Source organism: Rhodobacter capsulatus (assembly GCF_052363175.1).
Lineage (GTDB): Bacteria > Pseudomonadota > Alphaproteobacteria > Rhodobacterales > Rhodobacteraceae > Rhodobacter > Rhodobacter capsulatus_D.
The window spans coordinates 834903-889201 of the sequence record NZ_CP198946.1; the positions used below are offsets into that span (position 1 = coordinate 834903).

Consider the following 54299-nt stretch of genomic DNA (forward strand, 5'->3'; position numbering starts at 1 on the left):
GGTGATCTGCCTCACCGAAGCCGACCGCAGCCCCGACAAGCAGCGGGCCTCCTGAAGCAACCTCCTCTCCTTTCGGCTACGAGACATAGCCCGGAAGAATTGTTGAAAGTTTGTTATCATACTCGCCCGCTGCGGGAATTGATGCTATCGTTTCAAGCGGTAGGGAGAACCCGGAGACAGACTTGGCTGTTTGCAACCCCCGTTCCGAGCCGGCATCGGGCGTTCTGGCGCTGGCCTGCGCCGCAGCAATGCCTTGGCGGCTTCAGACAGGCCCGGCCGGGCCGCAGATCGTGCTGGGTCTCGGTGCCGAGGAAATCACGTTTGATCTGCCAACCTTTGCGACGCGGTTTCATCCGGACGACCGGAACGATCTGCGCCGGTTCATGACCGCGGGGGGCGATATTCCCCGGCTCGGGCTTGATCCGCCACATGGCCTGCCCGCGCATGGGGCGCTGTTTCGGATGCGCTGGGGCGGTGCGGACGAAGATTACATCCTGACCTGCTTTCAGGCGGCGGATGAGGGCGGCGAGCCTTTGCCGCGCAAAGTTCCGGGGCGGCTGTTCCGGCTCGACGCTGCGCTGCATGTGGCGCGCAGCACGCTGGAAAGCGCAGGCATGACACCGACCTCGTGCTGGAGCGTCGATCTGCGCAGCGGGGCGCTGAGTGTCGCGGATTCCTGGAAAGAGCGGCTCGGTTACGGGCCCGATGATCTTGAGCCCCTCACGCATGATGACTGGGCGCGGATGAGCCACCCGGGGGATGTCGCGGGCTTCGAGGCCCCCGAGATGCAGGCGCGGCTGAACCGCGGCGAACTCGTGCAATATCTGTCGCGCTCGCGGCATCGGGCGGGGCATTGGGTCAGCTTCCTGTCCTTCTGTCGCGTCGTGCGCTGGGATGCGGCGGGCGAGATGCGCTTCATGATGGGCTGCGATCTCGACATGACCGCGGTTTCGACGCTCGAGGGGGCGCTTGCGCGCGAGCGCGACCGGCTGACGACGATCCTTGATGCGCTGCCGAACGGCAAGATCGTGCTGGACGCGCATGACCGGGTGATCTTCTGCAACCCCGAGGCCTGCGCGCTGATCGGTGCCGGTCTGGCCGAGATCACCGGGCGGCCGCTTGCCGAGCTTCTGACGATCGAGGAGGGCCGAGCCGATCTGTTCTCGGCAATCGAGGATTGCGAGGCGAGCCATCCGGTGCGGATCAGCCTGCGCCGGGCCGGGCGGTTGCGGATGTTGCAGGTGGATCTGGTGCCCTTGCCGATCGACACCGAAAACGGACGGTTGCTGCTGTCGATCTCGGATATCACCGGGCTGCACGAGCTGCGCCAGCAGCTGGAACAATCGATCGAGAATGCCCGCTTCATCGCCACGCATGATCTGATGACCGGTCTGCCCGACCGCTATCTGATGATGCGGCTTCTGGGCGAAAAACTGACCGAACTCGACCGCGAGGGCCGCCCTATGGCGGTGCTCTGCATCGACTTTGACAACTTCCGCCTGATCAATGACACGCTGGGCCATGAGACGGCGGATCAGCTGATCAAATCGGCGGCAAAGCGTCTGGAACAGGGGCTGCCCGAGGGGGCGATCCTCGCCCGCACCGGCGAGGGCGACTTCGTCATCCTGCTGCCCGGCGCCGATGCGCTTGCGGCCGAGTCGCGCAGCTGGGAAATCGTGCGTGCCTTCGCGCGGCCGATGCGCCTGCAGCGGCGGCAATGCTTCCTGACCGTCTCGATCGGTGTCGCGTTGCATATCGGGCCGGGCAGCTGTGCCGAGGCGCTTTTGCGCAATGCCGACATGGCGATGCATCAATCGAAATCGCGCGGACGCAACACCGTGACGCTGTTTTCACCCGAAATCGGCGCGCAGTTCGAGCGCCGCACGGCAGTGGCACAGGCGCTGCACCGCGCCCTTGAGGAAGGCAGCTTCGAGCTGCATCTGCAGCCGAAATTCGCCGTCGAACACGAGGTCCGGCTGATTGGTGCCGAGGCGCTGTTGCGGCTGACCGATGCCGAGCTGGGGCCGATCTCGCCTGCCGAATTCATCCCGGTGGCCGAGGTCGACGGGCTGGTTTCGGCCATCGATCTGGAAGTGATGCGGCTTGCGGGCGAGATCCTGAACGGCTGGGCCGGACGGGGGATCTGCCTGCCGCTTGCGGTGAACATCAATGCGACGACGCTTGACGAGCCGGGGCATGCCGATCTGGCCGATCGGCTGATGCAAATCGGTCTGGAGCCCGAGCAGGTGACGATCGAGCTGACCGAGACCGGCCTTGCCGCGCCGGGAATGCGCCAGCGGCGCAATCTCGAACGGCTGCGCGATGCGGGTTACAAGATTGCCATCGACGATTTCGGCACCGGGCAATCGGCGCTTGGTGTGCTGCAAAGCCTGCCGGTGGCCGAGATCAAGATCGACCGCTCTTTCGTGCGCGGTCTCGACGGGCCTGAACCGGCGCGGGCGCGGGCGCTGGTGCGGGCGATTTTGGCGATGGCGGGGGCGCTTGATCTGCGGACGATCGCCGAGGGGGTCGAGACCGAGGCGCAATACCGGGTTCTGAAGGAAGAGGGCTGTCCGGCGATGCAGGGATTCCTGCTTGGGCGGCCCCTGTCGTTGCGCAGTTTCGAAGCGCGTTATCTGGCCGGGATGCAGCGCCCGCGCGCTGTCGCTGCCGTCGATGTTGGAGGATCAGGCGCATGACCGCACCGCCGCACAGGCTTCCCCATCCCGACACGCCCGAATCGCGGGCCCGCTGGTTGCATGACATCGGCGGTCTGTCGGTCGAGGAGATCGGCTGGCGGCTTGGCCTGCCGTCCGAGCGGGTGCGGGTGTTGCTGGATCAGGGCCCGACCGAGGCCGTGCCGCATCCCGACAGCGCCGAGAGCGCGCGGCTGATGCGGCGCCTGACCCGGCAGCTGCGCGAGCATTTCGGGCTTGAAGCGGTCAGCATCGCCCCCATGGCGCCCGGGGATGCCGACCCGATGCCGGTGATCGCCGCCGCCGCCGCCCGGCATCTGGTGCGGCTCTTGCAGGCACGCAATGCCCCCGCCGTCGTCGGCCTGTCGCATGGTCGCACGATCGCTGCGATGGTCTCGCAACTGCCCGAGATGCGGCTGAGCAGCCTGCGCTTCGTCTCGCTTCTGGGCGAGCTGACTTTTGCCCATAGCGCCTATCCCCATGTCGTGATGAGCCAGATCGCGCAACGGCTGGGGGCACAGGCCTTTCCCTGTCCCACCGCGCTTTATGCCGCCACGCCCGAGGAAGCGGCCGATTTTCGGCGCCTGCCGATGGTGCGTAATGTCCTTGAAATGGCGCATCAGGCAGAGGTCTGGGTGGTGGGCGTCGGGCGTGGTGCCTCCGAAAACCAGCTGCACCAATCCGGCATGATCGGCGCCGAAGACCTGTCCGAGATTGTTGCCATGGGCGCGAGCTGCGAAATCCTTGGCCGTTTCTTCGATGACGAGGGCTGCGAACTGGCCAGCGCACTGGCCGCCCGCACGCTTTCCCCTGCCGCCAGTGATTTCCGTGGCCGCCGGATCATCGGTCTTGCGGGCGGGGCGGACAAGGTCGCTGCGCTGCACACGGCGCTGCGGGCGCATCTGCTGCAGGAGCTGGTCACCGACAGCCGCACGGCCGTGGCTTTGCTGGATGAAGAGGAGCAGGCCGACTACGCGCCGCTGCTGCGGTGAAAATTTCGCGTTTCCCCGCTTGACGGGGGGGGCGGGGATGCGTAGAAGCCTCCCACGCCCGAGGCTACGGCCCGGGAGAAATGCGCGGTTGTAGCTCAGTTGGTTAGAGTACCGGCCTGTCACGCCGGGGGTCGCGGGTTCGAGCCCCGTCAACCGCGCCACTTTCAAAAAGCCCTCGCGCAAGCGGGGGCTTTTGGATTTTCGGGCCGGACACGGGGCGGCTGGCGCCCATCGGGGGGAGAGCTGCATGACCTATGATGTGATCGTGCTGGGGGCCGGGGCGGCCGGGCTGATGGCGGCGGCGACGGCGGGTCAGGCGGGGGCGCGGGTGCTTGTGCTCGACCATGCCGAGGCGGCGGGCAAGAAGATCCTGATTTCCGGCGGCGGGCGGTGCAACTTCACCAATACCGGGACGACGGCGGGCTGTTTCCTGTCGGAAAACCCGCATTTCGCGAAATCGGCGCTGGCGCGCTACACGCAATGGGATTTCCTCGCGCTGGTCGATCGCTATGGCATCGCCTGGCATGAAAAGACGCTGGGGCAGCTGTTTTGCGACGGCTCGGCGCGGCAGATTCTTTCGATGCTGCTGGAGGAATGCGAAAAGGGCGGCGTCGAGATCCGGCTGTCGACCCGGATCGGCGAGATTGCCCATGCCGACGGCCGCTTCCGCGTCGCGGGGTTTGAGGCCGCGCAGCTGGTGATCGCGACCGGCGGCCCGTCGATTCCGAAGATGGGGGCTTCGGGCATCGCCTATCAGATCGCCGAACGCTTTGGCCTTCCCGTGGTGACGCCGCGGCCCGCGCTGGTGCCGCTGACCTTGGGCGATGAGGCGCAGGCCTTTCGCGACATCTCGGGCCTGTCGCTGCCGGTCACGGCGCGGGTCGGCACGGTGTCTTTCACCGAGGCGGCGCTCTTCACCCACCGGGGCCTTTCCGGCCCGGCGATTCTGCAAGCCTCGTCCTATTGGCACGAGGGTGCGCCGCTGGTGCTGAACCTGCTGCCCAATGCGTTTGATCTGCTACGCACCGCGCGTCAGCGCATGCCGCGCGCGCGGCTGCGGGCGGCGCTGAGCGAGCATCTGCCGAACCGGCTGGCCGAGGTGATGGTGGCGCGGATCGGTCTGCAAAAGGAACTCGCCAATTGCTCGGACGCCGATCTCGAGCGCGCGGCCGAGCATCTGACGCATCTGACCCTGCATCCGACCGGGACCGAGGGCTTTGCCAAGGCCGAGGTGACGGCGGGCGGCGTTTCGACCGCGGCGCTGTCCTCGCGCACGATGGAGGCGAAGGACGTGCCCGGGCTTTACGTCATCGGCGAGGCGGTCGATGTGACGGGCTGGCTGGGCGGCTACAACTTCCAGTGGGCCTGGTCATCGGGCCGCGCCGCGGGGCTGGCTATCGCCGCGCGCCGGGCGGGCTGAGGGACGGGCAGGCTGAGGGACGGGGGCTGCCGCCCCCGCACCCCCGCGCGTATTTTTCCAAGAAAAAGCGGAACCGGCTCAGAGCCGGATCGGATCGGCTTTCGCCAGCCGGTCGAAGGCCATCAGCGTCTTGATCAGCTTCGGCATCTGATCGAGCGGGATCATGTTCGGTCCATCGGACGGGGCTGTGTCGGGCGCCTCATGCGTCTCGATGAAAACCCCGGCGATGCCAAGGCTGACCGCCGCGCGGGCCATCACTGGCGCCATTTCGCGCTGCCCGCCCGAGGCGCCGCCAAGCCCGCCCGGTTGCTGCACCGAATGGGTCGCATCCATGATCACCGGATAGCCGGTCTTCGCCATCACCGGCAGGCCGCGCATGTCGGCCACCAGCGCATTGTAACCAAAGGAGGTGCCGCGCTCGGTCAGCAGAATCTTCTCGTTGCCGGTCGAGGCGACCTTTTCGGCGACATTCGGCATGTCCCAGGGCGCAAGGAACTGGCCCTTCTTGATGTTGACCACCCGGCCGGTTTCGCCCGCCGCGATCAAGAGGTCGGTCTGTCGGCACAGGAACGCCGGGATCTGGATCACGTCGACCACCTGCGCCGCGATCCGCGCCTGTTCGGGGTCGTGGATGTCGGTCAGCACCGGGCAGCCGAGCTTGGCCCGCACCGTGTCTAGGATCGCGAGGCCGGCATCCAGACCGACGCCGCGCTTGCCCTTAAGGCTGGTGCGGTTGGCCTTGTCGAAGCTGCCCTTGAAGACGAATTGCGCCCCCGCCGCCGCGCAGGCCTCGGCCATCACCTCGGCGATCATCATCGCATGCGGCACGCTTTCCAGCTGGCAGGGCCCCGCGATCACCGTCAGGGGCAGGTCATTGCCGACCGTCAGGCGGCCGATGCTCACGTTTTTCATGCTTTTCTCCGGGGTCAGCTCGACACCTGTTCGCGCAGGATCGAGGCCGTCAGCGACAGCATCAGGTAGATACCCGAAAACACGAGGAAAGCCAGCAGCGTATCTTCAAAAGCGCGGGGGTAGGTGGGTTCGTCCGGCGCCACCGGGCGCACCCCCATCTCGAGGTAGCGCACCTGCTTGTTCGCCTCGATCCGCGCCACTTCCATCTGTTGCGCTGCCGCCGCCAGAAGCCCCTGCCGGGTTTCCAGTTCCGCCTCGGCGATGCGCAGCTGCCCGGTGACCGAAGCAAGCGATTCCGTGCTGCCGGTCTTTTCGGTGAGTTTGCGCCGCAGATCCGCGATCAGGCTTTCGAGCCGCGCGATGTCGCCCCGGACGCCCGCCACGCGGGCGGCCGACGGGCTCGGGTTGTCGAGCAACTGCTCGAGCTCCAGACGTTTCTTCTGCAACTCGGTCTCGAAGCCGTTCACCTGGGCCATCTTGCCCGCGCCCTCGGCCGCGGGGTCGAGAACGCCGACCTTTTCCTGCAGCCTCAAAACTTTGGCCTGCGCGGCAAAGACTTTCTGTTCGGCGTCGTCATAGCTTTCGCGGGCGCCGCGCATCTGGTCTTCGCGCAGCCGCCCGGTCAGCTTGTCCACCTGTCCCTCGGCATAGGAGATCAGCGCCTCGGAAAAGGCCTTCGAGACAGCCGGATCGGCGGCGATCACCTCCATGCGGATCAGCCCCTCGGACGGGTCGTAGCCGATCTTCACATTGCGCTTGTAAAGCTTGTAAGCGGCCTCGTTCGTGGCGCCGGGGTCGAGCCGCTGGATCGGGTCGATCCAGGGCTGCGAGAAATGCGCCTTGAAGCCCTTGTCCGCTTCGAGCCGCATCATCGCATCGCGCGATTGCAGGAAGCTTTGCACCGTCACCGAATCCTGGTTCGTGGCCAGCTGCGTGCCCGAAAACAGGCTGCCCAGACCCGAGCCGCCGCCGCCCAGGCTGTCAGCCTTCTGGATCACGAATTCGGTCTTCGTCGCATACATCGGCGTGGCGACGACGAAGTAATACCAGCCCGCGATCAGCGTCGGCAGGAAGACGAAGAAGGCCAGCCGCGCGGTGAGCAGGGCGATGCGCCGCCGTCTGCGCTTGGCGATGTCGCGCTGGATCTTGATGATTTCGCGCGCCCTTGCGCCCTCGTCGAGCGGCGACGGCCCGGGCGGCGGGGCGGGCACCTGCGCGGGATGGATCGTCTGTGGCAATTGCACCCGTGTGTCGGCGCCTGCGCCGTCGATCCGGGCCAGCGCCTGCGTGGTGGCCGAGCCGCCCCGCACCACACCGGGCGTCGGGATCGCCCCCGCCTGCGCCGCGGTTTGGGCATCGGCACGGTCGAGCGCCATCAGCGCGTTGCGGTCGAAGGGATCAATGCCGCGGCGGCGCAACAGCAGCACCGCTTCGAAATCCGAGGTCGCCTCGATGCCGTGCTTTTGGGCCGTGCGCCGCGCCAGTCGCAGCTGTCGCCCGGTCAGCCCCTCGCTGCGGATGGCGGCGATTTCCTCGTCGGTGGTCATTTCGGACGGGGCGAGCACCTGCGCGGCGCTGGCACGCGGCGCAGCCGTTGGGAAGGGGGCGTCGCCGAAACCGTCTTCTTCGCTTTGAAAAAGTTCGCTGCCATCGCCCGAAAGCGGTGCGGGCGGGGGCGGGGGGGGAACAGTTGTCGCCATGGGCGACGGAGCGGGGTCTGCTGCGGGCGGCGCTGCCGCCGGGTCTGTCTGCGTCTCGACACGTTCGGCACGACGGCGCAGCAGATCCTCGACCGGGGCCAGATCGGCCCCCTGTCCGGGCTGGCCCGCAAAGATCGGGGTCGCGCGGCGGATGCGATACCGGGTCGCCTTAGGAATGGTAGTCATACATCCGTTTCGCTTCTTCCAGAGTGTCGAACATGTAGAGTTGCCCGTCGCGCAGCACGGCCGCGGTGCGGCAGAATTTTTCCAGCGTCTTCGCCTGATGCGAGACGACGATCACCGTCGCCTCCTTCAGCCGGTCGCGCAGGATCGATCCCGCCTTTCGGTTGAACTCCACATCGGTGGTCGAGGGCATGCCCTCGTCGATGAGGTAAATGTCGAATTCGAGCGCCAAAAGCAGCGCAAAGGTCAGCCGCGCGCGCATGCCCTGGCTGTAAGTGCCCACCGGCATGTCGAAATATTCTTCAAGCCCGCAAAGCCAGCGGCAGAAGGCCTCGACGTAATCCGGATCAAGTCCGTAAAGGCGCGCGATGAACCGGCTGTTTTCGCGCCCGGAGTGTTTCGAGACGACGCCCCCCATGAATCCCAACGGGAAGGACACCCGGCAGGTCTTGCGGATCTCGCCCTCGTCGGGTTTTTCGAGCCCCGCCATCATGTTGATGATCGTCGTCTTGCCGGTGCCGTTTGGCGCCAGAATGCCCAGAGAATTGCCCAGTTCGACCCGGAACGACGCCTGGTCCAGAATGACCTTGCGCCGCTTGCCCGTCCAGAAAGACTTGCTGACATTGTCGAATTCGAGCATCGCTTCCCGGCCTGCCGTGCCGCCTCTTGCCCCGGTCGGTGCATCGTGTCGTATTGCGGTTAATATCACCTCAAGCGACGCCGATCTGCGTAAAGGCGCATTTGGGCGACAATATGTCCGAAAGGCAATTTCGTCTACAATCCCCGTGGATTGCCGGGAGATCACGAAACGATGAAAACGGGCATGCCGTGCGGCGAAGATCCGGGGCAACTGGCAAAGGAGATTGCGGGTTGCACCCTGTGCGCCGCCCGGTTCGCTGCAACGGCGACCGCGCATGCGCCGCGCCCGGTGGTCTGGTTTCGCACGGGCGCGCGGATCTTGATCGTCGGGCAGGCGCCGGGGGCGCGGGTGCATGCCTCGGGGCGGCCCTTCACCGATGCCTCGGGCGATCGGTTGCGCGACTGGATGGGGGTGGATGAGGCGACCTTCTACGACCGCGACCGCATAGCCATCGTGCCGATGGCCTTCTGTTTTCCGGGCTATGATGCGAAGGGCGCCGATCTGCCGCCGCCCGCGCTTTGTGCCGAGACCTGGCGGGCGCGGGTGCTGGCGGCGCTCGGTCCATTCGAGACCACGCTGCTCGTCGGCGGCGCGGCGATCCGCTGGCATCTGGGGCTGCGTGGGCTTACCGCGGCCGTCGCGGGCTGGAAAACCCATGCGCCGCGCGTCTTTCCCTTGCCCCATCCCTCGTGGCGCAATACGGGGTGGCTGAAACGCAATCCGTGGTTTGCCGAGGACGTGCTGCCCGCCCTCCGCGCCCGGGTGAAGGAGAGCCTGCGATGACATCCGAGATGACGCCTTTCGACCGTGCCCATGCCGCGATGGAGGCCGACCCCGAGAACGAGGCACTGCGGCTGGCGGTTTACGACCGTCTCGCCGATGCCGAGCTGTTCGTGCTGCTGGAACGCGACCCGGACGAAGATGGCGACATCGTCCCGCAGGTCTTCGAGACCGAGGAGGGCGATTTCGTGCTGGCCTTTGATACCGAGGAGCGGCTGGCCTCGTTCTCCGACGAGCCGGTGCCCTATGTGGCGCTGCCCGGCCGGGTGATCGCGCAGACGCTGGCGGGCGAGGCGATCGGGCTGGGGGTGAACCTTGGGGTGGCCGAAAGCGCGATGCTGTTGCCGTCCGAGGCGCTCGAATGGCTGACGCATACGCTGACCCATGCGCCGCATGCCACCGCGGCGCGGCCGCTGGAATTTGCCGGGCCGGGGCTCTCGCCCGCGGTTCTGGCGCTGCTGCTTCCGGCGTTCGAGGCGAAATTCGAACAGCTTGCGGGCCTTGCGACCGAGGCGGTGCTGGGGTCTGTGCTGTGGGAGGGGGGCCGTCGCGGTCATGTGCTGGCCTTTTTCGGCGCGCCCGAGATCGCCCGTCCCGGCATTGCGAAAGCGATGGGCGAGGCGCTGATGTTCTCGGGGCTGGAGGCCGGGGAACTGGATGTGACCTTCCTCGACGCGGCCGATCCGGCGGCGGCGGTGCTGCTGGAAAAAGGGTTGGTGCTGCATTTGCCCGAGCGGGTCGTGGAAGAAGTGCAGGAGCTGAAACTGACCGCCCCCGGCATGGACCCGGACAAGCCGCCGATCCTGCGCTGAGCGTCGCTGCCGGTTTTGGCCGCGGCCGTTGACGCGGCCATGCGAAACAGGTGCCCTGTCGACCCCGAGTGCTCAAAGCACTCGGCCAGCGCCCGCCCCGCCCATGGCGGGCGCTTCTCGCCCGCCGGGGCGGAGCGCTGGCCTCTGCTGCGCATCGGGCCGCCGGTCCTGTGACGCGGTGGTTTCTGACGGGCGGGGAAAGGCGGTGCCTTTCCTCATCCGCCCGAAACGGGGGCGCCCATCGTTTTGGTTGCACGAATCCGCATAATTGGTCATAACTTCTGACCGGAGCGGAGGAGAACGCCATGCAGATGCCCCTTCCCAGCGCCAAGGTGCTGGCCGAGAAGGCTTTCATCGTCAAACGCTTGCGGGCACTCCTGCCGCGCGATTCGGTGATCGACGACCCGGCCGAGACGCGGGCCTATGAATGCGATGCGCTTTCGGCCTATCGCTGCGCGCCCCTCGCGGTCGTGCTGCCCCGCACCACGGCCGAAGTCGCGGCCTGTCTGAAGCTCTGTCACGAGATGGGCGTGCCGGTGGTGCCGCGCGGCGCGGGGACCTCGCTGGCGGGCGGCTCGATGCCCTCGGCCGATGCCGTCGTGCTGGGGCTCGCGCGGATGAACCGGGTGCTGGAGGTCGATTACGACAACCGCTTCATCCGGGTCGAGGCCGGGCGCACGAACCTGTCGGTCACCGGCGCGATCGAGGGCGAGGGTTGGTTTTACGCCCCCGACCCGTCGAGCCAGCTCGCCTGCGCGATTGCGGGCAATATCGGGATGAATTCGGGCGGCGCGCATTGCCTCAAATACGGGGTCACCACCAACAACCTGCTGGGGGTGACGCTGGTCACCATGCAGGGCGAGGTGGTCGAGATCGGCGGGCCTTATTGCGACGCGGGGGGGCTCGATCTGCTCGGCGTCGTCTGCGGCTCGGAAGGGCAGCTTGGCGTCGTGACCGAGGCGACCCTGCGCATCCTGCGCCAGCCCGAAGGCGCGCGGCCGGTGCTGATCGGGTTTTCCTCGAATGAAGTCGCGGGCGCCTGCGTCGCCGACATCATCCGCGCGGGCATCCTGCCCGTGGCGATCGAATTCATGGACCGCCCCTGCATCGAGGCGACCGAGGCTTTCTGCCATGCCGGTTATCCCGATTGCGAGGCGCTTCTGATCGTCGAATGCGAGGGCAGCCCCGCCGAAATTGCCGAGCAGCTGGGCCTCATCCGGAAGATCGCAATGACCCATGACCCGATAGACTTCCGAGAGGCACAATCGCCGGATGAGGCGAAACGGATCTGGCTTGGCCGCAAATCCGCCTTTGGCGCGATGGGGCAGAAAGGCGATTACATGTGCCTTGACGGGACCATTCCGGTCTCGGCTCTGCCGATGGTGCTGCGCCGGATCGGCGAGATCTCGCAGGAGTTTGGCCTCGCGGTCGGCAATGTCTTTCATGCTGGCGACGGCAACATGCACCCCTTGATCATCTACAATGCCAACGTGCCGGGCCAACAGGAGCTGTGCGAGCGGATGGGGGCAGAGATCCTGAAGCTCTGCGTCGAGGTGGGCGGCTGTCTGACCGGCGAGCATGGCGTGGGCATCGAAAAGCGCGATCTGATGACCGTGCAATTCGCCCCCGCGGATCTGGAGGCGCAGATGCGGGTGAAGGATGTCTTCGACCCGAAGTGGTTGTTGAATGCCGCGAAGGTGTTTCCGCTGGATGTCAGCGCGTCGCGGCGTGGCTGAGGTCGGCAAGGGCGTATTTGGACCAAGAAAAAGGCAGGGCCGATGAAGGTTGAAAGCGAGAAGGCGCTGGTCGAGGCGGTGCGGGGGGCCACGGGGCCGCTGCGGATCGTCGGCGGCGGCACGCGGCCGGTGGGCGCTTTGGCCGGGGACCCGCTGCAGGTGGCGATTTCGGGGATTTCGCTTTACGAGCCGGGCGCGCTGACGCTGATTGCCGGGGCGGGCACGCCTTTGGCCGAGATCGAGGCTGCAGTGGCGGCCGAGGGGCAGCGGTTGCCCTTCGAGCCCGCGCGTTGGGGCGCGGTTCTGGGCGCTGCCGGGGAAAGCACGATCGGCGGCGTGGTCGCTGCGAATGTGTCCGGGCCGCGCCGCGTGCAGGCGGGGGCCTGTCGCGACAGTCTGATTGGGGTGCGCTTTGTCGATGGCACCGGTGCCGTGGTGAAGAACGGCGGCCGGGTGATGAAGAATGTCACCGGCTATGATCTGGTGAAGCTGATGGCCGGGTCTTGGGGCACTTTGGGCGTGCTGAGCGAGGTGGCTTTCAAGCTGCTGCCCGCCGCGCCCGCGCAGGCGACTCTGCTGATGGAGGTGCCGCTCTCCGAAGCGGCCAAGGTGCTGGCCGCGGCGCTGGGCTCGCAATTCGACGTTTCCGGCGCGGGCTGGCTACCCGGGGTGGGGGCGATTGTCCGCGTCGAGGGGCTGGAGCAATCCGTGGCCTATCGCGCCGGGCGGCTGTGCGAAGTTTTGTCGGCCTGGGCGCCGAAGGTGATGCGCGACGAGGGCGCCGGTCTGTGGCGTGATCTGGCCGAGGTTGCGCCGTCCCACGGTCAACCCGGTGATCTGTGGCGGTTTTCGGTCAAGCCCTCCGACGGGCCGCAAGTCGCGGCGCGGCTGGGCGGGCAGGCGGTGCTCGATTGGGGCGGCGGGCTGGTCTGGGCGCTGGTCGCCCCCGGCACCGATGCGCGCAAACTGGCCGCGCCCTATGCGGGCCATGCCACCTGCTTGCGCGGGCCCTTTGCGGCTTTCGAACCTGAAGCCGCTCCGGTTGCTGCGCTGAGCCGTGGCCTGCGCGCGCGCTTTGATCCGAAAGGCCTTTTCAACCCCGGAAAGATGGGCTGATGCAGACGAATTTCACGCCCGAGCAGCTGGCCGATCCTGCGATTGCCCGCGCCAACCAGATCCTGCGCAGCTGCGTGCATTGCGGCTTTTGCACCGCCACCTGCCCCAGCTATCAGGTGTTGGGCGACGAGCTCGACAGCCCGCGCGGGCGCATCTATCTGATCAAGGAGATGCTGGAGACCGGCCGCCCGGCCGATGCCCGCACCGCCAAGCACATCGACCGCTGTCTGGGCTGTCTGGCCTGCATGACCACCTGCCCCTCGGGCGTCGATTACATGCATCTGATCGATCACGCCCGCGCGCATGTGGACCGCACCTACAAGCGCCCGCGGATGGACCGGCTGCTGCGCGCCCTTCTGGCCTTTACCGTGCCGCATCCGACCCGGTTCCGGCTTGCGATGACGGCGGCGCGGCTCGCAAAACCTTTCGCCAAGGCTTTCCCCGATGCGCGGCTGCGCGCGATGCTGGCGATGGCGCCGGAGAGCCTGCCGAAGCCCTCGCCCAATGTGAAGCCGCAGGTCTTCCCGGCCGAGGGGCATCGGCGCTACCGCGTTGCCCTGCAGACCGGCTGCGCGCAGAAGGCGCTTGATACCGACATCAACGACGCGACGATCCGACTGTTGCGGCGGCTGGGCTGTGACGTGGTCATTCCACAAAATCTGGGGTGCTGCGGCGCGCTTGTCCACCATATGGGCCGCGAGGCCGAGGCGCATGGGCAGGCCGAAGCCAATATTCGCGCCTATCTGGCGGCGGGGCGGCTCGATGCCATCATCATCAACACCTCGGGCTGCGGCACGACGGTGAAGGATTACGGCAGCTATTTCGCGGGGACCCCGCTGCAGGCCGAGGCGGCGCAGGTGGCAGGCCTTGCGCGCGACATCACCGAGTTTCTGGCCGAGATCGGCTTGCCCGCGACCGCGCCGAAATCGCTGCGCGTCGCCTATCACGCCGCCTGTTCCCTGCAGCATGGCCAGCAGATCAAGACCGCGCCGAAAGACCTGTTGAAAGCCGCGGGCTTCACCGTGGTCGAACCCGCCGACAGCCATCTGTGCTGCGGCTCGGCGGGCACCTACAACCTGCTGCAACCCGAGATTTCGGGCGAGCTGAAACGGCGCAAGGTCGCAACGCTCGAGGCCACCGCGCCGCAGCTGATCGCCACCGGCAACATCGGCTGCATGATGCAGATCGGCTCGGGCACCGGGCTGCCCGTCGTGCATACGGTCGAACTGCTCGACTGGGCCACCGGCGGGCCGAAACCGCCACGGCTGGCGTCCTTGCCATAATCTTGCCCAAGGCGCAGGCTAGGCAGGGGGACCCGACCGGAGTGACCCATGCGCCTGCGCCTCGCCCTTGCCCTGATCGCGCTTTGCGCCTCCCCCGCGGCGGCGTTCGAAAGCGGGCTCAAACTGCTGGCCACCGGCAATGACAGCCGCGGCTGGGAGGCGGTCGGGCGGCTGGAACTGGGGCATGGCAGCTTTTGCACCGGCACGCTGATCGCCCCAGATCTGGTGCTGACGGCGGCGCATTGCCTGTATGATCCGAAGACGCAGAAGATGATCGAGGCGAGCGCGATCGAGTTTCAGGCCGGGCTGCGCAATGGTCGCGCCGTCGCCTATCGCAACGCCCGTCGCGCGGTGGCGCATCCGGCCTATCAATATCTTGGCCCGCGGCAGTTCGACCGCGTCGGCTACGATCTGGCGCTGGTGCAGCTCGATCAGCCGATCCGGCTGCCGCAGGTGCATCCCTTCGCGATCGACACCTCGCCCGCCGAGGGGGATACCGTCGGCGTCGTTTCCTATGCGCATGACCGGGCCGAGGCGCCCGCGCTGCAAAGCATGTGCAACGTGCTGACCCGCGACAGCGACGTGGTGCTGATGAACTGCGCCGCTGATTTCGGATCCTCGGGCGCGCCGGTCTTCGCGATGCGCGGGGTCGAGCCGCGGATCGTCTCGGTCGTCTCGGCCAAGGCCGAGCTGCGCGGCAAGAAAGTGTCGCTTGGCACTTTGGTCGAGCGGGTCGAAGCGGTGCGGGCCGAACTGGCCTTGCCCGACAGCACCGCCCCGGTGAACGAGACGCGCCGCATCGGCGGGGCAAAATTCGTTCGACCCTGAGGGCCTGCGCCCCCTTGAAAGCGCCAAAATCGCTTCCCACATTTTTTCCATCGGGGTGCCATGACGGGCCCCGGTTCCAAAGGCCCGGCCCCGTTCGGGGCGGGCAGATCGACATCGCTCAAGAGAGGATGACACCATGCGTGCCTTTGATTTTTCGCCCCTTTATCGCGCCACCATCGGTTTCGACCGCGTTGCAGACCTGATGGACCGGGCACTGGCTGCCGACGTCGCCCAGACGACCTATCCGCCCTACAACATCGAAAAGACCGATGAGAACGCCTATCGCATCACCATTGCGGTGGCGGGCTTTGCATCCGATGAACTGACGGTCGAGCTGCGCGAGGGCGCGCTGATCGTCACCGGGCGCAAGGCCGAGGAGGCCGACACCTCGCGCACCTATCTGCATCGCGGCATCGCCACCCGCGCCTTCGAGCGCCGCTTTGCGCTCGCCGATCATATGAAGGTCACCGGCGCCACCCATGCCGATGGCATGCTGAACCTTGATCTGGTGCGCGAAGTGCCCGAGGCGCTGAAGCCCCGCCGGATCGAGATTGCCGCACCGGGCAAGGTGACGGCGAAACAGGTCGACAGCATTCCGGCCGCCGAGGCGCTGAACGCCTGATCTCTTCCTTTCCTCCCAGGACTGGGGCGGCTTCGGCCGCTCCTTTTCTTTTGCGCCCCCCATTTCTTTTGCGCCCCCTTGCATCGCGGCCCCGCCCAAGGCAGCTTGGCCCGGTTCCGGGGAGGGATCATGCGACTGTCGATTGCGTTTCTCGTGGCGGGCTATGTGCTCAGCCAGTTCTATCGGGCCTGCCTTGCAGTGCTGACGCCGGTTCTGAAGACGGAACTGGGGGCGACGGCCGAGGATCTGGCCGTGTCGCTTGGCCTTTGGTATCTGGCCTTCGCGCTGATGCAGATCCCGGTGGGCGAGGCGCTCGACCGGATCGGGCCGCGCCGCACTGTGGGCTGGCTTCTGGCGCTGGGCGGGGGCCGGGGCGCGGCGAGTTTTGCGCTGGCCAGCGGGCCTTGGGGCATCCATCTGGCGATGGTGCTGATCGGCATCGGCTGCTCGCCGGTTCTGATGGGATCTTACTACATCTTTGCGCGCAGTTTTTCCCCCGCGATCTTCGGCACATTGGCGGCGGCGGTGATCGGGGTTGGCAGTCTGGGCAATCTGGCGGGCGCGGCGCCCTTGGCCGCGGCGATTGCGGCCTTTGGCTGGCGGGGCACGCTCTGGGGGCTGACCGGGATCACGCTGGTGGTCGCGCTCGCGATCCTGACTTTTACCCGCGACCCTGAGCGGATCGTGCAGAAGGGGCAAAAAGGCAATGTTTTCGACATTCTGCGCCTGCCCGGGTTCTGGCTGATCCTGCCCTTGATCTTTGCCAATTACACCGCCGCTGCGGCGATCCGCGGCCTCTGGGCCGGGCCGTGGCTGAGCGCGCTGCAGGACGCCGATGCGGCGTTGATCGGCAAGGTGACACTGGCGATGGGTGTGGCGATGGTGCTCGGCAACTTCGCCTATGGTCCGGCCGACCGCATTCTGGGCAGCCACAAGCGGGTGGCGATCGCGGGCAATCTGGTGCTGTGTCTGGCGCTTGGGGCACTGGCCTTCGCGCCAGATGCGGGGCTGTGGCAGGGGACGGCGCTTCTGGCGGCGGTGGGCTTCTTTGGCGCCTCCTTCCCGGTCTTGATGGCGCATGGGCGGACCTTCCTGCCGCCGCATCTGGTCGGTCGGGGGGTGACGCTTTTGAACCTCTTTTCGATCGCCGGGGCGGGGATCTGGCTCTTTCTGTCGCGTCCGGTCTTTGCAGTTGCTTCGGCCGCGGGCGACCCGGTGGCGGCCTACCGGATGCTTTTCCTGTTCTTCCTGATCCCGGTCGTGGCGGGGCTCGCCGTCTATATCTTCTCGCGCGCGCGGCCAGCGTGACCGCGAGGCCGGGCGTTTCGGCACCACTTTCCCGAAACTTTCCCGAATCCCTTTCCAAATCGCGGCGTTTCCGCTAGCGGGGGTCGTTCTTTCGAGAAGGAGGTCCGGATGGGCTACAAGGTCGTCGTCGTCGGTGCCACGGGCAACGTTGGCAAGGAAATGCTGAACATTCTCGCCGAGCGCGAGTTCCCGGTCGATGAGATCGCGGCGCTGGCGTCGCGCAAATCGCTTGGCACGGAAGTCAGCTTCGGCGACCGAACTTTGAAGACCCTCGATCTGGACACTTTCGACTTCACCGGCTGGGACATCGCGCTGTTTGCGATCGGATCGGACGCGACGAAGGTCTATGCGCCGAAAGCCGCCTCGCAGGGCTGCGTCGTGATCGACAACTCGTCGCTCTATCGCTACGACCCGGAAATTCCGCTCGTTGTGCCGGAAGTGAACGCCCACGATGTCGTGCGCTACACCAACAAGATGATCATCGCGAACCCGAACTGCTCGACCGCGCAGATGGTGGTGGCGCTGAAGCCGCTGCATGACCGCGCCAAGATCAAGCGCGTCGTGGTCTCGACCTATCAATCCGTGTCGGGCACCGGCAAGGAAGCGATGGACGAGCTGTGGAACCAGACCAAGGGCATGTATGTCCCCGGTCAGGAAGTGGCGCCCAAGGTCTATCCCAAGCAGATCGCCTTCAACGTGATCCCGCATATCGACGTCTTCCTTGATTCCGGCGAGACCAAGGAAGAATGGAAGATGGTGGCCGAGACGAAGAAGATCCTCGATCCCTCGATCAAGGTCACCGCGACCTGCGTGCGCGTGCCGGTCTTCGTCGGCCATTCGGAAGCCGTGAACATCGAGTTCGAGGAGTTCCTCGATTGGGAAGAAGCGACCGAGATCCTGCGCGAGGCGCCGGGCGTCATGGTCGTGGATAAACGCGAAGCCGGTGGCTACATCACCCCGGTCGAATGCGTCGGCGAATATGCCACCTACATCTCGCGCATCCGTCAGGACAGCACGATCGAGAACGGCCTGAACCTGTGGTGCGTCTCGGACAACCTGCGCAAGGGCGCGGCGCTCAATGCGGTGCAGATCGCCGAAGTGCTGGGCCAACGCTGCCTGAAGAAAGCCTGATCACGGTTGACCCGCTGAAACGTGAGGGCGTCCCCCGGGGCGCCCTCTTGCTTTTGCGGGCAAGCCAAGGGACCCTGAGGGGAGTTTTCCCGGGAGGAACCCATGCTCCGTCTGCCCCTTTTCGCCAGCCTTTGTCTTGCCTGTGCCCCCGCGGCGCTTTTCGCCGCGCCCACTGAGATTCCGGCAACCCTTTCCGCGGTCACGCTTTTCCCCGAAGGCGCGCAGGTCACCCGCACCATCGCCGTGCCCGCGGGGGCAACCGAAGTGCTGGTGCCGAACCTGCCCGACGGCACCGATGCGGCCAGCCTGCGCGTCGCGGGCGAGGGGGTGGAGATCGGCGCCGTGACGCTGATGGCGGATCGTGAACCGGCGAAAACCTGGGAGGTCTCGCCCGAAGTGATGAAGGCGCGGGCCGATCTCGAGGCCGCGACGAAAGCCCTGGCCGAGGCCAAGGACAAGGTGGCGACGTTGAAGGCGAAGGTGACGGCTGCCGAGGCGCAGGCCGAGTTTCTGCGCAGTCTCGACACCTCGAACACCCCGCCAGAAAAGATCGCGGCGCTGGCGCAATCGGTGGCCGAGGGGGTTCTGGCCGCCGAACAGGCGCGGATCGCAGCCCGGGCCGAGGTGCGTGCGGCCGACGCGGCCCTGAAGCCGCAAAAGGAAGCCGTCGAGCGGGCGAAACAGGCGCTTGAGGCGCTGGAACACCCCGCGAAGGCCAGTGATGCGCTTATGATGACGGTGTCTGGCGCGGGGACGGTCACGGTGACGACCTTTGTCGAGGCCGCGGGCTGGGCGCCAAGCTATGACGCCCGGCTCGACAGTGCCGCGGGCAAGCTGGCGCTGGATCGCTTCGTTTCGGTGCATCAGGCCTCGGGCGAGGATTGGCGGGGCGTGAAGCTGGTGCTGTCGACTGCGCGCCCGTCCGAGCGCACGGACCCGTCCGAGATGTGGTCGGATCTGCGCCGCATCGGCCCGCCCGAGCCGCCGATGGTGGGGATGGCGGCGCCGAAAATGGCGATGGACAGCTATGCCGCCCCGGTGGCAGAGGCCGCGCCCGCCCCGGTGGCGAGCCGGATGACGATGGAGATGCAGGGCGAGACGGTGACCTACCACTATCCGACCGCGGTTGATATCCGCGACGGGGTGGAAAACCTGCGCCTGAAGCTCGACCGGGTCGAAGAGCCGGTCACCGTCCGCGCCGAGGCCGTGCCGATGTTTGACGAAACCGCCTATCGGGTGGTCGAGGGCAAGAATGCCGGGTCAGAGCCGATCCTGCCCGGTCCGGCGGTGCTCTGGCTCGATGGCGCGGTGGTGGGGGCGGTTGATCTGCCGCTGATCGCGGCGGGTGACAAGCTGCATCTGGGCTATGGTGCGATCGACGGGCTGCGGCTGAAGCGGGTGATCCCGCAGGCGAACGAGGGCGACCGGGGCCTGATCACCAAGTCGAACGAGCGCACCGAAACCGCGGAAATCACGGTCGAGAACCTGACCGACAAGGCGTGGCCTCTGCGGGTGATCGACCGCGTGCCCTATGCCGAGCAGGAGGATCTGCAGATCACCCATACCGCCACGCCCGCCGAGACGACGGCCGATTACGACGACAAGCGCGGCGTTCTGGCCTGGGATCTCGATCTGGCCGCCGGGGCGAAGCAGGTGATCAAGCTCGATACGACGATGCGCTGGCCTGCGGATCAGGTGCTGCAGTAAGCGGCAGCCGGATGGAGATCCTCAAGGCGCTGCTGGTCGGCCTCGGGGTCTATGCCGTGTTGCAATGGAGCGACCGGGCGCCTTCGACCCTGGAGCTGGCGCTGCTGGTGGCGCTTTGGGCCGGGGCGGTGGGGCTGGTGTTCTGGCGCATCCGCAAGCGCCGGAAGTGACCGAGGGCAGGGGATCGCGCGCAGGAGCCGTCAGGGCGGCGGGCTGCTCCGTTTCGGACCGCCCGGTGACCTTGAAAAGCGCGGAAATGTCTCTTCCCGCCGCGGGGCGGCAGCGAAAGGCAAAAAACCTGACCGGGGGCATTCTGCCGCCGGTCAGGGGTGGCCCCGCATGCAGGGGGCCGGATCACGCCGCCATTCTGGCGGTGCGGCGGGGTCGCCTTCAGGCGGCCCGCCCCGAGTGTCGCCCTCTGCCGGTCGCACTGCTCTCGCGCGGGACAAGGCCCGCCCGTCGGGACAGCGCGCCGGGGAAGGGGGCGCGGTATTGCAGCATCAGGTCGGCCAGCGAATGGCCGATCTCTTCGATCCAGAGCACGAAACGATCCGAGGGCCATTCGTGCAGGCCAAGCCGTTCGTCTTCGAGGCGAAGCACGAAACCGGCCTTGCGCAGGCGGGCTTGCAGATCAAGCCAGCCTTGGGATTTGTCAAAGGCGGCGGTGATCACCGCCATCTCGCTTTTTTGCACAACGCTCGGCGCCTCGCGCAGCGCATCGGACAGCGAGCGTCGGATAAGGTCCGCAGGGGTTTCCTCCTGCAAACGGGCCACGGCCTCGATCCTGGCGATGAGGTCCGTTGGAAGGCGAAGGGTGACGAGTCGGTGCTGGGTCATGCACCGAGATTCGCGCATTGTCGTTAAGACAAGGTGAATCGAATTAAGGTTGATTCAGATTGGCTCGAAGATCCGCGTGTCCGGATTGAACTGCCACAGCATCCCCTCGCCGATGTCGTTCCAAAGCCCGTGCAGGCTCATGTTGCCCGCCTCGACCGCGGCGCGCACGAAGGGGAAGGTGAGCAGGTTTTCAAGGCTGATCACCACCGATTCCCGTTCCAGCGCGGTCACCCGTTCGGGCTCGGGGGTGTCCTTGACCCGCTCGAAGCCCGGCCGCAGCAGATCAAGCCAGGTGCCGACGAACGAGGTCTTGTCCTCCAGCTCGGGCGCATGGCCGCTGCACATCGCATGGCAACCCGCAACGCCGCCGCATTGCGAATGACCCAGCACGATCACATGCGCCACCTTCAGATTGCGCACCGCATATTCGATCGCGGCCGAGGTGCCGTGGTGATCGCCGTCCGGGTTATAGGGCGGCACAAGGTTGGCAATGTTGCGGTGGATGAAGAATTCGCCCTCGTCCGCGCCGAAGATCGAGGTGACATGCACGCGCGAGTCGCAGCAGGAAATCACCATCGCCCGCGGATGCTGACCGGCATCGGCCAGACGCCGATACCAGGGGCGGTTCTCGGTATAGGTGGTGGCGCGCCAGCCGTGGTAGCGGTTGGTCAGATAGGAGGGCAAGGGCCGCACGTGCTCTTTCATTGTCATCCCCGTCGCAAGCTCCCGATCAGATAGGCGTCAAGTTGCTCGAATGCGAGGGCTTTTTCGCCGCGCCTCAACCTTTTCTTGAAACTTGCCGGTCATGGTGAGGCAGGCCGTGGGGGCTGGGAAAGACGAAGACGGAGGCTGGGGTGAGCGCGATCGAGAAATTGCGGATGGACGAGCCGGTGCGGCTCGATCCGGACAGGTTGGTGGTTCTGTATGCCGAGTTGGGGCAATTCGCGGCAGAACGGCTGATTGCTGCCGCGATGGAAGATCTGGCCGTGCATCTGGTTGCGGTGCAATTGGCCGCGAAGGATCAAAGGGTTGACCTGCTTGACCGCGCCTCGGTCGAGATTGCGCGGCTGTCGCGGCAGGTGGGGATGATGCTCTTGTCGCGCGTGGCGCTGGATCTGCGGGATTGCGTGCAGAATGATGACCGGATCGGTCAGGCAGCGGTGCTGGCGCGGCTGGTGCGGCTGGCCGAACGCTCGCTGACGGCGGTCTGGGATTATCAGGATATGCAGGTGTGATCGGGCAGGTCTGAGACCGACGAACGGGGCTTGCGGGCGCCGATGCGCGCGCTAGGCTGCGCGCATCAGACGCAGGAGGCCCCGTATGTCCGATCTATTCCGTTTCCGTCCCGAGATGCGCTTCGCGCCCGCCGATGCCGAGGCGCGGCCGCTTCATCTGGTGGAGGCGGGTGCCGATTTGCCCGCTGCGCTGACACCGGCGCAGCGGGCCTTTGCCCTCGCACAGGGCTTCACTGGGGCGCTCGGCAGCCTGTGCCTGCTTCCCGACGAGACCGGGGCGATTGTGGCGGCGCTTTTCGGTTATGGCGATGCGGGCAAACGGGCGCGGGCGCGGTTCCAGCTGGCGGCCGCTTGCGCGAAACTGCCTGCCGGGGCCTGGGCTCTGGCGACGCCGCTTGCCGCCGAGACGCAAAAGGTCGAGGCTCTGGGTTGGCTGCTTGAGGGCTATCGCTACGACCGTTATGGCAAGCAATCCGTGCCCGAGGCGCGGCTGGTGGCGCCTGCGGGGCTGGATGCGACGCGGCTCGAGATCATGGCCGAGGCCGAGGCGCTGGCCCGCGATCTGGTGAACACCCCCGCGAATGATCTGGGGCCGGATGAGCTGGAAGCCGCCGTCCGCGCGATTGCCGCGCTGCACGGGGCCGAGGTGGCTGTGGTCACGGGCGATGATCTGCTGGTGCAGGGCTATCCGCTCATTCACGCCGTCGGCCGGGCGAGCGTGCGGGCGCCGCGGCTGATCGAGCTGCGCTGGGGCGACGCGGGCCCCGATCTGACGCTTGTCGGCAAGGGCGTCTGTTTCGACACGGGCGGGCTGAACCTGAAGACCGGCGCCTATATGGCGCTGATGAAAAAGGACATGGGCGGCGCGGCGAACCAGCTCGCGCTCGCGCATATGATCATGGCGCTGAAACTGCCGCTGAAGCTGCGGCTGATGATCCCCGCGGTGGAAAACGCGGTGGCGGGCAATGCGATGCGGCCGGGCGACATCTATACCAGCCGCAAGGGGCTGACGGTCGAGGTCAACGATACCGACGCCGAGGGCCGTCTGATCCTTGCCGATGCGCTCGCCGCGGCCGACGAGGAAGCGCCCGATCTGATCCTGTGCATGGCGACGCTGACCGGCTCGGCGCGGGTGGCCTTGGGCGCCGATCTGCCGCCCTTCTATACCGACGACGACGATCTGGCGGCGGCGCTGAGTGCCTCGGGCACCCGCAACGGCGATCCGGTCTGGCGGATGCCGTTCTGGGCGCCCTACGAGCCGCAGATCGAACCGTCCCTTGCCGATCTCGACAACTGCCCCGCGGGCAACATGGCGGGCTCGATCACCGCCGCGCTGTTCCTGCGCCGCTTCGTCACCGAAACCGAGCGCTTCGTGCATTTCGACATTTACGCCTGGCAACCGACCGCCGCGCCGGGCCGGACCAAGGGCGCGCTGGCGCAGGGCGGCCGCGCCGTTCTGGGGGCGCTGTCCGAGGTGCTGGGGCTGTGACCGACCGTCGCCTGTGGCCGTTTTCGGGCCGCGTCGCGCATGAGACCCTGCGCGGCCGGGTCGAGGCCGACGCCTTCACCGCGGGCGAACCGGCCCGGATCGGCGCGATGCTGGTTGATCTGGCGCTCGATCCCGGTGGCCCGCGCGAACGGCAATGGCTGCACGGGGCCGAGGTCACGGTGATCGACCGCCGCGACGGTTTCGCCTTTGCGCAGGCTGCCTTCGACGGCGCCTGCGGTTGGGTGCCAGAGGCCGCTTTGGCCGCGCCGGTCCCCGCGACCCATGTCGTTGCCACGCGCGGCACGCATCTGTACCGCGAAGCCTCGATCAAGCGCGGCGAGCTGGGTGCGCTCAGCCTTGGCGCCCGCGTCGCGGTGCTGGGGCAGGAGGGCACTTTGGCCCGTACGCCCGATGGCTTTATTCCCGCCAGTCATCTGCGCTCGCTGACGGACCCCGAGCCCGATCCGGTCGCGGTGGCGGAACGGCTTTTGGGCACGCCTTATCTGTGGGGGGGGAACTCCAGCGCGGGCATCGATTGTTCGGGTCTCGTGCAGCTCGCCTTTGCGCTGGCGGGCTGCGCCTGTCCGGCCGACAGCGATCAGCAGCGCGCCGCCTTTGGCGCGTTTCTGCCCGAAGACGCCCCGACTGCCCGTGGCGATCTGTTCTTCTGGGCCGGTCATGTCGCGATCGCGCTCGATGACGCCACGCTGCTGCATGCGAACGGCCATGCGATGCAGGTCAGCCGCGAGCCGATCGACGCCTGTCTTGCCCGCATCGCGAGCGCCGAGGGCAGCCGCTACTTCGGGCGCAAGCGCCCGGTGTGACGGGTGAAGAACGGGCCAAGCCTGATTCGCGCCTAGTCGACGGCGCGGATCAGCTTGCGCTCGATCACCCGAAGCACCGGTGCCAACTCGTGTCCGCGCTTGAGAACCTGCCCCTCGGGACCGATCAACGCATAGATCCCCTGCCGGTTGCGCAGCGCGGGCCGCTTTTCGAGGCGGTAGATCGGGGTCTCCATGGTGCGGCGTAAGATCGCAAAGACCGCCGCATCGCGGCCGAAATTCAGCGCGTAATCCCGCGCCTCGGCCATCGCCACCATGCGTCCGTAGACCGCCAGAATGGCGCCAAGTTCCCGCCGATCGAAGACGACCTGCGCGGGCGCAGGGGCGGGGCCGGGGAAGGGGACGGGCGGCAAGCTCGACATGACGAAAGGGTGACACCCCTTCGCAGAAAAATCAATCCGTCCTTGTTTAACAGGGCTTTTCCGCGATTCAGCCTGCCTGAAAAATGCCCGGAAAAGACCCGGAAAATTCCCCTAGGGCTGCGCGATTGCGCCGCGATTGCCGCGCAGTCTCAGGGTCAGCGGAAAACGCTAAAGCCCCGGAGGGCGGTCAACAGCCCCCACCCAGTTCGCCCGCCGGGGCGGCTTCCGCCGAAGATGACCCCGCCCCGCAACGGGCGGGGCTTTCGTTTTCGTGATCGTCTTCGCGCTTGCCATGCGGCCCCTGCCTCTCTCATGTTGGCGCCATGAAGAGGGAGAACTTCATGCAATTCAAAAGACGACTGTATGTGGCCATTCACATTGGCCTCACTGTCGCCTTGGCTCTGGTCGGTGGCATCGTCTACGCCACCGAAACCATCAACAACCCGGAGGTCAGGGCCCGGGTTGAGCTGATGCAGGGCCTCAAGGCGCAGATGAAACTGCTGGGCGAGACCGCCGCGGGGGCGCAACCCTTCGATGCGGACAAGGTCAGCGCGGCGATCGCCGCGCTGCAACAGGGGGCCGATGCGGTGGCCCCGGCCTTTCGTCCGAAAGCGGATGATCCGGCCTCGCAGGCGCTGCCCGAGATCTGGGCCTCGCCTGCCGAATTCCGGCAAAAGACCGCGAAACTGGTGAAGACCGTTGCGGCTCTGGACGGATCGGATCAGGGCGCGCTGGCCGGGACGCTGGATCCGGTTCTGGCGGCCTGCAAGGACTGCCACGGCCGCTTCAAGATGCAATGAAAAAGGGGGCCACCGGCCCCCTTCGGTTGCTGTGATCGGGCGATATCAGCCGCAATGCAGCGTTGAAATCAGCCCTTTGCTGTCGATCAGCACATTCAGCCGGGTCTCGCTGTAATCCATCGTGACCGCCTGACCCGGATGCAGAACCCGCGTCGATTTCGGCAATCTCATGCCCTTGAGCGCGGTTTCCGGCTGCCCCACCAAGCCTCGCAGACCCGCGGCTCCGCAATGATCGGAAGCCGTGGCTTCCGGTACCGCCGGGCGCACAGTGGTTTGGCCAAGCGGCACCGGGACGACCATAAAGCAGCCCGAAGTCAGGCTGAGCAGCGACAGCCCGGTGGCAAGCCGGGCAAAGGCGGTGGCCCGCATCGGCTCAACCGCAGTCGATGTTGAAGATGTTGCCTTTCGGGTCGAGCCGGAACACCACGCGGTGCGAGTTGTATTCTTGCGGCTCGATGCCCCGCCATTCGATCACGTTGATCGGATCGGCGATGCCGAGCGTCGGAATGATCGACGAGGGCTGACCCAGCGCCGAGGCATATTGCGCCGCGTGGCAGGTGTCGGGCGAACGGTTTTCCAGCACGCCGGTCTGGAACACCGGCTGCGTCATGTGCGGCACCGGCACGGCCTCGTCGGCGGCTTCTTCTTCGGGCGAAGGGCCGCAGGCGGTCAGTGAAAGCGCTGCAAGGGCAAGAAGGGCATATTTGGTGAGCATGTTCTTCCATCCGGCAGATGCGGCAGGGCCGCGAATTTCGCCCTTCCTATACAGGCCCGAAACGCGGATGAGAACCCAAGTTGCAGTGATCGGGCAGCTTTTTGCGTCACTTGCCCAAGTAAGCGGCAAGGGCGGGGGGCGGATCGGCCAGAAGGCCTGCGGTTGCAGCAGGCGGATGCGCGATGCCCTCGGCCACCAGCACGGTTTGCGGGCAAAGTGCGATCGCATCGGCGGGATCGTGGCTGACCATCAGCACGGTGGCGCGCTGTTCGGCGGCGATCTCGGCCACCAGCGCCAGCATGTCGGATTTGAGCGCCGGACCCAGCGCCGCGAAGGGCTCGTCAAGCAGCAAAAGCGGCTTCGCTCGCAACAGGCACCGCGCCAGCGCCACCCGGCTTTGCTGCCCGCCCGACAGCGTCGCGGGGCGGCGGTCCTTGAGCCCGGCCAGTCCGACACGATCGAGCGCGGCCGCGATCTTCGCGTGATCGGCACGGGCGAGCCGCAGTCTCGGCGAAATTCCAAGACCAAGGTTCTGCGCCACGCTCAGATGCGGAAACAAGTTCTGATCCTGAAACAGGATCGACAGCGGCCGTTCCCCCGGTGGCAGATCGGTGAGGTCGGCCCCGCGCCAGAAGATCCGTCCGGACCTCGGCGCCAGAAAGCCCGAGAGCGTCGCGAGCAGCGTCGATTTCCCCGCGCCCGAAGGGCCCAAAAGCGCCGCCCGGTCCCCTTCAGGGATCGTGAAATCGGCACCAAGGCGAAAATCGTCCTGATCGATCAGGATCTTATCGAGGGTCAGCATGGGCTCCGATCCGATCACAGGCGGCATAAAGGGCGAAGGTCAGCGCCATCAGCAGGCAGGCGGCGCCCGCGGCCTGATCCATCCGGTAGCTGCCCATCAGCTGATAGACGGCAAGCGGCAGGGTCTGGCTGCGACCATCGGAAAAGAGCGTGATCGCGCCCAGATCGCCCATCGAAAAGGCGGCGGCGATGCCCGCGGCAAAGCCCGTCGGGCGGGCAAGGCGGGGCAGGGTCAGAAGCCGCAGCCGGGCAAGGCCCTGCAGGTTCAGGCTTTCGGCCAGCCGGTCGTAATCGGCTTGCAGCGCGCGGACCTCGGGCAGAAGCAGGCGCAGCGCGAAAGGCAGGCTGAGGGCTGCGTTGGTGAGCAGCGTCACCGGCAGGGCGAGCGCGGTCGGCGCGACGAAGGGCTGCGCGATCAGGAAAAGCCCGGTGCCAAGAACGAGCGACGAGGCTGCCATCGGCAGCATCGCCGCGGGCTCGGCCCAGATCCGGCGCGGTGCGGCAAGCGCGAGCGGCAGGGCCAGCGCCATCGTCAGCGCCGCGGCGCCGATGGCGAGCCAGACCGAGGTGACGGCCGCCTGCCAGACCTGTCCGGGCAGATGCGTCAGCGCAGGCAGGCCGCGCAAGGCGATGGCAGCCAGCGGGGAAAGCAGAAAGCCCGCAGCCGCGGTCAGGATCAGCGCATCGCTCAGCCGATGCCGCAGCTTTGGCGCCAGTTGCACTGGCAGCGCCCGGTCCAGCCCCGCGCCGAAGCCCGGTGGCAGCGTCAGCCGCGAGGCGATGCCAAGGGCCGCCAGCGCCAGCACCACCTGCACCGCCGAAAGCGCCGCCGCCCGGCCCAGATCGGCGTCGAAGCGGAAGGCCTGATAGATCGCCACCTCGAGCGTCGAGGCGCGGGGACCGCCGCCGAGCGTCAGTACGACGGCGAAGGACGAAAGGCAGACAAGGAAAATCGCCAGAAACGCGCCGGGCAGGACGGCGCGCAGCATCCGCGCCTCCAGATGCCGGGCGATTTCCGCCGGGCCAAGGCCGAGGGAGAGGGCCAGACGGACGCGCTCGGCCGGGATCGCCTGCCAGCCGTGCAGCACCATCCGCGTCGCCAAGGGCAGGTTCAGGAACAGATGGCCGAGCACCACCCCCCAGGGCCCGTAGATCGACACGCCGGGCAGGCCGAGCGCATCGAGCGCGCCATTCAGCAGGCCGCGGCGACCGAAGATGGCCAAAAGGCCCATCACCGCGACGAGAGTTGGCAACAGGAACGGGGCCCCAAGGGCGGCGATGAACAGGCTGCGGCCCGGAAAGCGGCGTCGGTGCAGTGCGCGGGCCAAGGGGATGGCGAGCAGGCAGGAAAACGCGGCCGAAAGCGAGGCCTGCCAGAGCGTGAAGCGCAGCGCCTCTAGATCCGAGGCGCCAAGATGCGACAGCCCCCCGGCGCGGAGCATCACCGCGCCAAGGGGGGCCAGCACCAGCGCGGCCACAAGGACCGCCGCCGATGCCGCCGGGATCATTTGCCGAAGTTCGCGCGCCATTCTTCAAGCGCGGGCTCGCGCAGGGCTTCGGCCTCTGTCTCGGTGTAGAAGAAGGTTTTCGCGGGGCGGGGCAGGGTGGCGAAGCCCTCGGGCAGGAAGCCGGGTTTCTCGATCACCGGGAAGGACCAGTTCGCCGTCGCGATCATGCCCTGGAAGGCATCCGACAGGATGTAATCCATGAATTTCTGCGCCAGTTCCGGCTGGTCCGAGGTCTTCAGCTGACCGGCCAGTTCGGTGTAGAAATAATGCCCCTCGGGGAAGATCGCCGCCGCCTTGGTGTCGTCGTTTTCCGCGATGCGGTGATAGGCGGGCGAGGTGGTGAAGCTCAGCACCATGTCGGCCTCGCCCTCGGTGAAAAGTCCGTAAGCTTCGGACCAGTCCTGCGTCACGGTCAGCACCTTGGGCGCAAGCTTCGCCCAGGCCTCGCCGGCCTTGTCGCCATAGATGTGCTTGACCCACAAGAGCAGCGCCAGACCGGCTGTCGAAGAGCGGGGATCTTCGATGGCGATCTTGAACGCCCCCTCGGGCGCGTCGAGCAGCTCGGCAAAGGATTTCGGCGGAGTGGTGAGCTTCGTCTTGTCATAGACAAAGGCGACCTCGGACCAGTCGAAGGGCAGGAAGGTCTCGTCGGCCCAGGTGATCGGCAGCGTCAGCCGCGACAGATCCTCGTGATGCGGCGCGAACAGCCCGGTCGCGCGGGCGCGGGCGGTGACATCGGTATTGAGCCCGATCGCCACATCGGCCTCGGTCTTCTCGCCTTCGAGCAGGAGCCGCGGCAGCACATCGCCCGCGACGAAGCGCAGATCGCAGCCGCACTCGGCCTCGAAGCCCTTTTCGATCGCGGGGCCGGGGCCCCATTCGGAGGTGAAATATTCGGGCGCATAGACGGTGAGAACGGGTTTGTCCTCGGCCAGGGCAGGGGTTGCAGCAATCACGCAACCCGCCAGCATCAGAGCAGTTTTCATTCTTCTCTCCAATGGCTTGACGGGCGGGGTCAGGCCGGGAGAGTGCCCGGATACCTTCCCTCCGCCGGTCTTAACCGGTTCAGGTTCAACGGGTTTGCGATGACGCATCTCAGCCCCTGACGGAGCACCCCGAGGTGGGCCGGGACCATAAAGCCTCGCGCCAAAGCTGCAAGCAAAAAGTGGGTTTTGGGAAACGCGGAGGGGCTACTTTTCGGCCTTCTTCTGCCAGCGCCCGCTTTCCTCGCTCCAGTATTGCGCCGAGGTGCCCGCCCCGGTCAGCGCCTTCCATTGGTCGCGAGCGCGCGCGACCGCGGTCTCGTCGCGGCCATCAAACAGGATCCAGACCCGCTCGGCGGCTGCCACCTCGGTGGGCGTGACCTCGGCGCCATCAAGCGTCATCACCGCCTGCCGCCCCTCGGGGCGCGGCGAGGTGGTCAGAAGCACGGGTTGCAACGCATCATGCGGCCCGCCAGCAAGGCCATGCGGCAGGAACTCTTCCTCGGGGCCGAGCCAGAGCTTCTGGTCAAGCCAGTCCATCCGTTCGGGCGAAACCCCGCGCAATTCCACCCGCCAGCCCTGCGCCAGCGCGCGGGTGAGCAGCGTTTCGACCACCCCCTCCACCGGCGATTGGGTGACATGATAGAACAGCGCGGGCATCTCGGGTCAGGCCTCGAACCGGCTGCGGATCAGCCGATCAAGCGTCATCACCCCCCAGCCGGTCGCGCCTTTCGGCGCCAGCGCGGTTTCGCCGGGCGGCAGGGCGACGCCCGCGATATCGATGTGACACCAGGGCATGTCGGCCTTGATGAAGCGCTTGAGGAACGCCGCCGCGGTGATCGAGCCGCCCCAGCGCCCGCCGGTGTTCTTGATATCGGCCAGACGCGACTTGATCAGCGGATCATAGGCGGGGGTCAGCGGCATCGGCCAGGCGCCTTCGCCCTCGGCCTTGGCGGCACTCAGCAGATCGCCCGAGAGCTTGTCGTCATTGGTGAAGATGCCCGCGTGCTCATGGCCAAGTGCGACGATGATCGCCCCGGTCAGCGTCGCCAGATCGATCACCGCGGCGGGGGCGAAGCGCTCCTGCGCATACCAGAGCACATCGGCCAGAACCATCCGGCCCTCGGCATCGGTGTTCAGCACCTCGATCGTGTCGCCCTTGAGGCTTTTCACGATGTCGCCCGGACGCTGCGCCCGCCCGTCGGGCATGTTTTCAACGAGACCGACCAGACCGACGACATTGGCGCGGGCCTTGCGCAGCGCCAGCGTGCGCATCACACCCGCGACGACGGCGGCGCCGCCCATGTCCATCGTCATTTCTTCCATGCCCGCCGCGGGCTTGATCGAAATCCCGCCGGTGTCGAAGCAGACGCCCTTGCCGACCAGCGCGAGCGGCGCCGCATCGGCCTCGCCGCCTTGCCAGCGCATCACCACGACCTTCGACGGGCTTTCCGAGCCTTGCCCCACGGCAAGCAGCGCGCGGAAGCCCAGTTTCTCCAACTCGTCCTCGTCAAGGATCTCAACCTCGAGGCCAAGCTCGTGCATCGCGGCCAGCCGCGCGGCGAAATCATCGGTGGTCAGGATATTGGCGGGCTCGTTCACCAGATCGCGGGTGAAGAAGACACCCTCGGCCAGCGCAGCATGCGGCGCGGCCTCGGCGGCGACGGTTTCGGGCGAGGCCACCATCATCTCGACCGGGCCGAAGGGTTTCTTCGGCTCGCTCAGGTAATCGAAGCGATAGGCCCGCAGCGCAAGGCCAAAGGAAATGTCGGCCGCGCGCGGATGCGCCTCGGCGATCACCAGCGCGCCTTTCTCGTTCAACCCCTTGGCGACGGTCGCGCCCGCCTTGCGCGCCTCGGCCACGGTGGCGCGACGGGCCAGTTTCACCAGTGCCAGCGCCTCGCAGGCGAGCCCGCCCGGAAAGCCGAGTTCGAGCGAATCGCCGACCGCCAGCTTGCCCCAGCCCTCCGAGGCCAGCGCCCGCGTCACCGCGCCCCGTGTCAGCCGGTCAAGCTTGCGCCCCATCAGGCCCAGCTTGCCCTCGGGCGGCACGATCAGCGCCAGACGGCCCTCGCGGGGGGCCAGGGCTTCGGCATCGGTGGCGGTGAAACGAAGGGCAACGGGGTGGATCATGGCAGTCCCTGCGAGTGGTTGGTTCTGCGCGAGCCTATGCGGCGAAACCGCGCTTGTATAGCCGCGCCGATGATGGGCGGGAAGCTGCACGACCCCGGGTCTTCGGGCTTTTCGCGGCCCATTTCCCGCGCTAGAGAGGGGCAAACCCCGCGGGAGAGATCCGAATTTGAAACGCCTGGACCGATATCTCCTGTCCCAGTTGATGGCGATCTTCGGATTCTTCGCGCTGGTGCTCGTCTCGGTCTATTGGGTGAACCGGGCGGTGCTTCTGTTCGACAAGCTGATCGGCGACGGTCAGACCGCCTGGGTGGTGCTGGAATTCACCGCGCTGACGCTGCCCAACGTGATCGCGCTCGTTCTGCCGGTTGCGGCGTTTGCGGCGGTGCTTTACGCGATCAACCGGCTTTCGGGCGAATCCGAACTCGTTGTGATGCAGGCGGCAGGGGCAAGCCCTTGGCGGCTGGCGCGGCCGGTGGCGGTTTTCGGGCTGCTCGTGGCGGCGCTGATGCTCGTTTTGGTTCATGAACTCGTCCCCGCCTCGCGCGCAAGGCTGGCCGAGCGGCAGCAACAGGTGTCGCAAGATGTCACCGCGCGCTTCCTGACCGAGGGCAGCTTCCAATCCCCCACCGAGGGCATCACCGTCTACATCCGCGAGATTTCGGATCAGGGCGAGCTTTTGGACATCTTCCTGTTTGATGCGCGCTCCGCCTCGACCGAGACGATCTATACCGCCGAAAAGGCGCTGATCGTGCCCTCGGAGGCCGGGCCGAAGCTGGTGATGTTCGACGGCACGGCGCAGACCCTGCGCAAATCCGACACCTCGCTGGCGCTGACGCGGTTTTCCGATTTCACCTATGATCTGGGCGGCGCGATCGGGGCGAAGGTGCGCGGGCGCATCGACTGGGAAGAGGTGCCGAGCCGCGATCTGATCGCGCCCACGCCCGAATTGCTGGCGGCGACCGGTTCGACGGTAACGGCGGCGCATCTCGAGCTGAACGACCGGCTCGCCCAGCCGCTGATGGCGCCGGTCTCGGCCCTGTTGGCGGTGGCGGCGATGATGCTGGGCAGTTTCTCGCGGCTCGGGCTTTGGCGGCAGATGGTGCTGGCGGTGCTGGCGCTGATCGGTCTGCATTCGCTGTCGAACGTCGCCACCTCGATGACGCGCGCCGATCCCGAGCTTTGGGCGCTGCATTACATGCCTGCGCTGATCGGGCTGATCCTTGTGTCGCTGGCGCTGAGCTGGGCCGGGCGGCGGCGCAAGTCACCCCCCGTCTTCGGGGCGGAGGGGGCGGCATGACGCTTTCGCTTTATATCGCGCGGCGCTTCGGGCAGGCGTTCCTGATCGTGGCCGGGGCCTTCTGGGGCGTGCTGTTCCTGATCGAGATGGTGGAGAAGATCCGCCGCCTTGATGCCGCCCGCGGGGCGCTGACCGATGCGGCGCGGCTGGCGGCGCTGTCGGTGCCCTCGACGCTCTACACGATCTTTCCGCTCGTCGTGATGCTCTCGGCTGTCGTTGCCTTTCTGGCTCTGGCGCGGTCCTCCGAGCTCGTGGTGATCCGGGCAGCCGGGCGCTCGGCCTTGCGGATGCTGATGGCGCCGGTGACTGTGGCCCTGCTGATCGGCATTCTGTTGGTCGCAGTCGGCAATCCGATCGTTTCCGCGACCAGCAAGCGCGCCGAAGAAATCGAGGGCCAGCTGCGCGCCGAGGGCCGTCAGACCGTCTCGATCGGCCGCGAGGGGCTGTGGATGCGGCAGGGCACCGCGGATGGCGGGCAGGCCGTCATCCATGCGATGCGCGGCAATGCCGAGGCGACGGCGCTTTATGACGTGACCTTTCTGCTGTTTGACGCGAAGGCCGGTCCGGTCCGGCGCATCGATGCGGCCTCGGCCTGGCTCACGCCCGGGTCCTGGGTTCTGTCCGATGCCAAGGACTGGCCGCTGGGCCGCTCCACCAACCCCGAGCGCGACGCGACCCGCGCGCAGACGATCTCGCTGCCCTCGACGCTGACGGCCGAGAGCATCGCCGACAGTTTCGGCGCGCCCTCGGCGATGCCGATCTGGGAATTGCCGGGCTTCATCCGCGCCTTGGAAGCCGCGGGCTTTTCCGCGCGCCGACATATCGTCTGGCTGCAGGTCGAACTGGCGCAACCGCTGATGCTGGCGGCGATGGTGCTGGTGGCGGCGGGCTTCACCATGCGGCCCGCGCGCTTCGGTGGCACCGGCGGGCGGGTGATGCTGGCGCTTCTGGCTGGACTTGCGCTCTTCTTCCTGCGCAACATTGCGCAGGTTCTGGGAGACAACGGGCAGATCCCCGCCGCGCTGGCGGCCTGGGCGCCCCCGGTTGTAGCCCTGATGCTCGCGCTGACGCTGGTGTTGCAGCAGGAGGAAGGATGATGCGCAACCGCAGCTTGCGGCACTGGGCTCTGAGCACCGCGCTGGCGCTGATCCTCGCCGGACCCGTGTTGGCGCAGGAACCCGTCCTTCCTGTTCCCGCCGCGCCCGAGACCGCGGCGCCGCAGCTTTATTCCGATGCCGCGACGCTGCTTGCCGACCGGATCGAGGTCACCGGCTCGAACCGGCTGATCGCCGAGGGCAATGTCGAGGTCTATTGGCACGAACACCGGCTGACCGCCTCGCGCATCCTCTATGACAAGGCCAGCGATCGGCTGACGATCGACGGCCCGATCCGCATGGTCGAGCCGGGCGCAACCGGCTCGGTGATCCTGGCCGATGCAGCCGAGCTGAGCCGCGATCTACAAAACGGCGTGCTGACCGGCGCGCGGATGGTGCTCTCGCGCGAGTTGCAGCTGGCGGCGAACCGGATCGAACGGCAGGACGGCACCCGCACGGTGATGCACGAGGTCGTGGCCTCGTCCTGCCGGGTCTGCATCACCGATCCTGAACCGCTGTGGGAGATCCGTGCCCGCACCATCACCCATGACACCACGACCCGCCAGCTTCTGTTTGAAAGCGCCCAGTTCCGGGCGATGGGCGTGCCGCTGATCTGGCTGCCGCATCTGCGGATGCCGGACCCCACCGTCGAGCGGATGTCAGGCGTGCTGCGGCCGTCGCTGCGCACCACCTCGCTGCTCGGGCCAGGGCTCAAGGTGCCGTATTTCCTGACCTTCGGCCCCTCGGCCGATCTGACGGTGACGCCCTATCTGTCGGCGAATTACACCCGCACGCTCGGGCTGCGGTATCGGCAGGCGCTGGATAGCGGCACGATCGAGGTCGAAGGCGCACTCAGCCGCGACTCGATCCGCGAGGGTGAGACCCGCGGCTATGTCTTCGGCACCGGCCGCTTCACGCTGCCCGCGGATTTCACGCTTGGCGTGCAGCTGCGGATGGTCTCGGACCCGTCTTACCTGCTCAATTACGACATCACCGAGGATGACCGGCTCTGGTCGGGGGTGACGCTCGAACGGGTGCGCCGCGACGAGCTGATCGAAGCGAAGATCGGCAACACCCATTCGCTGCGGGAAGATGAAAGCAACACCACCGAGCCGATGCAATCGGCCGATGCGAGCTGGACCAAGGTGATCCGGCCCGGTCTGATCGGTGGCGAGCTCAGTTTCGAAGGCAGCCTGCATTCGCATTGGCGCGCGTCGAATTCGTCGCTGGACGGGGCCGATGCGGATGACGCCGCCGACGGGCGCGACATGACCCGGCTCTCGGGTGTCGCCGACTGGCGGCGCAACTGGCTTTTGGGCGGCGGTGTGCTGGCGGCGCTTGAAGGCGAGCTCGCCATCGATGCGACGGCGGTCCGGCAGGATGAGGATTACGCGGGCGAGACGCTGCGGGCGCTGCCCTCGATTGGTCTTGAACTGCGCTGGCCCTGGGTGAAAAGCGAAGGCCGCGCGGCGCAGGTGATCGAGCCGGTGGCGCAGATCATCTGGAGCGGCAAGAGCAGCAAATACCTGCCCGACGAAGACAGCCTTCTGACCGAATTCGACGAGGGTAACCTGTTCGATTTCTCGCGCTACCCCGGCGGCGACGTGCGCGAACGCGGCACGCGGGCGAACCTTGGCCTGAGCTGGACGCGGCATGACGCCTCGGGCTGGTCGCTCGGGCTGACGGCGGGGCGGGTGTTCCGGCTCGATGATATCGAAGATTTCGCCGAAGGCTCGGGGCTTTCGGGCACCACCTCGGACTGGCTTCTGGCCACGCATCTGAGCACGGCGGGCGGGCTTGTGCTGTCGAACCGGGCGCTGGTCGCGAATGACCTGAGCTTTGATCGCGACGAATTGCGCCTGGCCTATCTGGGCGATCGGGCCAAGGTCGCGGCGGGTTATCTGTGGATGCTCGAAACCGAGGCGATCCCGAAAACCTCGGAATTGCTGTTCGAATCCGACTGGAAGCTGCGCCGCGGCTGGTCGAGCAGTTTCGACACCCGCTATGACCTGATTGCCGACCGGGCCGCCAAGGCGGCGCTGGGTCTGCAATATTCAAACGAATGCGTCACCGTCGATCTTTCCCTCTCGCGCCGGTTCACGTCCTCCACTAGTGTGGAGCCCGAAACCGACTTCGGCTTGTCGATCTCGCTTGCGGGCTTCGGCGCCGGATCGGGTGACAACCGGGCCGAGCGGGTCTGCCGACGCTGAGACCGGGTCCGGTCGGGCGCAGGCCCGCGCAAAGGAACGACGAACGGATGACGGAACGAATGATGCGGCATTTTCCCTCGGTTCTTGGCTGGGCTCTGGTGGCCGGGCTTGCCTTTGGCGCCATGGCCCCGGTTCAGGCGCAATCCGCGGGCGGTTTTTCTCCGGTGATCACCGTCAACGGGTTGGCGATCACGGGCTACGAGATCGCGCAGCGCGCCCGGTTCATGGAGCTTCTGGGCGCCAAGGGCGATGTGCGCAAACTGGCCGAGAATGCACTGATCGACGACCGGCTGCAGAACTGGAAAGCGCACAGCCTTGGCATCAGCCCGTCGCGCGATGCGGTGACCAAGGGCATGGCGGAATTCGCCTCCCGTGCCAATCTGAGCACAGAGGATTTCCTCAAGGCGCTGGCCGAGGCCGGGGTGGAGCCCCAGACCTATCGCGATTTCGTTGCCGCCGGGATGATCTGGCGCGAGGTTGTGAAGGCGACCTATGGCGGCGGCCGGATCAAGGTCTCGGATGCCGAGATCGACCGGGCGCTTGCGATCGCGCCGCCGCAGGGCACCGAGCCCGAGCCGCCGAAAGTGCTGCTGTCGGAAATCGTCGTGCGCAATTTCCCCGGCCGCGATGTCGAGACGATGGCCAAGGCGCGCAAGGCCGCCGCCGCGAAGACCGAAGCCGATTTCGCCGCGCTGGCGAAAGAGCTGTCGTCCTCGCCGACGGCCTCGAAGGGCGGGCGGCTGGAATGGATGCCGGTGACGGCGCTGCCGCCCGAGGTGCGTCAGACCGTGATGTCGATGACGCCGGGCCATGCTTCGGCGCCGATCCAGACGCCGAATTCGGTCTCGGTGTTCTTCATGCGTGGTCTGGACGAGGGCGGCCCGCTGACGCCGCAGACGCAGGCGGTGGGCTATGCGACGTTGCTTCTGGGCGCTTCGGGCTCGCCCGAAGCGGCGGCTTGGCACGCCAAGGCCGACGCCGAAGCGCAGCGCTGTGACGATCTTTATACCGTGGCCAGCAAGCTGCCAGCCGATCGGCTGGAGCGGGTCGATGGCGCAAGGGCTGCGCAGATTCCGGCCGATATCGCGCGGATCCTGCCGCGCATGGATATCGGCGAAATGCAGGTGGTGCCGCGCGGCGGCAATGATGTGCTGGTGATGCTCTGCGACCGGGGCCGCGCCGTCAATGCGGCGGTAGGCGAAACCGGCCCCTCGCGAGAGGCGACGCGGGATAAGCTGCTGAATGCGCGCGTGGGGGCCTTGGCGGATCGACTGCTGGCGCAGCTGCGCGCCGAAGCGGTGATCGTGCGGAAATGAGCCCGGTCGCGACCGAGGCCGCGGTCTTCGAACGGCCGGTGATCCTGACCTGTGGCGATCCATCGGGCGTCGGGCCGGAACTGGCGGTGCGGGCGCAACAGGCGCTCGGGGCGCGGTTGCCCTTTGTGTTTCTGGGCGATCCGGCGCATCTGCCGCGCGGCGCGACGATCCGCGAAATCGAGACGCCCGAACAGGCGATGACCCATGCCGGGTCCGCGCTGTGCGTGTTGCCGCATGAATTCCCTGCGGCGGCGGTGCCGGGCCAGCCCGATCTGGCCAATGCGCAGGCGGTGATCGACGTGATCGCGCGCGGCGTCGATCTGGTCACCCGCGGCGAGGGGCTGGCGCTGACCACGGCGCCGATCAACAAGAAGGTGCTGAAGGACGGGGCGGGCTTCGCCTTTCCGGGGCATACCGAATATCTGGCGCATCTGGCCGGGGGCGCGCGGGTGGTGATGATGCTGGCCTCCGAGCGGGTCGATCCGCCCTGCCGCGTCGTGCCGGCAACGATTCATATCGCGCTGCGCGACGTTCTTGACGCCTATACGCCCGCGCTTCTGCGCGAGACGGTGCGACTGACCGCCGAGGGGCTGCGGCGCGATTTTGGCCTGTCCAATCCGCGGCTTGCGGTGGCGGGGCTCAACCCGCATGCGGGCGAGGGCGGCGCGATGGGGCGCGAGGAAATCGACTGGATCGCCGATGTGGTCGAGGGCCTGCGTGCCGAGGGGCTGGCGGTGACCGGGCCCTTGCCGCCCGACACGATGTTCCACCCGGCCGCGCGGGCGCGCTATGATGCGGCGATCTGCGCCTATCACGATCAGGCGCTGATCCCGATCAAGACGCTTGATTTCGATGGCGGGGTGAATGTGACGCTGGGGCTGCCCTTCGTGCGGACCTCGCCCGATCATGGCACGGCCTATGACATCGCGGGGACCGGCAAGGCCAGCCCGCAAAGCCTGATCGCGGCGCTGACGATGGCGGCGAAGATGGGGGCGGCGCGGCTGTGACGCGCGCCGGGGGCTCTGCCCCGCCGTCCATTGGGCTTGAACCAATGGCGCCGCAATGAACGGCCCCGGGATATTTGAGGCAAGATAAACAGGGAAGGACGGGCTTTGGCTGCGATCGACGGGCTGCCGCCCTTGCGCGAGGTGATCGCGACCCATGAGCTGGTGGCGAAGAAGGCTTTGGGGCAGAACTTTCTGCTCGACCTCAACCTGACCGCGAAGATCGCGCGGGCGGCAGGCGATCTGCGCGGCTGTGACGTGCTCGAAGTCGGGCCGGGGCCGGGGGGGCTGACGCGGGGTCTGCTGGCCGAGGGGGCGCGGCGCGTGCTGGCGGTCGAGAAGGACAGCCGCTGTCTGCCCGCGCTGGCCGAGATCGGCGCGCATTATCCGGGGCGGCTTGAGGTGATCAATGGCGATGCTTTGGCCGTGGATGTGCTGTCGCATCTGACCCCGCCGATCCGGATCGCGGCAAACCTGCCCTATAACGTCGGGACCGAGTTGTTGATCCGCTGGCTGACGCCTGCGGTCTGGCCGCCGTTTTGGCAAAGCCTGACGCTGATGTTCCAGAAAGAGGTGGCCGAGCGGATCGTGGCGAAGCCCGGCACCGATCATTACGGGCGGCTGGCGCTTCTGGCGCAGTGGCGGGCCGAGGCGAAGATCGTGATGGTCCTGCCGCCCGAGGCCTTTACCCCGGCGCCGAAGGTGCATTCGGCTGTCGTGCATCTGACCGCCTTGCCCGAACCGCGCTATCCGGCCGATCCGGCGGTGCTCGAACGGGTGGTGGCGGCCGGGTTCAACCAGCGTCGCAAGATGCTGCGTTCGAGCCTGAAGGGCGTGCATCCGCGGATCGAGGCACTTTTGGAGGAAGCGGGCATTCCCCCCACCGAGCGGGCCGAGCGGGTGAGTCTGGAACAGTTCTGCCATCTGGCCCGGCTGGTGGCGGCGGGTTGAGCCCCTGCGCCCCCGGTGCTGAAATGAAAACCGCGCCCGAAGGCGCGGTTTTGTCATTCGGCGGCAGAGCCTTCGGGCGGCGCCTCGGCCTTGGGCTTTTCCGTGCGCGGCTTGCGCGGGGCGCGGCTGCGCGGCTTCGGCGCGCCATCGCCCGCGGGTGCGGATTTGGCGGCTTTCGTCGGGGTAGGGGCCGGAGCGGCCTCTGCCGCGGGCGCCTCGGTTTCGGCGGCGGCAGGCGCGGCCTCGACCGGGCGCGGCGCATGGACGCGCTTTTCGGCGCGCGGCGGCTCGGGTTGACGCATCTCGGGCGTTTCGACAAGGCCCGGGCCGTCGTCTTCGGCAGTGGCGAAGAAATCGGGCATCATCACCGGAGCGCCGTCGTAACGGGGCTGCGGGGCTTCCTCGAAGCGGGCGGCTTCGGGCTGCGGCTCGCGCGGTTCACGCTCGGCGCGCTCGCGGTAGCCATTGCCGTTCCCGTTGCCATTTCCGTTCTGGCCGCCATTCTGGCCATTGCCGTTCGATTGCCCGTTCTGGCCGCTGTTTTGCTGGTAATTGCGGTTGCGTTCTTCCTGTTCGCGGGCAAGTTCGCGCTGCGCCTCGCCCAGCATGCGGGTGTAATGCTCGGCATGCTGCAGGAAGTTCTGTTCGGCAACGCGGTCGTTGCTCAGCTGCGCATCCCGCGCCAGCGCCAGATATTTCTCGATGATTTGCTGCGGCGTCCCGCGCACCTTGCCCTCGGGGCCGGAGCTGTCGAAGACCCGGTTGATGATGTTGCCGATGCTGCGCTGGCGGTTCGACTTGTTGCGCGAACGGGACTTGGAGGATCTCATGAGCCTGCGTTTGTTGGACCCTTGCGGGTGATAGGTCTGGGCCGGACCGGAGTTGGGCGCCCGTCTGACCGGGGTTCGAACCCGGCAGGCATCGCCTGCAGCTGGAACCGACCCTGGAAGGAAGCTGACCGGGGGGAGGACAAAAGCCATCCCCTCACGCGTCTGCACTAAGCACTTCGGGCGCAGTGGTGCAAGTCGGAATCGGCCCGGATACCGGAAAAGATCGTGAAAATCTGTGGATTGCGACCGAAAAACCGCGCTTGCGGCGGGCTCAGGGCCGATGCGCCAGCACCACCCGGTCACGCCGTCCCAGATCCTGCCGCACCTCGACCGCGTCGAACCCCTGCGCGGCAAGCATCGCCGAGACCGCCGCCGCCTGGGTCGGGCCGATCTCGAGCGCGATCCGCCCGCCGGGCTTGAGCCGGGCAAAGGCGCCAAAGGCAATGGCGCGATAGGCGCCAAGTCCGTCGCCACCGGGCGTCAGCGCCGTATGGGGTTCCCAGTCGCGGACATCGGGGGCGAGCTCCGCCATTTCGGCTTCGGTGATGTAAGGCGGGTTCGACACGATCAGATCGAAGCGCCCCTCGACGCCGTGAAACCAGTCGCCCTGCACGAAATGGGCGCGCTCATGCAGGCTGAGGCGTTCGGCGTTTTCCTGGGCCACGGCAAGCGCGGCTTCGGAAATGTCGGTGGCGACGCCCTGCGCCGCGGGCCGCTCGGCCAAGAGGCTGAGCAGGATGCAGCCGGTGCCGGTGCCAAGATCGAGAACCCGCTCGAAGGGCGTTTCAAGCGCGACTTCGACCAGCAATTCGGTCTCGGGGCGGGGGTCGAGCGTTGCCCGCGTCACCCGGAATTCATGCTTCCAGAACGCCCGGTGCCCGGTGATCTGCGCCACCGGCTGACGCGCCTCGCGGGCGGCGAGGCATTTGAGAAACTGCTTGTGGCGGTCTTCCGACAATTCGGAATGGATCGAGAGGTAAAGCCGCTCGGGCGGCACGTCCATCACATGGGCGAGCAGGCGGCGGGCATCGGTGGCCGCCCCCCGGATCCCCGCGCCTTCGAGCTGGCGCGTGCCCAGCATCAGCGCAATCTGTGCCTTCATTCGTCCATCTCCGCCAGTTTGGCCGCCTGATCATGGGCGACAAGCGCATCGATCACCTCGCCCAGATCGCCCGCAAGGATCTGCGGCAGGGCGTAAAGGGTCAGGTTGATGCGGTGATCGGTCATCCGCCCTTGCGGGAAATTGTAGGTGCGTATGCGCTCCGAGCGATCGCCGGAGCCGACCTGCGAACGCCGGTTCTCGGCCCGCTCGTTCGCCAGCCGGTCGCGTTCGATCTCGTACAGCCTTGCGCGCAGGACCGCCATCGCATTGGCGCGGTTCTGGTGCTGGCTCTTCTCCGACGAGGTCACGATGATGCCGGTGGGCAAATGGGTGATCCGCACCGCCGAGTCGGTGGTGTTGACGTGCTGCCCGCCCGCGCCCGAGGAGCGCATCGTGTCGATGCGGATGTCGGTGGCGGGGATGTCGATGTCGACCTCTTCGGCCTCGGGCAGCACGGCGACCGTCGCGGCCGAGGTGTGGATGCGCCCGCCGGCCTCGGTTTCGGGCACCCGCTGCACGCGATGCACGCCGGATTCGTATTTCAGCCGGGCAAAGACGCCTTCGCCCTCGATCCGGGCCATGGCTTCCTTGACGCCGCCAAGCTCGGTCGCGGTGAATTCGAGGCGTTCAAAGCGCCAGCCCATCTTTTCCGCATGACGTTCATACATCCGCCACAGGTCATGGGCGAAGAGCGCCGCTTCCTCGCCGCCTGTGCCGGGGCGGATTTCGAGGATCGCCGGGCGGGCATCGGCCGCGTCTTTCGGCAAAAGCGCGAGCCGCAGCGCCTGTTCCATCTCGGGAATGCGGGCTTTCAGCCGGGGCAGTTCTTCCTCGGCGAGCGCCTTCATTTCCGGATCGGCAAGCCAGCCCTCGGCCTCGGCCAGATCGTCGAGCGATTTGCGATAGGCGGCGATTTCGGTGACGACCGGGCGCAGCTCGCTGTATTCGCGCGAGAGCGCGGCGATGTCCGCAGGCGTGAGCGCAGTGTTCAGCTTCGCTTCGAGAAAGTCGAAGCGGGCGGTAATCTGGGCAAGTTTGTCGAGCGGAACCATGGGTTCATCTGACCGAGACGGGGCCGCGGGTCAAGGGTGGGCGGGGATTTCGCCCCGGGCGCGCGCCCGGGACGACCCGGGCCGGGGCTCCGCCCCCGCACCCCCGGCGTATTTTCCCCAAGAAAAAGCAGGAGCGCGGGCTTGGTCACGCCGGTTCGGCGGCGCGTTTCTCCATCAGATCGCGGAAGGCCGGGCGGCTCTGACACAGGTCGAGCCAGCCGCTCAGACGCGGGAACTGCGCCATCAGATGGGTGTGGGCCTGCGCATAGCGCACGATTTCCGCCATGTTGATGTCGGCCACGGTGAAGCGCCCGCCGACCATGTGGCTATGCGCGCCCAGATGGGTTTCAAGCGCCTTGAACGGGCGTTGCAGCTGCGCCGAGGCGGCAGCGATCTTTGCCTCGCCATTTTCGGTCGCGGCCTCGCCCTTGGCATAGGCAAAGGAAATGTCGAGCGCGGGGCTCTCGATCGCGGTGGCGCCGTAAAGCGCCCATTGCAGCATCTGCGCCTCTTCGCGCAGGTCTTTCGGGGCAAGCGGCCCGCCCGCCTTCTTCGCCATGTAAAGGTTGATCGCGAGCGATTCCGACAGCACCAGCCCCGCATCCTCCATCACCGGGATCGCGCCCGCGGGCGAAAGCTTCAGGAATTCCGGGGTGCGGGTGTTGAAGGGAGCCTCGGGATGGGTGGGGTCGATCCCCTGCGCCTCGAGCCGATAGGCCTGGATGACGGGCTTCAGGTGCCAGTCGAGCCCCAGCTCGGTTGCGGCCCAAATGTTGCGCGTCGCGCGCGAGCGATACATGCCATAAAGTGTGATCATCGGTCCCTCCTGTTCGGGTTCAGACTGCGCCGGGCGCGGGGCGGAGGGAAGCCCGAAAATGCAACCGTCGGATGACGGTTTGTTGACACGTATCAAGGCGATATTCATCCTTTCGTGGGAGCCTTCTCTGCGACAACAGGGAGGGTTGCCTATGGATGATCACGTCACTGTCGCGGCGGCCGAGGCCGTATCGGACTCGCCGCAACGCACCGAGGTCACGCCCGTCGCGACGCCTGATCCCGTCACCCCCGAGTCCACCCCCGAACCGGCTGCGGGCGAAAGCGCGGCGCTGTCCGGGCCGCGGGAATTTCCGACGCTTGATGCCAGTGCAATCCGGCTGGCGTTCGAGAGCGGCAAATATCCCTATCCGCATCGCCTTGGTCGCGTCGCTTACGAGCGGGAAAAGGCGCTGTTGCAGGCTGAATTGCTGAAAGTGCAGCGCTGGGCGCAGGAGACGGGCGAGAAATTCGTCATTCTCTTCGAGGGCCGCGATGCCGCGGGCAAGGGCGGCACGATCAAGCGCTATACCGAACATCTCAATCCGCGCTTTGCGCGGGTGGTGGCGCTGAACAAGCCTTCGGACGAGGAACGCGGGCAATGGTATTTCCAGCGCTATGTGCGCTGGCTGCCGACGGCCGGGGAAATGGTCTTCTACGACCGCAGCTGGTACAACCGCGCCGGGGTCGAGCGGGTGATGGGCTTCTGCACGCCGAGCGAATATCTTGAATTCATGCGTCAGGCGCCCGAGTTCGAGCGGATGCTGGTCCGCTCGGGGATCCGGCTTTACAAATACTGGTTCTCGGTCTCGCGCGAGGAGCAACGGCGGCGGTTCACCGAACGCGCCACCGATCCGCTCAAGCGCTGGAAGCTCTCGCCCATCGACATGGCCAGCCTTGATAAATGGGACGATTACACCGAGGCGAAGGAGGCGATGTTCTTCTACACCGACACCGCCGATGCGCCCTGGGTGATCATCAAGTCGAACGACAAGAAGCGGGCGCGGCTGAACTGCATGAAGCACTTCCTGTCCTCGCTCGACTATCCGGACAAGGATCTGTCGATCGTCACCCCGCCCGATCCGTTGATCGTCGGTCATGCGAGCCATGTCGTGCATGGCGCGGCGCATATCCTTGCGAGCGCGCAACACCCCGAAAAGCGTGGGCTTGCAACGCGGACGAAAGCGTGAAGAGACTTGCATGACGCCCCACCCCCGGCCCATCCTGTGCCGGGGCAACGGGGGCATCATCATGTGGGACGAGCGCTTTTCGGGCGAAGAGTATTTTTACGGCACCGAACCAGCGGGGTTTGTCGCCGCGCAGGCCTGGCGGTTGCCGCGGGGGGCGCATGTGCTCTCGGTGGCCGAGGGCGAGGGCCGCAATGCCGTGTGGCTCGCCGCACAGGGGTTGTGCGTTCATGCGCTGGATGGTTCTGCTCCCGCGCTTGTGAAAGCACAGAAACTGGCGGCGCAGCGGGGCGTCAGCATCACCACCGAACGCGCTGATCTGGGCCGGTTCATCTGGCCGGTCGGCGCCTATGACGCGGTCTTCGGCGTCTTCATCCAGTTCGCGCCGCCCGCGCTGCGCACGGCGATGTTTCGCGGTATGGCACAGGCGCTCAAACCCGGTGGGCTTTTGTTTTTGCACGCTTTTTCGGTGCGTCAGCTGGTCCATGCCTCGGGTGGGCCGAAGCTGGTGGAGCAGCTCTGGACCCTCGATCTGCTGCGCGAGGCCTTTGCGGGATGGGAGGTTCGGCATCAGGGCGATTACGATGCCCTGCTCTCCGAAGGGCCGGGGCACAGCGGCGCCGCGGCGCTGATCGACTTCATCGCGCGCAAGCCCGCAAGATGAGGATACCCTGTGACGTCGTCACAGACAATTTATTGCGTCACGCATAGACGGAACGGTGTTCGTCGTGCGTGTAATGCGCTCGATGCTACTGACCCCAACCCTTTCAGGAGATGACGCATGCGCAAAATCCTTCTTGCCCTTCCGGTGGCGGCCCTCGCGCTGGGCACCGTGGCCTATGCCTCGGATGCCAAAGACGTTCTTGAGGCCCGCGAGGCCTATTTCAAGTCCCTCGGCAAATCGATGAAGGCGATGATGGGCGTGGCCAAATCGTTCGACGCCGAAGCCGCCAAGGCCGAAGCCGCGAACCTCGAGAAGATCCTGGCCACCGATGCCGGGCCGCTGTTTGCGCCGGGCACTTCGAGCACCGACTTCCCCGGCGAGACCGAAGCGAAAGCCTCGATCTGGTCGAACATGGACGACTTCGGTGCCAAGGGCAAAGCCATGCACGAAGCCGGTGCCCAAGTGATCGCCGCGGCCAACGCCGGTGATGCGGCCGCCTTCGGCGCGGCGCTGCAGAAGATGGGCGGCACCTGCAAGGCCTGCCACGACGACTATCGCGAAGAAGACTGATCTTCCTCGGGCGGGGGGGAACCCCCGCCTTTTCCCTTTCAGGTGAAGGTGTTCCCCGATGACCGACATGACCGACAGCCCCGCCACGAGCCGCCCGATGATCTGGGACCCGCTGGTGCGGGTGTTCCACTGGGCGCTTTTTCTGTGCGTCGTCTCTGCCTGGCTTCTGGGGGAATTCGGACCCGACATCATGACGCTGCATTTCTGGATTGGCTATGCGGTGGGGGGGCTGCTTCTGCTCCGCTTCCTGTGGGGCTTTGTCGGCACCCGCACGGCGCGGTTTTCGAATTTTGTCACCGGGCCGGGGGCGGTTCTGCACTATGCGATGACGCTGCCCGCCCGCAAGCCGAGCCACACGCCCGGCCACAACCCGCTGGGCGGCTGGTCGGTCGTCGCGATGCTGGGGGTGCTGGGCCTGCAGGTTGTCACCGGGCTCTTCAGCGCCAGCGTCGATGATTTCGTCTTCGGGCCGTTTTCGGACCTCGTGTCCGAAGACATGAACACGCTGATGCTCGATATCCACAAAGCGCTGGCCCCGGTCATTCTGGCGCTGGTGGCGCTGCATGTCGGCGCGATCTGGTTCTACAAGATCTGGAAGCGCGAGGATCTGGTGACGCCGATGATCACCGGCCGTCGGCGCGACTGAGCCATATGGACGGCGGGCGCGGCTTCGGTTAGCGTCCAGACAATGAACCAGACAGTCAAAACCGCTCCCGCAGGGCAATCCGGCCTTGCCGAAAATATCCGTGCCACGCTGTTTCTTGGCCTGCCGATGGTGGGTTCGAGTATCGCGCAGATGGCGCTTCACGTCACCGATACGATCATGCTGGGCTGGTATGGCGTGCCTGAACTGGCCGCTGTCGTGCTCGGCTCGTCGTTCTTCTTCTTCCTCTTCATCCTTGGCTCGGGCTTTTCCTATGCGCTGATGGGGCGGATTTCCGCGGCCCTTGGCGCGGGAAATGTCACGCAGCTGCGCCGCGACACGCGGATGGGGCTTTGGGTCTCGATCGGCTACGGGCTGGCTGCGATGCCGGTGATGTTCGCCGCCGGGCCGATCCTGCTCGCGCTCGGGCAGAACCCGCATCTGGCCGAGCTTGCTGCCGAGTTCCTGCGCGTGGCCGCCTTCGGGCTGGTGCCTGCGCTCGTCGTTGCGGTGCTGCGCGCCTATCTGAGCGCACAAGAGCGCGCGCAGGTGGTGATGTGGGTCACCGTGCTGGGCGTCGGCGTCAACATCCTTGGCAACTGGGCCTTTGTCTTTGGCCATTTCGGCGCGCCCGAGCTGGGCGTGGCCGGGTCGGCGCTGTCCTCGGTGCTGGTGCAGATCACCTCAGCCGTTTTGCTGGCGGCCTATGCGGCCCGGCACCCCAAGCTGCGCGCCATCGGCCTATTCACCCGCTTCTGGCGCCCGGATTGGGAGGCTCTGGTCTCTGTTGTCCGGCTGGGTCTGCCCGCGGGGCTGACGCATCTTTCCGAGGCCGGGCTCTTTCAGGCCTCGGCCTTGATGATGGGCTGGATCGGCACGGTGCAGCTTGCCGCGCATGGCATTGCGCTTGAACTCGCCTCGCTCACCTTCATGATCCACATGGGGCTGTCGAATGCGGCGACGGTGCGCGCGGGCCATGCCTTCGGGGCGGGCGAGCCCGCGCGGCTCAGGGCAGGGGCAAAGGCGGCGGTGCTGATGTCGGCGGTCTTTGCCGGGCTGACGATCGCGGCTTTTCTGCTTTTGCCGCAGACGTTGATCGGGCTGTTCCTCGATCGCACCAAGCCCGAGGCGGCCGAGATCCTGGTCTTTGGCGCGCAACTTCTGGCGGTCGCCGGGCTCTTCCAGCTCTTCGATGCGGCGCAGGTGATGGCGCTGGGCTTGCTGCGCGGCGTGCATGACACCCGCGTGCCGATGGTGATCGCCACGATCAGCTATTGGCTGATCGGCGTGCCCGCGAGCTACATTCTGGCCTTCCGCTTCGATCTGGGCGGCATCGGGCTGTGGCTCGGACTTGTGATCGGCCTGGCTTGCGTCGGCGTCACGCTGATGGTGCGATTCTGGCGCGGTCCCTGGCTTAGCGGAACGCCCGCAGATAATGGCGCTCGTAGAGCCGCTTGAGCCAGTGCAGCGGTTTCATCGCGGGCAGGACAAGGTTGATCTTGCCGCGGCGGAACACCAGCATGCCGGTGTCAAGGCTGTCCATGATGCAGATGAGTTCGGGCAGGAAAGGCGTCTTCGGGGCCTCGCCCTTCTCGATTGCAGCGATGTTGGCGGCAATCGCCTGCGCCTGCAGATCGGCCTGATGCGCCTGTTTCGGCAGCCAGTCCGGCCCGGGGTAGGACCCCGCGTCGCCCGCCACCCAGACGCCCGGTTTTCCCTCGACCCGGCAAAGCGCATCGGCCACGATCATCTTGCCCGGGGAAAGCGGCAGATCGGTGCCCTCGAACCAGGCAAGCCCGGTCATGCCGGGCTGGAACAGGATCAGATCGGCCGCGATCTCTCCGGCCTCCGTCACTACCTTGTCGGGCTCGATCCGCACCATCTTGGCACCCAGATGCGTTTCGATGCCGCGTCGTTTCATCTCGGCCAGAATGCCATCGACGGCCTTTTCGCCGAGCCGCTGCCCGGGTCGGGGCGAGGGCGAGAAGAACACCAGCTTGAACCGGTCGCGGCGCATCTGCTGGCGTAACAGCGTTTCGAGGATGAACATGTATTCGAACATCGGCCCGCCGCGGATCGCGCCGGGCTCGTTCGGGTTCGTCGCCATGCCGATGGCGACGGTGCCACCCTCGAGCGCATGGAACCGGTCGGAAATCGCCTGCGCCGGGGCCAACCCCTCGCAGGGGATGATCGCATGCTCGATGCCCGGCAGCTTGCGCAGGAAGCGCGCGCCGGTGGCGATGATGATGTGATCGCCCGCAATCACCTGCCCGTCTTCGGTGGTGACGCTGCGCGCGCGGGCATCCATGCCGGTGACGGCGGTCTGCAGGAACCGCACCTTGTGGCGGCTCAGGAACGGGGCGAGCGGGATTTTCAGCTCTTCTGCCTCGCGCAGACCCGGCGGCATCCAGATCGCCGAGGGCAGGTAGTGCAACACGTCGCGTGGCGAGATCAGGGTGATCTCGGCCTTAACTCCGCGTTGCCGCAGCCCGCGCACGGCGGTCAGCGCCGCAAAGCCCGATCCGAGGATGACGATATGGGTCATGGGTGCCGCCTTTACATTCGATTGTGTGAATGTATTGCTAGCGCAGAGCCGACCCCTGGCGCAAGCAAAAAGGGCTCACCCTTGCGTGTCGCCTTCGGGCCCGGCCTTCATCATCCGTTCGGCCTTTTTGCGCACCAGGACCGAGCGCAGGTCATGCATCGCCAGAAGCAGCGGATCGGTCACTTCCTCCAGCTGCGCATCGGTGGCCTTCGACTGCACCCAGTGCGTCGTCAGGTTCAGGTGATCGACCGCGCGCAGGATGTCGTCGATGTCGCGCGCGGCCAGAAGCGCGATGCGCTTCGCCATCCAGGCCTCGATCTCGCGCAGGTCGCCCGGTGTCAGCTTGCGGTCGCCCTGCGCCTTGATCTCGCCGTTCTTGACGTTGACGACGGCGATCTGGTCCATCTCGATCCGGCGCTGCCGGTTCTCGGTATCGACACGAAAGACCGCCGCGCCATTGTCGCGGATGCGAAAATAATACTCCGGCAGGTCACCGGCCATCGCACACTCCCCGGGCCGTTTTGGCCTTATTTCAGCCCTTCGCAGAAGGTCTTGATCCGCGCGCAGGCGTCGCTCAGTGCCGCGTCAGAGGTAGCGTAGCTGATGCGGAAGGCCTGCGAAAGGCCGAAGGCCGCGCCGAAGACGACCGCCACCCCGGTTTCCTCCAGAAGCGCCGTGGCAAAGGTTTCGTCATCGCGGATCGTCACCCCGGCGGCCGAGGTCTTGCCGATCAGCCCCGCGATCGAGGGATAGACATAGAAGGCGCCCTCGGGCGTCGGGCAGGTGATGCCGGGGCACTGGTTCAGCGCGGCCACCACCAGATTGCGGCGCCGTTCAAAGGCGATGCGGCTCTCAGTGATGTAATCCTGCGGCCCGTTCAGCGCGGCGACGGCGGCATATTGCGAGATCGAGCAGGGGTTCGAGGTCGATTGCGACTGCACCTTGGCGATCGCCTTGATCAGATGCTCGGGGCCGCCCGCATAGCCGATCCGCCAGCCGGTCATCGCATAGGCTTTCGAGACGCCGTTGCAGGTCAGCGTGCGGTCGTAAAGCCCGGGCTCGACCTGCGCCGGGGTGGTGAAGGTAAAGCCACCGAACACCAGATGTTCATACATGTCATCCGACATCACCCAGACATGGGGGTGACGCAGCAGCACCTCGGTCAGCGCCTTCAGCTCGTCGCGGGTATAGGCCGCGCCCGAGGGGTTCGAGGGCGAGTTGAAGATGAACCACTTCGTCTTCGGCGTGATCGCGGCTTCCAGATCGGCGGCGTTGATCTTGTAGCCCGCCTCCATCTTGCCCTCGACAAAGACCGGGGTGCCGCCCGCAAGCAGCACCATGTCGGGGTAGCTCACCCAATAGGGCGCGGGGATGATCACCTCGTCGCCCGGGTTCAGCGTCGCGACGAGCGCGTTGAACAGCACCTGCTTGCCGCCCGAAGCGACGGTGATCTGGCTCGGCTTGTAAGACAGCCCGTTTTCACGCTCGAACTTCGCGCAGATCGCCTTTTTCAGCTCGGGAATGCCGTCGACAGCGGTGTATTTCGTCTTGCCCGCCTCGATCGCCGCAATCGCCGCCGCCTTGATATGGGCGGGCGTGTCGAAATCGGGTTCACCCGCGCCAAGGCCGATCACGTCGCGACCCGCCTCGGACAGCTCGCGGGCCTTGTTGGTCACCGCGATGGTGGGCGAGGGTTTCACGCGCGCAAGCGTATCGGACAAAAAGGCCATGGCGGGCTCCTGTTCTGGGTCGCCTCTCCTTACGCGGGGGGCTGCAAGCGATCAAGGAAAACGCTGTTGACGGACAGGTTTGACGGGTGCAAGGCAGGCACACGGACGGCAAAGGAAGGTCGGATCATGAGCGAAACGCACGAAGCCCGGATCAAGCGGATGAAGATGCGCAGCTGGCGCCGGGGCATCCGCGAGATGGATCTGATTCTTGGCCCCTATGCCGATGCAAAGCTTGAACAATTTGACGCAGCTGCGCTCGATCTGTTCGACACGCTGCTCGAAGAGAATGATCAAGATCTTTACCCCTGGTTTTCGGGGGCGCAGCCGTGCCCGCCACAATATGTTGATTTGTTTGCGGAAATCTCGACCTTCATGCAGGGCAAGCTGCACAAGGCGTGACGAAACGGTTCCCGCGGGATTTGTGACGAATTTCCGTAACATCCTGCGGGTTTAACTGTATTTTCGGGTTTTGCCGTCAAAGTGATCGCAAGGAAGCGAGACTGGCGGAGAACCGAATGTCATTTCAAACCCCGATGAAAGCGCCCGGAAGCGAAGAAGGCGCTTCTCCCGGTATCATGTCCTGCTATCTGGACAGTCTGTCTCTGGTCGAACGTCTGCATCGTCTGCTTTTGGACGTGATCAAGGATGAATTCGAACGGCTGGGGATTCTGGAGATCAACCCGGTGCAGGCGCTATTGCTGTTCAACATCGGCGAGAACGAGGTGACGGCGGGCGAGTTGAAAACCCGCGGCTATTACCAAGGCTCGAATGTCAGCTACAACCTGAAGAAGCTGGTCGAATGCGGCTACATGCATCACCAGCGCTGCGAGATTGATCGTCGTTCGGTGCGGGTGAAGCTGACGGCAAAGGGTGTCGATCTGCGCGAACGGGTCACGGCGCTTTTTGAACGTCACGCCAAGGGCATGGATGCGCGCAACGTGATCACCCTTGACGCGATGGACGAGATGAACCGCACCCTGCGCCGGATGGAGCGCTACTGGTCGGATCAGATCCGCTACATCTATTAAGGGCTGACGCAGCGGCAGGCTGTACGGCGCCGCTTGCCCCCGGGGCAGGCGGCGTGCTTTCCTTTGCGGGTCCGGCGGGCGATCAGGCGCTCGGGCCGGGCGGGCCGATCCGGCTTGGGGAAGGAACATGCGGCGTTTTCTGCGCATTGGCTTTCGCGTTTTTCTGGTTCTGCTTGTGCTGGTCGGGGCCGCGGCCTTCGTGAAGCGCGACGACATCACCCGGCTGATGGCGGTGCAGACGCTGTTCGACGAAACCCGCATCGTCGAGAATTTCTCGCATATGGACCGGCTGTTCCATTTCCGGGTGCTCGACCGCGGCACCGGGCCGGTCTCGGCCTTGCCGATGGGCCCGCAAGAAACCCTGCCGCCCGAGACCGAGGCCTGGGTCACCCGCCGCGCGGTGACGGCGCTCGTCATCCTGCGTGATGGCCAGATCACCTATGAGAACTATTACAAGGGCACCGGCCCCGAGGATCTGCGGATCAGCTGGTCGATGGCGAAATCTGTGCTGTCGGCGCTTTTCGGGACGCTGGTGGCCGAGGGCAAATTCCCCGATCTCGATGCGCAGGTGGTCGATTTCGTGCCCGCGCTCAAGGGCTCGGCCTATGAGGGCACGACGATCCGCGATGTGCTCACGATGTCCTCGGGCGTCGGCTTTGACGAAGACTACATGAAGTTTTCCAGCGACATCAACCGTATGGGCCGGGTGCTGGCGCTGGGCGGGTCGATGGACGGCTTTGCCGCCTCGCTCAAGACCCGGGCGACGCCGCCGGGCAGCCACATGCATTACGTCTCGGTCGATACGCATGTTCTGGGCATGGTGATCAAGGGCGCGACCGGGCGCGACCCGGTCGATCTGATGGCCGAGCGGATCATCGTGCCGATGGGGCTCGAGGCCAGCCCCGAGATGCTGACCGATGGCGAAGGCACGGGCTTCGTTCTGGGCGGGCTCAACCTGCGCACCCGCGACTATGCGCGCATCGGGCAGATGTTCCTGCAGCAGGGGGTCTGGAACGGCAAGCAGATCGTGCCCGCCGATTGGGTCGCGGCCTCGACCGCGCATCAGGCGCGTTACGGCGCGGGCTATGGCTTCCAGTGGTGGGTGCCGAAGGACAATGCGCAGTTCGGCAATGACTACATGGCGCAGGGGATCTACGGGCAGTTCATCTATATCAACCCCGCCCGAAAAGTGGTCATTGCGGTGAATGCGGTCGATCTGGGCTTTGCCGCGGCGGGCGTGACCGACGAAAACCTTGCGATGTTCCGGCAGCTGGCGCAGGCTGGCGGCTGAGAGGGGGATCACATGGAAATGGAACCTTCGGTCAATGTGCTCGGCGGGCCGCTCGAACCCTGTTCGATGCAGCCCAAGACCGGCTTTTTCCGCGACGGGCATTGCAACACCTGCTGGGAGGATCGCGGGCTGCATTCGGTCTGCGTGGTGATGACGGCGGAATTCCTCGCCTGGTCCGCCTACGTCGGCAATGATCTCTCTACGCCGCGGCCCGAGCACGACTTTCCGGGGCTGAAGCCCGGCGATCGCTGGTGTCTTTGCGCCAGCCGGTTCCTGCAGGCGCATGACGAGGGTTGCGCCCCCGAGGTCCGTCTTGCCGCCACGCATCAGCGCACGCTGGAAGTGGTGCCGCTCGACGTGCTGCGGCTTTACGCGATCTGATCCGAGACCGGCGTCCAGATCACATCGTCGATCCGCGGCGCCGAAGTGGCCAGCATCACGAGCCGGTCAAAGCCCATCGCAATGCCGCTCGCCGCGGGCATCTGCGCCAGCGCCGCCAGAAAATCCTCGTCGATCGGGTAGCGCTCGCCATAGATGCGGGATTTTTCCTCCATCTCGGCCTCGAAGCGCAGGCGCTGCTCGGCGGCGTTCGTCAGCTCGCCAAAGCCGTTCGCCAGTTCCACCCCGCAGGCGTAAAGCTCGAACCGTTCGGCAACGCGGCCATCATCCGGGGCAGGGCGGGCGAGCGCGGCTTCCGCCATCGGATAGCGATCCAGAATCGTCGCCCGGCCGTGGCCCAGATGCGGCTCGACCTTTTCGACGAGCACCTTCGAGAGCATGAGCGACCAGGTGTCATCGTCGCCGACCTTGATCCCCGCGGCACGGGCCTGCGCCCGCAGCCCCTCGGCGTCGGTGCTGCCATCGGCGTTGCAAGTGACGAGAAGGTCGATGCCTGCGTGGCGCTGAAACGCCTCGGCGACCGACAGCCGCTCGGGCGCGGCGAAGGGATCGCACGCATGCCCCTTGTAGCGCAGCACGCTGCTGCCCGCGGCCGTTGCGGCAAGGCGCAGGAAATCGGCGCAATCCTGCATCAGCACGGTGTAATCCTCGCCCACCCGATACCATTCGAGCATGGTGAATTCGGGCGAATGCAGCGGCCCCCGCTCGCGATTGCGCCAGACATGGGCAAAGGCGGCGATCCGGGTTTCGCCTGCCGCGAGCAGTTTCTTCATCGCGAATTCGGGCGAGGTGTGCAGATACATCGGCACGCCCGCCCCATCATTGCCGATCGCGGTGGTGGCAAAGCCATGCAGATGCGCCTCGTTGCCGGGGCTGACCTGCAGCGCCACCGGATCGACCTCGAGGAAGGCGTGATCGGTGAGCCAGCCGCGCAAAGCGGCCTGAATGCGGGCGCGCGCCAGAAGCGCCGGGCGGCGGTCGGCGTGACGGGAGGGGCTCCAC

Annotated in this window: 55 protein-coding genes, 1 tRNA gene and 1 riboswitch (2 of these 57 cut by a window edge); of the genes, 35 read left to right on the plus strand and 21 right to left on the minus strand. The window is 66.4% G+C overall.

Annotated elements, in window-relative coordinates; genetic code table 11:
* The 5 genes from ACTTAI_RS04880 to ACTTAI_RS04900 form a co-directional block, all read left to right on the plus strand.
* On the plus strand, positions 1-55 hold the final stretch of the coding sequence (locus ACTTAI_RS04880) for an FAD:protein FMN transferase (protein ID WP_444454685.1). The gene continues 872 nt to the left of window position 1, outside the view; 55 of the gene's 927 nt are visible here — the last part of the coding sequence; the start codon falls outside the window, past its left edge; its stop codon occupies positions 53-55.
* Positions 56-182: 127 nt separating this feature from the next.
* Positions 183-2699, plus strand: a complete 2517-nt coding sequence (locus ACTTAI_RS04885; protein ID WP_444454686.1) for a putative bifunctional diguanylate cyclase/phosphodiesterase — start codon at positions 183-185, stop codon at positions 2697-2699.
* A complete protein-coding gene (locus ACTTAI_RS04890) occupies positions 2696-3688 on the plus strand; it encodes a sugar-binding transcriptional regulator (protein ID WP_444454687.1) in 993 nt (330 codons plus the stop codon). The genes ACTTAI_RS04885 and ACTTAI_RS04890 overlap by 4 nt, the downstream gene beginning before the upstream one ends.
* 84 nt (positions 3689-3772) lie before the next feature.
* Positions 3773-3849: transfer RNA gene (locus tag ACTTAI_RS04895), tRNA-Asp, on the plus strand.
* Between the two features lie 86 nt (positions 3850-3935).
* Complete coding sequence (locus ACTTAI_RS04900; protein WP_444454688.1) at positions 3936-5108, plus strand: NAD(P)/FAD-dependent oxidoreductase; 1173 nt, start codon at positions 3936-3938, stop codon at positions 5106-5108.
* Positions 5109-5186: 78 nt separating this feature from the next.
* Here the strand turns inward: ACTTAI_RS04900 and kdsA are convergent, their stop codons facing one another.
* The 3 genes from kdsA to ACTTAI_RS04915 are packed head-to-tail and all read right to left on the minus strand — an operon-like array spanning position 5187 to position 8543.
* Complete coding sequence (gene kdsA / locus ACTTAI_RS04905; RefSeq protein ID WP_444454689.1) at positions 5187-6020, minus strand: 3-deoxy-8-phosphooctulonate synthase; 834 nt, start codon at positions 6018-6020, stop codon at positions 5187-5189.
* 14 nt (positions 6021-6034) lie between these two features.
* Complete coding sequence (locus tag ACTTAI_RS04910) at positions 6035-7906, minus strand: capsule biosynthesis protein (protein ID WP_444454690.1); 1872 nt, start codon at positions 7904-7906, stop codon at positions 6035-6037.
* The gene (locus tag ACTTAI_RS04915) at positions 7890-8543 is read right to left on the minus strand and encodes an ABC transporter ATP-binding protein (protein ID WP_110805824.1); all 654 of its coding nucleotides are present in this window, start codon (positions 8541-8543) and stop codon (positions 7890-7892) included. The genes ACTTAI_RS04910 and ACTTAI_RS04915 overlap by 17 nt, the downstream gene beginning before the upstream one ends.
* A gap of 171 nt (positions 8544-8714) precedes the next feature.
* Between ACTTAI_RS04915 and ACTTAI_RS04920 the strand changes: the two genes are divergently transcribed.
* From ACTTAI_RS04920 to ACTTAI_RS04970, 11 genes are all read left to right on the plus strand, one after another.
* Entirely contained in the window at positions 8715-9326 is a 612-nt protein-coding gene (locus ACTTAI_RS04920) for a uracil-DNA glycosylase family protein (protein WP_444454691.1), read from the plus strand.
* Positions 9323-10135, plus strand: coding sequence for an SseB family protein (locus ACTTAI_RS04925; RefSeq protein WP_444454692.1), 813 nt, complete (start codon positions 9323-9325; stop codon positions 10133-10135). The genes ACTTAI_RS04920 and ACTTAI_RS04925 overlap by 4 nt, the downstream gene beginning before the upstream one ends.
* Positions 10136-10440: 305 nt before the next feature.
* Positions 10441-11871 carry an FAD-linked oxidase C-terminal domain-containing protein gene (locus ACTTAI_RS04930; protein ID WP_444454693.1) on the plus strand — a complete coding sequence of 477 codons (1431 nt, stop codon included), beginning with the start codon at positions 10441-10443 and terminating at the stop codon, positions 11869-11871.
* A 42-nt stretch (positions 11872-11913) separates the two neighbouring features.
* Positions 11914-12987, plus strand: a complete 1074-nt coding sequence (locus ACTTAI_RS04935; RefSeq protein ID WP_444454694.1) for an FAD-binding protein — start codon at positions 11914-11916, stop codon at positions 12985-12987.
* Positions 12987-14270 carry a glycolate oxidase subunit GlcF gene (gene glcF, locus ACTTAI_RS04940; RefSeq protein WP_444454695.1) on the plus strand — a complete coding sequence of 428 codons (1284 nt, stop codon included), beginning with the start codon at positions 12987-12989 and terminating at the stop codon, positions 14268-14270. Before ACTTAI_RS04935 ends, glcF begins: the two co-directional genes overlap by 1 nt.
* 48 nt (positions 14271-14318) lie before the next feature.
* Positions 14319-15098, plus strand: coding sequence for a trypsin-like serine peptidase (locus tag ACTTAI_RS04945; protein ID WP_444454696.1), 780 nt, complete (start codon positions 14319-14321; stop codon positions 15096-15098).
* Between the two features lie 136 nt (positions 15099-15234).
* Positions 15235-15720: an Hsp20 family protein gene (locus ACTTAI_RS04950; RefSeq protein WP_444454697.1), complete on the plus strand. Its 486-nt coding sequence runs from the start codon at positions 15235-15237 to the stop codon at positions 15718-15720.
* 129 nt (positions 15721-15849) lie between these two features.
* On the plus strand, positions 15850-17028 hold the full coding sequence (locus tag ACTTAI_RS04955) for an MFS transporter (protein WP_444454698.1): 1179 nt from the start codon (positions 15850-15852) through the stop codon (positions 17026-17028).
* A gap of 108 nt (positions 17029-17136) precedes the next feature.
* Positions 17137-18159: an aspartate-semialdehyde dehydrogenase gene (locus ACTTAI_RS04960; RefSeq protein WP_444454699.1), complete on the plus strand. Its 1023-nt coding sequence runs from the start codon at positions 17137-17139 to the stop codon at positions 18157-18159.
* 102 nt (positions 18160-18261) lie between these two features.
* Complete coding sequence (locus tag ACTTAI_RS04965) at positions 18262-19866, plus strand: mucoidy inhibitor MuiA family protein (protein WP_444454700.1); 1605 nt, start codon at positions 18262-18264, stop codon at positions 19864-19866.
* 11 nt (positions 19867-19877) lie between these two features.
* On the plus strand, positions 19878-20036 hold the full coding sequence (locus ACTTAI_RS04970) for a hypothetical protein (RefSeq protein WP_444454701.1): 159 nt from the start codon (positions 19878-19880) through the stop codon (positions 20034-20036).
* Positions 20037-20256: 220 nt separating this feature from the next.
* Here ACTTAI_RS04970 and ACTTAI_RS04975 read toward each other — a convergent pair whose 3' ends face one another.
* Entirely contained in the window at positions 20257-20640 is a 384-nt protein-coding gene (locus ACTTAI_RS04975) for a hypothetical protein (RefSeq protein WP_444454702.1), read from the minus strand.
* 117 nt (positions 20641-20757) lie between these two features.
* Positions 20758-21408: a carbonic anhydrase gene (locus ACTTAI_RS04980; RefSeq protein WP_444454703.1), complete on the minus strand. Its 651-nt coding sequence runs from the start codon at positions 21406-21408 to the stop codon at positions 20758-20760.
* Between the two features lie 149 nt (positions 21409-21557).
* Between ACTTAI_RS04980 and ACTTAI_RS04985 the strand changes: the two genes are divergently transcribed.
* The 3 genes from ACTTAI_RS04985 (at position 21558) to ACTTAI_RS04995 (ending at position 24251) form a co-directional block, all read left to right on the plus strand.
* Positions 21558-21938, plus strand: a complete 381-nt coding sequence (locus tag ACTTAI_RS04985) for a hypothetical protein (protein WP_444454704.1) — start codon at positions 21558-21560, stop codon at positions 21936-21938.
* Between the two features lie 85 nt (positions 21939-22023).
* Positions 22024-23427, plus strand: a complete 1404-nt coding sequence (locus ACTTAI_RS04990; RefSeq protein ID WP_444454705.1) for a leucyl aminopeptidase family protein — start codon at positions 22024-22026, stop codon at positions 23425-23427.
* The gene (locus ACTTAI_RS04995) at positions 23424-24251 is read left to right on the plus strand and encodes a C40 family peptidase (protein WP_444454706.1); all 828 of its coding nucleotides are present in this window, start codon (positions 23424-23426) and stop codon (positions 24249-24251) included. Before ACTTAI_RS04990 ends, ACTTAI_RS04995 begins: the two co-directional genes overlap by 4 nt.
* 32 nt (positions 24252-24283) lie before the next feature.
* Here the strand turns inward: ACTTAI_RS04995 and ACTTAI_RS05000 are convergent, their stop codons facing one another.
* The gene (locus ACTTAI_RS05000) at positions 24284-24631 is read right to left on the minus strand and encodes a DUF2794 domain-containing protein (protein WP_444454707.1); all 348 of its coding nucleotides are present in this window, start codon (positions 24629-24631) and stop codon (positions 24284-24286) included.
* Between the two features lie 341 nt (positions 24632-24972).
* On the opposite strand from ACTTAI_RS05000, the gene ACTTAI_RS05005 reads away from it, so the two are divergent.
* Positions 24973-25431, plus strand: a complete 459-nt coding sequence (locus tag ACTTAI_RS05005) for a c-type cytochrome (RefSeq protein WP_444454708.1) — start codon at positions 24973-24975, stop codon at positions 25429-25431.
* 45 nt (positions 25432-25476) lie between these two features.
* Here the strand turns inward: ACTTAI_RS05005 and ACTTAI_RS05010 are convergent, their stop codons facing one another.
* From ACTTAI_RS05010 to ACTTAI_RS05040, 7 genes are all read right to left on the minus strand, one after another.
* A complete protein-coding gene (locus ACTTAI_RS05010) occupies positions 25477-25800 on the minus strand; it encodes an I78 family peptidase inhibitor (RefSeq protein WP_444454709.1) in 324 nt (107 codons plus the stop codon).
* 4 nt (positions 25801-25804) lie between these two features.
* Positions 25805-26146 (minus strand): hypothetical protein, encoded by a 342-nt coding sequence (locus ACTTAI_RS05015; protein ID WP_444454710.1) that lies wholly within the window; start codon positions 26144-26146, stop codon positions 25805-25807.
* Between the two features lie 106 nt (positions 26147-26252).
* On the minus strand, positions 26253-26948 hold the full coding sequence (locus ACTTAI_RS05020) for a thiamine ABC transporter ATP-binding protein (protein WP_444454711.1): 696 nt from the start codon (positions 26946-26948) through the stop codon (positions 26253-26255).
* Positions 26932-28476, minus strand: a complete 1545-nt coding sequence (locus tag ACTTAI_RS05025; RefSeq protein ID WP_444454712.1) for a thiamine/thiamine pyrophosphate ABC transporter permease ThiP — start codon at positions 28474-28476, stop codon at positions 26932-26934. Before ACTTAI_RS05025 ends, ACTTAI_RS05020 begins: the two co-directional genes overlap by 17 nt.
* Positions 28452-29441: a thiamine ABC transporter substrate binding subunit gene (thiB, locus tag ACTTAI_RS05030; RefSeq protein WP_444454713.1), complete on the minus strand. Its 990-nt coding sequence runs from the start codon at positions 29439-29441 to the stop codon at positions 28452-28454. Before thiB ends, ACTTAI_RS05025 begins: the two co-directional genes overlap by 25 nt.
* A gap of 39 nt (positions 29442-29480) precedes the next feature.
* Positions 29481-29583, minus strand: a riboswitch (TPP riboswitch).
* Between the two features lie 62 nt (positions 29584-29645).
* Positions 29646-30098 (minus strand): DNA polymerase III subunit chi, encoded by a 453-nt coding sequence (locus ACTTAI_RS05035; protein ID WP_444454714.1) that lies wholly within the window; start codon positions 30096-30098, stop codon positions 29646-29648.
* A 6-nt stretch (positions 30099-30104) separates the two neighbouring features.
* The gene (locus ACTTAI_RS05040) at positions 30105-31571 is read right to left on the minus strand and encodes a leucyl aminopeptidase (RefSeq protein WP_444454715.1); all 1467 of its coding nucleotides are present in this window, start codon (positions 31569-31571) and stop codon (positions 30105-30107) included.
* Between the two features lie 166 nt (positions 31572-31737).
* Between ACTTAI_RS05040 and lptF the strand changes: the two genes are divergently transcribed.
* The 6 genes from lptF (at position 31738) to rsmA (ending at position 39443) form a co-directional block, all read left to right on the plus strand.
* On the plus strand, positions 31738-32868 hold the full coding sequence (gene lptF, locus ACTTAI_RS05045) for an LPS export ABC transporter permease LptF (RefSeq protein ID WP_444454716.1): 1131 nt from the start codon (positions 31738-31740) through the stop codon (positions 32866-32868).
* Positions 32865-33965, plus strand: a complete 1101-nt coding sequence (lptG, locus tag ACTTAI_RS05050; protein WP_444454717.1) for an LPS export ABC transporter permease LptG — start codon at positions 32865-32867, stop codon at positions 33963-33965. The genes lptF and lptG overlap by 4 nt, the downstream gene beginning before the upstream one ends.
* Complete coding sequence (locus ACTTAI_RS05055; RefSeq protein WP_444454718.1) at positions 33962-36172, plus strand: LPS-assembly protein LptD; 2211 nt, start codon at positions 33962-33964, stop codon at positions 36170-36172. The genes lptG and ACTTAI_RS05055 overlap by 4 nt, the downstream gene beginning before the upstream one ends.
* A 47-nt stretch (positions 36173-36219) precedes the next feature.
* Positions 36220-37488 carry a peptidylprolyl isomerase gene (locus ACTTAI_RS05060; protein WP_444454719.1) on the plus strand — a complete coding sequence of 423 codons (1269 nt, stop codon included), beginning with the start codon at positions 36220-36222 and terminating at the stop codon, positions 37486-37488.
* Complete coding sequence (pdxA, locus tag ACTTAI_RS05065) at positions 37485-38495, plus strand: 4-hydroxythreonine-4-phosphate dehydrogenase PdxA (protein WP_444454720.1); 1011 nt, start codon at positions 37485-37487, stop codon at positions 38493-38495. Before ACTTAI_RS05060 ends, pdxA begins: the two co-directional genes overlap by 4 nt.
* 105 nt (positions 38496-38600) lie before the next feature.
* On the plus strand, positions 38601-39443 hold the full coding sequence (rsmA, locus tag ACTTAI_RS05070; RefSeq protein WP_444454721.1) for a 16S rRNA (adenine(1518)-N(6)/adenine(1519)-N(6))-dimethyltransferase RsmA: 843 nt from the start codon (positions 38601-38603) through the stop codon (positions 39441-39443).
* Between the two features lie 53 nt (positions 39444-39496).
* Here rsmA and ACTTAI_RS05075 read toward each other — a convergent pair whose 3' ends face one another.
* The 4 genes from ACTTAI_RS05075 to ACTTAI_RS05090 form a co-directional block, all read right to left on the minus strand.
* Positions 39497-40273: a DUF4167 domain-containing protein gene (locus ACTTAI_RS05075; protein WP_444454722.1), complete on the minus strand. Its 777-nt coding sequence runs from the start codon at positions 40271-40273 to the stop codon at positions 39497-39499.
* A 271-nt stretch (positions 40274-40544) separates the two neighbouring features.
* Positions 40545-41375 carry a peptide chain release factor N(5)-glutamine methyltransferase gene (gene prmC / locus ACTTAI_RS05080; protein WP_444454723.1) on the minus strand — a complete coding sequence of 277 codons (831 nt, stop codon included), beginning with the start codon at positions 41373-41375 and terminating at the stop codon, positions 40545-40547.
* Positions 41372-42427: a peptide chain release factor 1 gene (prfA, locus tag ACTTAI_RS05085; protein ID WP_444454724.1), complete on the minus strand. Its 1056-nt coding sequence runs from the start codon at positions 42425-42427 to the stop codon at positions 41372-41374. Before prfA ends, prmC begins: the two co-directional genes overlap by 4 nt.
* A gap of 145 nt (positions 42428-42572) precedes the next feature.
* Positions 42573-43244 (minus strand): glutathione S-transferase family protein, encoded by a 672-nt coding sequence (locus ACTTAI_RS05090; protein WP_444454725.1) that lies wholly within the window; start codon positions 43242-43244, stop codon positions 42573-42575.
* Between the two features lie 151 nt (positions 43245-43395).
* Between ACTTAI_RS05090 and ppk2 the strand changes: the two genes are divergently transcribed.
* The 5 genes from ppk2 (at position 43396) to ACTTAI_RS05115 (ending at position 47762) form a co-directional block, all read left to right on the plus strand.
* Positions 43396-44430 carry a polyphosphate kinase 2 gene (ppk2, locus tag ACTTAI_RS05095; protein ID WP_444454726.1) on the plus strand — a complete coding sequence of 345 codons (1035 nt, stop codon included), beginning with the start codon at positions 43396-43398 and terminating at the stop codon, positions 44428-44430.
* 10 nt (positions 44431-44440) lie between these two features.
* On the plus strand, positions 44441-45091 hold the full coding sequence (locus ACTTAI_RS05100) for an SAM-dependent methyltransferase (RefSeq protein WP_444454727.1): 651 nt from the start codon (positions 44441-44443) through the stop codon (positions 45089-45091).
* 117 nt (positions 45092-45208) lie between these two features.
* On the plus strand, positions 45209-45661 hold the full coding sequence (locus tag ACTTAI_RS05105) for a c-type cytochrome (RefSeq protein WP_444454728.1): 453 nt from the start codon (positions 45209-45211) through the stop codon (positions 45659-45661).
* 58 nt (positions 45662-45719) lie between these two features.
* Positions 45720-46307 carry a cytochrome b/b6 domain-containing protein gene (locus ACTTAI_RS05110; protein WP_444454729.1) on the plus strand — a complete coding sequence of 196 codons (588 nt, stop codon included), beginning with the start codon at positions 45720-45722 and terminating at the stop codon, positions 46305-46307.
* Positions 46308-46349: 42 nt separating this feature from the next.
* The gene (locus tag ACTTAI_RS05115) at positions 46350-47762 is read left to right on the plus strand and encodes an MATE family efflux transporter (protein WP_444454730.1); all 1413 of its coding nucleotides are present in this window, start codon (positions 46350-46352) and stop codon (positions 47760-47762) included.
* On the opposite strand, the gene ACTTAI_RS05120 is transcribed toward ACTTAI_RS05115, so the two are convergent.
* From ACTTAI_RS05120 to ACTTAI_RS05130, 3 genes are all read right to left on the minus strand, one after another.
* Positions 47719-48849 carry an NAD(P)/FAD-dependent oxidoreductase gene (locus tag ACTTAI_RS05120; protein ID WP_444454731.1) on the minus strand — a complete coding sequence of 377 codons (1131 nt, stop codon included), beginning with the start codon at positions 48847-48849 and terminating at the stop codon, positions 47719-47721. The genes ACTTAI_RS05115 and ACTTAI_RS05120 overlap by 44 nt on opposite strands.
* Positions 48850-48924: 75 nt before the next feature.
* Entirely contained in the window at positions 48925-49350 is a 426-nt protein-coding gene (locus ACTTAI_RS05125; RefSeq protein WP_444454732.1) for a hypothetical protein, read from the minus strand.
* Positions 49351-49376: 26 nt separating this feature from the next.
* Positions 49377-50579 carry a pyridoxal phosphate-dependent aminotransferase gene (locus tag ACTTAI_RS05130; protein ID WP_444454733.1) on the minus strand — a complete coding sequence of 401 codons (1203 nt, stop codon included), beginning with the start codon at positions 50577-50579 and terminating at the stop codon, positions 49377-49379.
* Positions 50580-50705: 126 nt separating this feature from the next.
* On the opposite strand from ACTTAI_RS05130, the gene ACTTAI_RS05135 reads away from it, so the two are divergent.
* The 4 genes from ACTTAI_RS05135 to ACTTAI_RS05150 all read left to right on the plus strand — a co-directional run bounded on the left by ACTTAI_RS05135 (position 50706) and on the right by ACTTAI_RS05150 (position 53279).
* Entirely contained in the window at positions 50706-50978 is a 273-nt protein-coding gene (locus ACTTAI_RS05135; protein WP_444454734.1) for an FAD assembly factor SdhE, read from the plus strand.
* A 134-nt stretch (positions 50979-51112) separates the two neighbouring features.
* On the plus strand, positions 51113-51607 hold the full coding sequence (locus tag ACTTAI_RS05140; protein ID WP_444455697.1) for a MarR family winged helix-turn-helix transcriptional regulator: 495 nt from the start codon (positions 51113-51115) through the stop codon (positions 51605-51607).
* Positions 51608-51734: 127 nt separating this feature from the next.
* Positions 51735-52898, plus strand: a complete 1164-nt coding sequence (locus tag ACTTAI_RS05145; protein ID WP_444454735.1) for a serine hydrolase domain-containing protein — start codon at positions 51735-51737, stop codon at positions 52896-52898.
* Positions 52899-52910: 12 nt separating this feature from the next.
* The gene (locus ACTTAI_RS05150; protein WP_444454736.1) at positions 52911-53279 is read left to right on the plus strand and encodes a DUF2237 family protein; all 369 of its coding nucleotides are present in this window, start codon (positions 52911-52913) and stop codon (positions 53277-53279) included.
* Here ACTTAI_RS05150 and epmA read toward each other — a convergent pair.
* Positions 53267-54299 carry the 3' portion of an EF-P lysine aminoacylase EpmA gene (gene epmA, locus ACTTAI_RS05155; RefSeq protein WP_444454737.1) on the minus strand. Its footprint extends 17 nt past the window's final position, so only the last 1033 of its 1050 coding nucleotides appear in the window; its start codon lies off the right edge, out of view; the stop codon is at positions 53267-53269. The two genes, ACTTAI_RS05150 and epmA, sit on opposite strands and share 13 nt — an antisense overlap.

Coding starts and splice junctions, on each gene's coding strand:
- ACTTAI_RS05115 (WP_444454730.1), top strand. CDS start 46,350: ATGAACCAGACAGTCAAAACCGCTCCCGCAGGGCAATCCGGCCTTGCC.
- ACTTAI_RS05145 (WP_444454735.1), top strand. CDS start 51,735: ATGCGGCGTTTTCTGCGCATTGGCTTTCGCGTTTTTCTGGTTCTGCTT.
- ACTTAI_RS04910 (WP_444454690.1), bottom strand. CDS start 7,906: ATGACTACCATTCCTAAGGCGACCCGGTATCGCATCCGCCGCGCGACC.
- ACTTAI_RS05015 (WP_444454710.1), bottom strand. CDS start 26,146: ATGCTCACCAAATATGCCCTTCTTGCCCTTGCAGCGCTTTCACTGACC.
- ACTTAI_RS05005 (WP_444454708.1), top strand. CDS start 24,973: ATGCAATTCAAAAGACGACTGTATGTGGCCATTCACATTGGCCTCACT.
- pdxA (WP_444454720.1), top strand. CDS start 37,485: ATGAGCCCGGTCGCGACCGAGGCCGCGGTCTTCGAACGGCCGGTGATC.
- ACTTAI_RS05040 (WP_444454715.1), bottom strand. CDS start 31,571: ATGATCCACCCCGTTGCCCTTCGTTTCACCGCCACCGATGCCGAAGCC.
- ACTTAI_RS05135 (WP_444454734.1), top strand. CDS start 50,706: ATGAGCGAAACGCACGAAGCCCGGATCAAGCGGATGAAGATGCGCAGC.
- ACTTAI_RS05025 (WP_444454712.1), bottom strand. CDS start 28,476: ATGGCGCGCGAACTTCGGCAAATGATCCCGGCGGCATCGGCGGCGGTC.
- ACTTAI_RS04970 (WP_444454701.1), top strand. CDS start 19,878: ATGGAGATCCTCAAGGCGCTGCTGGTCGGCCTCGGGGTCTATGCCGTG.
- ACTTAI_RS05020 (WP_444454711.1), bottom strand. CDS start 26,948: ATGCTGACCCTCGATAAGATCCTGATCGATCAGGACGATTTTCGCCTT.
- ACTTAI_RS04980 (WP_444454703.1), bottom strand. CDS start 21,408: ATGAAAGAGCACGTGCGGCCCTTGCCCTCCTATCTGACCAACCGCTAC.
- thiB (WP_444454713.1), bottom strand. CDS start 29,441: ATGAAAACTGCTCTGATGCTGGCGGGTTGCGTGATTGCTGCAACCCCT.
- ACTTAI_RS04925 (WP_444454692.1), top strand. CDS start 9,323: ATGACATCCGAGATGACGCCTTTCGACCGTGCCCATGCCGCGATGGAG.
- ACTTAI_RS04900 (WP_444454688.1), top strand. CDS start 3,936: ATGACCTATGATGTGATCGTGCTGGGGGCCGGGGCGGCCGGGCTGATG.
- prmC (WP_444454723.1), bottom strand. CDS start 41,375: ATGAAGGCACAGATTGCGCTGATGCTGGGCACGCGCCAGCTCGAAGGC.
- ACTTAI_RS04915 (WP_110805824.1), bottom strand. CDS start 8,543: ATGCTCGAATTCGACAATGTCAGCAAGTCTTTCTGGACGGGCAAGCGG.
- ACTTAI_RS05125 (WP_444454732.1), bottom strand. CDS start 49,350: ATGGCCGGTGACCTGCCGGAGTATTATTTTCGCATCCGCGACAATGGC.
- ACTTAI_RS04890 (WP_444454687.1), top strand. CDS start 2,696: ATGACCGCACCGCCGCACAGGCTTCCCCATCCCGACACGCCCGAATCG.
- ACTTAI_RS04950 (WP_444454697.1), top strand. CDS start 15,235: ATGCGTGCCTTTGATTTTTCGCCCCTTTATCGCGCCACCATCGGTTTC.
- ACTTAI_RS04965 (WP_444454700.1), top strand. CDS start 18,262: ATGCTCCGTCTGCCCCTTTTCGCCAGCCTTTGTCTTGCCTGTGCCCCC.
- ACTTAI_RS04960 (WP_444454699.1), top strand. CDS start 17,137: ATGGGCTACAAGGTCGTCGTCGTCGGTGCCACGGGCAACGTTGGCAAG.
- ACTTAI_RS05105 (WP_444454728.1), top strand. CDS start 45,209: ATGCGCAAAATCCTTCTTGCCCTTCCGGTGGCGGCCCTCGCGCTGGGC.
- ACTTAI_RS05000 (WP_444454707.1), bottom strand. CDS start 24,631: ATGTCGAGCTTGCCGCCCGTCCCCTTCCCCGGCCCCGCCCCTGCGCCC.
- ACTTAI_RS04920 (WP_444454691.1), top strand. CDS start 8,715: ATGAAAACGGGCATGCCGTGCGGCGAAGATCCGGGGCAACTGGCAAAG.
- ACTTAI_RS05035 (WP_444454714.1), bottom strand. CDS start 30,098: ATGCCCGCGCTGTTCTATCATGTCACCCAATCGCCGGTGGAGGGGGTG.
- glcF (WP_444454695.1), top strand. CDS start 12,987: ATGCAGACGAATTTCACGCCCGAGCAGCTGGCCGATCCTGCGATTGCC.
- ACTTAI_RS04935 (WP_444454694.1), top strand. CDS start 11,914: ATGAAGGTTGAAAGCGAGAAGGCGCTGGTCGAGGCGGTGCGGGGGGCC.
- ACTTAI_RS05150 (WP_444454736.1), top strand. CDS start 52,911: ATGGAAATGGAACCTTCGGTCAATGTGCTCGGCGGGCCGCTCGAACCC.
- ACTTAI_RS05110 (WP_444454729.1), top strand. CDS start 45,720: ATGACCGACATGACCGACAGCCCCGCCACGAGCCGCCCGATGATCTGG.
- ACTTAI_RS05140 (WP_444455697.1), top strand. CDS start 51,113: ATGAAAGCGCCCGGAAGCGAAGAAGGCGCTTCTCCCGGTATCATGTCC.
- ACTTAI_RS05010 (WP_444454709.1), bottom strand. CDS start 25,800: ATGCGGGCCACCGCCTTTGCCCGGCTTGCCACCGGGCTGTCGCTGCTC.
- ACTTAI_RS05060 (WP_444454719.1), top strand. CDS start 36,220: ATGACGGAACGAATGATGCGGCATTTTCCCTCGGTTCTTGGCTGGGCT.
- ACTTAI_RS04955 (WP_444454698.1), top strand. CDS start 15,850: ATGCGACTGTCGATTGCGTTTCTCGTGGCGGGCTATGTGCTCAGCCAG.
- ACTTAI_RS05130 (WP_444454733.1), bottom strand. CDS start 50,579: ATGGCCTTTTTGTCCGATACGCTTGCGCGCGTGAAACCCTCGCCCACC.
- ACTTAI_RS05120 (WP_444454731.1), bottom strand. CDS start 48,849: ATGACCCATATCGTCATCCTCGGATCGGGCTTTGCGGCGCTGACCGCC.
- lptG (WP_444454717.1), top strand. CDS start 32,865: ATGACGCTTTCGCTTTATATCGCGCGGCGCTTCGGGCAGGCGTTCCTG.
- ACTTAI_RS05075 (WP_444454722.1), bottom strand. CDS start 40,273: ATGAGATCCTCCAAGTCCCGTTCGCGCAACAAGTCGAACCGCCAGCGC.
- ACTTAI_RS05100 (WP_444454727.1), top strand. CDS start 44,441: ATGACGCCCCACCCCCGGCCCATCCTGTGCCGGGGCAACGGGGGCATC.
- ACTTAI_RS04930 (WP_444454693.1), top strand. CDS start 10,441: ATGCAGATGCCCCTTCCCAGCGCCAAGGTGCTGGCCGAGAAGGCTTTC.
- ACTTAI_RS04945 (WP_444454696.1), top strand. CDS start 14,319: ATGCGCCTGCGCCTCGCCCTTGCCCTGATCGCGCTTTGCGCCTCCCCC.
- ACTTAI_RS05055 (WP_444454718.1), top strand. CDS start 33,962: ATGATGCGCAACCGCAGCTTGCGGCACTGGGCTCTGAGCACCGCGCTG.
- ACTTAI_RS05090 (WP_444454725.1), bottom strand. CDS start 43,244: ATGATCACACTTTATGGCATGTATCGCTCGCGCGCGACGCGCAACATT.
- ACTTAI_RS04990 (WP_444454705.1), top strand. CDS start 22,024: ATGTCCGATCTATTCCGTTTCCGTCCCGAGATGCGCTTCGCGCCCGCC.
- ppk2 (WP_444454726.1), top strand. CDS start 43,396: ATGGATGATCACGTCACTGTCGCGGCGGCCGAGGCCGTATCGGACTCG.
- kdsA (WP_444454689.1), bottom strand. CDS start 6,020: ATGAAAAACGTGAGCATCGGCCGCCTGACGGTCGGCAATGACCTGCCC.
- prfA (WP_444454724.1), bottom strand. CDS start 42,427: ATGGTTCCGCTCGACAAACTTGCCCAGATTACCGCCCGCTTCGACTTT.